The following is a 57671-nucleotide window of genomic DNA, read 5'->3' on the forward strand; positions in this document are numbered from 1 at the left end:
ATCGGCAGCAAAGGCGGCACCACTTTCCACCGCCAGTTCCGGCTCGATCTCCGGGTTCGGATTCGACAGCGCCAGAATCACCGAGCCCTTGCGCACCATCTCCGGCTTGATCAGTTGCGGGCAACCGGTGGTGGCGATAACGATATGGGAATCTCTCATCACATCGGTCAGCGAACAGGCTCGACCGCCGATCGACTCAAAACGTTTGCAGGCATCAGCATCCAGATCGGTGCCGATCAGGCCGCTGACACCGTAAGAGGTCAGCAGCTTGCTGATCCCCATACCGGCAGCGCCAAGACCGATAACACCGACCACTGATTTACGCAGCATCAGACCGGAGAAGCGGGTGGCGTTAAGCAGAGATGCGAGCACGACAACGGCGGTGCCATGCTGATCGTCGTGCAGAACCGGGATATCGAGTTCGCCATCGAGAGTATCTTCGATCTCGAAGCACTCCGGCGCTTTGATGTCTTCCAGCTTGATGGCGCCGAAAGTCGGAGCGATGTTGCGCACGGTGTCGATAATCACCTGCGGGTCGTGATTCTGAATCAGAATCGGCACACCGCTGACGCCAACCAGTCGGTCGAACAGCGCCGCTTTGCCTTCCATCACCGGCATCCCGGCAACAGCACCGATATCGCCAAGCCCGAGGATCGCCGTGCCGTTGGTGACAATCGCCACCTGGTTGGGGATCGCGGTGTACTGGTAAGCCAGCTCCGGACGTTGCTCTATGTCTTTACAGATTGCTGCGACGCCAGGCGTGTAGATTTTGCGCACATCGGAGATGGTGTTTATGTCGACGCGGCTTTTGGTAGCAATCTTGCCGCCCTTGTGGATAGCCTGCACCAGGTCAAAGACATCTTCGACGATCACACCCTCAAGCAGCGTCAGGGCGTCGATGACATCTTCGAGCTGATCTTCACAAGAGACGAAGATCACCAGCTCTCGGGTACTATGCGTGCGGCCGGAACGAATCAGCCGGATATCACCGATGCGCACGTTCTGGTTACCGATTTCAGTCGCAACCCTTGCCAGATGGCCCGGCTTGTCGTACAACATCAAACGCAGGCACTTGGCGATATCTCCGGTGCTATGCTCGCTTCTCATAAACACGGTCTCCCTGATGCATTACAAAGTAGAACTTGATAAAGGTGACTCAGCCGGTCCATTATAGTCACTCGACATTCTTGTGCAATCACTAAATACCCACAAAAAAGGATGCTTTGATGTCTGATCTTTCGACCCGCTACCTTGGCCTTGAGTTAAAAAACCCATTGGTGATCGCCAGCTGCGGCCTGACAAGCAGCCTGCAGGGCATACAGAACTGTGCCAATTCCGGCGCCGGGGCCATTGTCCTGAAGTCGCTCTTCGAAGAGCAGATCAACGCCGATATCGCCGCGTTGCGTGAAGCCGCCGGCGAATTCGCCCAGGCCCACACCGAGGCATTCGACTACCTGGAAGGCTATGCCCAGGCTTGCGGGCCGCAGGAGTACCTGCAGTTGATCCGCGAGGCGAAAAAATCGGTCGACATCCCGCTGATCGCCAGCATCAACTGCATCACTGCAGAGCGCTGGGCAGAGTACGCTGCGCAGCTGGAAGCTGCCGGTGCGGATGCGCTGGAAGTAAACGTCGGCTTCCTCGCCAACAGCATGGATCTGTCGAGTACAGAGGTGGAAGCGCGTTACCAGCAGATCCTGCGCGCGGTCAAAGAGCAAGTGAAGATTCCGGTGGCGCTGAAAATCGGGCCCTATTTTTCATCCTTCGGTCAACTTGCGCAAATGCTCAGCACCGGCGAGCAGGCGGCTGACGCGCTGGTGCTGTTTAACCGTTTTTACCGTCTCGACATCGATGTCGACAAATTGCAGGTGAACGCCGGAAATCCCTATAGCAGCGCTGATGAGCTGCATACATCGCTGCGCTGGATCATGCTGCTGGCAGGGAAGCTCGATTGCCAACTGGCCGCCACCACCGGCATCCACAGTGGCAAGGATGTCGCCAAGCAGTTGCTGGCCGGGGCCGATGTCACCCAGATCTGCTCGGTAATTTACGAACAGGGATTTGCCCAGGTACAGGCCATTCTCGATCAGCTGCAAAGCTGGATGCAGCAACAGGGATTCAACCGCATCGACGATTTCCGTGGCAAGCTGAGTCAGCAGCAAAGCAGCGACCCGGAAAGTTACGAGCGGCTGCAATACATCAAGGGTTTAACCGGGCTGGAATAAATCCCCCCTCTCCCTAAGGGAGAGGGTTGGGGTGAGGGGGAAGTAACGCGAGGAAATAATCCCCCTCATCCGGCCTTCGGCCACCTTCTCCCCAAGGAGAAGGAATCAAGTGAAAGCAAACGGCCCCACCAATTTGGCAGGGCCGTTCTTTTTTCGAATGTTCTTTTTCAGCTAGCCAAGCAACATCATGCCGAGGGCGTAACCGACCAGCGTGGCGCAGAGCACCCCGACCAGACCGGGCATCATGAAGCTGTGGTTGAAGTACCACTTACCGATCTTGGTGGTACCGGTGCTGTCGAAGTTGACGGTGGCGATATCTGACGGGTAGTTCGGAATGAAGAAGTAACCGTAGCAGGACGGCATGATCCCGATCAGCAGCGCCGGCGAAAGTCCCAGACCCAGGCCGACCGGCAGCATCATCCGGCAGGTCGCAGCCTGGCTGTTGATGACGATCGAGACCACGAACATCGCCAACGCGAAGGTCCAGGGGTACGCGGTGACCATCTCGGTGATGCCACCTTTGAACGCCGGCATGGCAAACTTGAAGTAGGTGTCACTCATCCAGGCGATACCGAAGATAGCGATAGCGGCAACCATACCCGATTTGAAGACGACGCCTTCCGGCACCTTGGAGGTCTTGGTCTTGGTGACCAGCAGGATAATGCCGCCGAAGGCGAGCATCATCATCTGGATGATAACCGACATCTTGATCGGCTTCTCACCGACTGCCAAAGTGCGAATTTCAGGCACCATGGCGATAATAACGATGACGACCAGGGCGAGGATGAACAGCAACACCGAGTTGCGTGCCGAAGTCGGCAGTTTTTCATCCAGAGTGGTGGCGGTCGTCTCTTCAATCCGCTCTTTCCAGACCGGGTCCTGCAGACGCTTCTGGTATTCCGGATCATCTTCCAGCTCGACACCACGCCGCAGACTGTAGAGCGACATGGCGACAACACCGATCAGGGTCGCCGGGATGGTCACCGAAAGGATCGAGACGAGAGTGATCTTGTCGGAAATGCCGGAGAGCTGGGACAGGTAATAGACAACCGCGGCAGAAATAGGGCTGGCGGTGATGCCCATCTGCGAAGCAACCGAAGAGGCAGCCATCGGCCGTTCCGGGCGGATGCCATTTTTTAGCGCGACGTCACCGATAATCGGCATGATCGAGTAAACGGCGTGGCCGGTCCCGAGCATGAAGGTCATGGTGTAAGTGACCAGCGGGCCGAGGATGGTGACCATTTTCGGCCGCGAGCGCAGCAGCCGTTCGGCTACCTGCAGCATGTATTTCAAACCACCAGCCGCTTCGAGGATCGAGGCACAGGTGACAACCGCCAGAATGATCAGCATAACGGTGATCGGCGGGCTGGTCGGCGGCATCTTGAAAATAAAGACTTCGATCGCCAGACCGATGCCGGAAACAACGCCCAGACCGATGCCACCATAACGGCTGCCAAGATAGAGCATCAACAACAGGAAGAGGAATTGGATATACAACATAACGAGACTCCTTTCGAAATGGCGGCACCGCCGCCCTGCTTTTAAGGAGACTCTAACCCTCTCGTAACTAGCTGTATATAAAACGGATTTAAAAAGGATTTATTCTTTTGTGGAGATTTTGGTGATTGTGCTCACGGCAAGAAATCAGTCATTCCGCAGATACCTGCGCTCCGGTCTGCCGACCACGCCATAAATCAGATCGGCTTTCAAAAAACCCTCGGTGGCGAGGAATTCCAGGTAGCGGCGGGCGGTCGAGCGACTGATGCCGACCGCCTTACCGACCTCTTCAGCGTTCAGGTCAGTCACGGACGGATCGTCGAAGACGTTGCGGACTTTGGTCAGGGTCAGCGAATCGATCCCTTTGGGGATAGCGCCGGTGTCGACTTCCGGCGCGCGATGGGCATGCAGCAGGCGATCGACATCCCTCTGATCCAAGGCCCCACCTTTCTGCAGTTGGCAGAAGTAGTCGTAATACTTCTGCAGCGCTTCCTGAAAGCGGGGGAAGAAAACCGGCTTGATGATGTAATCGAAAACACCGCGCCGCAACGCTTCCTGCAGCGAACTCATTTCACGGGCTGCGGTAATCAAAATGACATCACAGGGCTGCTCGCTGCTACGGATCCGTTTCAGCAGGTCCATACCGTTGCCTTCGGGGAAAAACAGGTCAAGCAGCACCAGGTCAGGCTGGAGAATTTCAACCATCTCGGCAGCATCGGCAATAGCGTTGGCGAGACCGACCACCTCGAACTGCGGGAGTTTCTCGACAAACCGCTGATGCAGCTCGGAGATGCGCATGTCGTCTTCGACCACCAGCACCCTGACTTTATTGTCCGCCATCGCTCGTCACCTTCACTTCGGAATAATCACGGTAAACAAAGCGCCGCCCAGTTCACCATCGCTGAAAGTAATTTCACCGCCAACGCTCTCGACCGCCCGCTTTACTAGCGCCAACCCGGTTCCGCGTGCGCCGCCCTCTTTCGTGGAAACACCACTATCGAACAAAGTCGCTGCAACCTCTTCCGCCACCCCCGGCCCGGAATCTTCAACTTCAATAATCAGGTCGGGTCCGAGGTCTGTCAAATAAAGCCTCACCAGTGGCTTGTCGTTCGATTCGCGCACGGCATCGAAAGCATTATCGATCAGGTTGCCGAGGATGGTCACCAGCGGTTCGCGCTCCAGTTCCGGCGGCAGGTCGGCAAAAGAATTCTGCGCATCGAATTCCAGGTCGATCTTCAGCTCGCAAGCGCGGTTGTATTTCCCCAGGATCACCCCGGCGATCACCGGATCGGGGACGGCCTCGGCCAGGTTGCGAATCAGCTGCTGATAACCGCTCGCTTCGTTGATCACCAGGTCGAGGGCTTCCTGCTGCGCGCCTAACTGCAGCAGACCGGCGATGGTGTGCATTTTGTTGGAATATTCATGGGTCTGGGCGCGCAACAGCTCCGAATATTCCTGCGCATGCGATAGCTCGCGCGCCAACCGGTCCAGCTCGTCCTTGGGGCGGAAACTGGCGACCAGTCCGCCCCGCTCCGCCGCCAGCGGGAGAATGCTGACGATCATTGGCCGGTCCTGCAACACCATCTCCTGGTCTAGAAGCTTTTCACCACGCTCCAGTGCCAGGGCCAGTTCAGGACAGGGGCAAACATCTTTCAGCGGAACCCCGCGTAGTTTAAGATCAAACTCTTCCCCAAGATATTGGCGCGCAGCAACGTTGACAAAAGAAAGCTTGCCATCGCCATCAACAGCAATAATCCCTTCGCGGATTGCACCGATAATGGCGTTACGCTCATGGAACAGGGCCGCAATCTCGTGAATCTCCAGCCCCATGATCGCCGATTTCAAGCCATGGGCGATGGCGGTTGCGCCGAACACGCCGAATAACAGGACGATCCCGACATAACCGAAAATTTCCATCCGCTTGTCCTGGATCATCGATTCAATATTGCTGATCAGGTAGCCAACAGCGACAAATCCGACCACGTCGCCATCATCACCGCGAATGGGCACAATTCCACGCAGCGAAGGACCGAGAGTTCCGACCGCCTCGGATGCATAGGACCGTCCCTCGCGCAACGCTGGACCGAGGTCTCCGCCGACAAAGCGTTTGCCGATATTCTCCGGATCGGGATGGGAGAAGCGAATCTCGTTATTGTCGCCGACCACCACGTACTCGGCCCCGGTCGCCTGCCGGATCGCTTCCGCAACAGGTTGCACCATGTCAGCATCCCGCGCCCGCAGGCCCTGGCGGATCTGCTGATTGATCGCGACTGATTGCGCTACTTCCAACGCTTTTTTCCCGATCTGTTCGCGTAACAGTTTTTCTGCTGAATCGGAAAAAAGCGCACCGATCAAGCTGACCAACAGGATCAGCAACGCGGTCACCAGCAGGCTCAGTTTGGCCTGCAGTCGTCGAGGCAGGAAACGATCGATCAGTTGATAAAAAGGCACGATACTCTCCGGGGGACAGAAACAAAGCTCTGCAGGTTAGAATAACACACCAATCACAACTGCGGGATATGGCCATTTTCAATACAAAGTGATGCTTTTCCGCCACACGAATTGTAAAATAAGTTGAAAGATAGCCATAAAATAGGTCTTACCAATTGGCACGAGCCTTGCCTGCAATATTATTTGCATTATTCGTAAAGCTCTACCCCAAGGAGATAGAAACAATGGGAAGAACCTGCATTGGCAGCCCAGCCAAACATATCGTGTCAACCCGCATTAACGAAGAAGAAATGCAACTGCTACAGCAACTGGCAGATCAACAGGACGTGAACATATCCACACTGCTGCGGCAGAGTCTCAACCTGATCGTTGAAGATGCACTGAGCAAATCTCAAGTCACGCTGGAGGATGCCCCGGAAGGGCGACTCTTCAGCTTGACACAGACTCGCCAGTAGCAAAATTGCCCAATTAAGCTATACTGCCTCTTTCATTGACACCAAGGAGGCATGTGATGAAAAACTACTCTCTGACTGTTCTGATTGCAGCCATTGTTCTGCTGACGTGCGGGGCATCGATGGCGAACGATACGTGCCTCGACTGCCACAGCGAAACCTCTCCCGGGCTGGTGCAAGACTGGCAGATCAGTAAGCACGCAGCCATGGGAATCGGCTGCACAAACTGCCACGGCGAAGCGCACAGCACAGCAGATGACTACAAAAAAGCCACGCTACCAGACGAAAAAGTCTGCGCCCAGTGCCACCAAGAGCAGTTTACTTCTTTTTCTCACGGCAAACACAATTACGGCTGGACCTCTCTTAACGCCATTCCTGCCACCCATTTCGCCCCGGATGAGTTGATCGAAGGTGGCCGCGGCTGCGGCGGCTGCCACAACATGGGGATCAAAACCGATGAGCAGAAAGCCGATCAACTGGCGAAAGGCTACCGCTACCAGAACAACTCCTGCGACGAGTGCCACACCCGTCATGCGTTTTCACTGAAAGAGGCGCAGAACCCGAAAGCCTGTCAGCAATGCCATATGGGCTACGATCACCCGCAGTGGGAAATGTGGTCCAGCTCGAAGCATGGCACCCGCTACTTCATTCAGAAGGAAGGCGGCCTCCCGGACGGCGCCGCCGCCCCGACCTGCCAGACCTGCCATCTGCCGGATGGCACTCACGAAAACCGTACGGCATGGGGATTTCTGGGCGTCCGTCTGCCTCTGCCCGAAGATCAGCAGCAAGCTGCCGACCGGGTCACCATCCTCAAAGCACTGGGTGTACTCGATCCGGAAACCGGCAAACCAACGGCCATCTTCGAGGCCGTTAAAGCGGTCGACATGGTTCGCCTCGATCAGGCTTCCTGGCAGAAGGAACGTGACAAAATTTTGAAAATCTGCAGTCAGTGCCATTCGACTGCGTATGCCAAGGAGCAGCTGGACATGGGCGACGCCATCCTCGGCAAAGCCGACCGACTGATGGCTGAAGCGATCAACACCGTCGCTGCACTGTACAGAGAAGGAATCATCAAGAAACCGGCAGGATATCCGTTCAACTACCCCTTCCTGCTCTCTTTCATGCACACTAACGGTGCGGCCTGGAATGAAAATCTGGACGAGCTATCCTACATTGATCAGGTCCTGGTGCGGATGTATATGAAGCATCGGATGCGTGCCTACCAGGCCTTCTTCCACGTCAACCCTGATTACGCCTACTGGTATGGCTGGAACATGATGACCGAGGATCTGGGCGAAATTAAAGCGTTGGCAAAAACACTACGCGCAGAGCAGCAGAAGTAAACAAACAAAGATACGGGCCGATCCCCAAAAGGAGAGGCCCGTTATTTGTATTCAACGAAATCCCCAAAAACGCTTGCAACTTGAACAGATTGGCAAACTGACCTATAAAAGCGACATGACCTAAATTCTTTTGATCACAGGACACGCCGGAGGTGCTGGTGGAGGATAGCAAAATATCTATTGCTCAAACTTTCAGCCCTAGAGCCTTGGCCCCAAGCAAGCTCTTTTCCCTCAATCAGCAACTGTCGGCAATCCTGCTGCCATCCACGCCTTTAACCCCCCTTTCAGCGGAAAGACATTAAAGAAACCGGCTTTTATCAGACTTCGCGCCAGACCGGCGCTTGCACTTTCATCCGGTCAAGTACAATAGACGACAATCGTTTTATCCTTCGGCAAGTCACGGCTGAGACGGTCGATCGTTTCTGTCGGGTGATAAAGCTCGGCGCCTGGGATCTTAACTTTGAGGGACGCCCCGGCCAAATTCGTTCGCGTGTCGAGGAAAAAAATGTCTTTACCGCCCTGCAAACTTTCCTGAACCTCTGAAACAAGGACCCTGGGAGGCTCGTTAAACCTGGACAGGCCGTAGCCGGCAACCAGCAGCAGTAAAAATGCGGACGATAAAATCAGGAAAAGCTTCATGCCTCCTCCTTTTAGCTGGAAATCATTACCGATCCAGTCATCTTATCAGCAACCTTGCGTCCTCGGCCAGTCCCGCGCACAAAAAAAGCCGCTCCAACGGGAGCAGCTCTTTGAGTTACGATGCAATGCATTCAGCGCAATCTAAGTCTGCCCAACAATTTACCCAGATTGCGATTGAGAAAATGATCACGCGACAAAGAGGAAAAAACCGGCGAACGGCGCAATTCAAAGCGTCGTAATTCCCGCATCAGCTGTGGATGAGGGCCCAATTTTATCCCTTTACGAAAAGCCTTTAACGCTGGCCCCCGCTTGCCGCCCAGCAGGTATATCCGCCCCAGATGTAAATAATGATCGGCCTGCGTCGGCTCAGCGTTAATAGATTCCATGCAAATGCGAACGGCGCCGGTAAACTGATTTCGAGCCTTGGCCCGGCAGTACGCAAGAGCCGATTGCAGCTTCGGTGTGCTGCTTATTTTCTCCGCCTCTTCTAAAAGATGGAGCGCTTCAAGCTCATTATTTGCATTCAGAGCAGTCATGGCGTCATCGAATAACTCATAATACCTGCCTGTGGAAATCCCTTTGTCTTCCTCAGTTTTCGGCTCTGGCTCCGGTTCCGCAGCGATCACCTCTTCCTGGACAGGAACCTCTGCGTCCGGCAGTGAACTATCAGCAGCTTCTTCTAGCGGCTGAATAGCGTCCTCTATAGCAAAGATTTTACGACAGCTGGGACACTTGCACTGGGTCGAATTTTCAGGAATATCACTGCGGGAAATTTCTTTGGAAAAAGCGCAGTCAGGGCAATAAAATTTAACCTGCGGCATAAAACCCCCAAGGGACAGGAGAACTGGAGTAAATGTTAAAAATAGCTCATACGAGCAAGCAAAGCAAGGGGCAAGACAACTCTTCGAAGGCCGCCCAAAAAAATACCCTGTTCCAGTAGGAGGTCCGGAACAGGGCAAAGCACGTGGGAGAGAGAAGATATCCACGTGTAAAGGATTTGTGTGTTTTACTTTTTCTGCCTCAGCGCTTCTGCGAGAAGCTCGATGGTATGCTGTGCGCGCACCTTCGAATCTTGTTTTTCCAGACCACCGCGAATCTGCATCATGCAGCCGGGGCAGTCCATGGCAACGCAGCTGGCGCCGCTTTCGGCGATATCTTGCAGTTTGTCACCAAGAATCCGCTTGGAGATCTCGGGGTGACTGGTCAGCGAGTAGGACCCGCCGAACCCGCAGCAGCGGTCCGCGTGATCCATCTCCACCAGATCATGTCCGGCCGTTTCGATCAACTGGCGCGGTTCTTTCCAAACTCCGGCGCCCCGCTTGAGGTGACATGAATCGTGATAGGTCACCTTCTCACTGGCCGCCAGTTGCTTGAACTGATCGGCAGCGCCGAGCTGGTTGACGACAAAACCAGCTGCATCGACAGTGATTTCTGCCAGCCTTTCCGCCTTCGCCGCCCAGGCCGGGTTGTCTTTCAGGTGCTCGACGAAATCACGTTGCAGCGCCATGGTACAGGTCGGACAGGTCGTGAGAACAAAATCGGGATTGCCTTCGAGCATGGCATCGATATTCTGTTTCGCCAGCTCGATAGCGGTCTCCTTGTCGCCGGAGTAGAGCGCCGGAACACCGCAGCAATTCTGCTCCTGTGGGTAGAACACTTCAACATCGAGCGCATTCATCACCGTCACCAGGTCAAGCCCCAGCTCCGGGTAGAGGAAGTCATTAGCGCAGCCGCCGAACAGGGCAACCCGGTAGCGCGGCTTTTTTACCTCCTGTTCCTGCTGCAGGATAACATCACGCAGCGGCTTCTCCGCCACCGCAGGCAGGGTGCGCCATTCAGTCAGCGAAGAGAAGAACAGCGGAAGATGACGGATCGAGCTTTCGCCGCGGGTCACTGGTTTCTGCATCACGCTGGCAGCGCGGATCAAACCGTGGAACAGCTTGCGGTTGCGCATCACCTTACGGAAAACGATATCCTTGCCAGCGCCAATCCCCTCCTCTTCACCGATGGTTTCGCGCAAGCTGAGAATAATTTCTTCCAAGTCGATCTTGCTCGGGCAGATCGCCACGCAGGAGCGGCAACCGATACAGGCCCGAACGATTTCCGCAGCGTTTTCCAGCCCGTGGAAAAAGGCCGTCAAAATAATACCGATAGCGCCGATATAAATATGACCGAAAACATGACCACCAACGGTTTGGTAAACCGGGCAGACGTTGGCGCAGGCGCCACAGCGGATACAGTTAAGCGCGTCCTGGCATTGCGGTGATTCGGCCAGCGTACTGCGGCCGTTATCGAGCAGTACGATGTGCAGATCTTTCTCCTCGCCGTCACAGGGCACCGCACCGCGAATCCAGGTCACGTAGGAAGTCAGCGGCTGACCGGTCGCATTTTTAGGCAGGACCCGGACGACCTTGGTCGCATCTTCCAACGTCGGTACAAGTTTCTCGATACCGACCAGCGCGACGTGGGTTTTCGGCAGCGTCGACGCAAGCCGGGCATTTCCTTCGTTGGTCACCAGTGCGATCCCGCCGGTTTCGGCAACCGCAATATTGGCGCCGGTGATACCGATTTCGGCATCGAGGTAGCCTTGCCTTAACTGGTTCCGCGCCACTTCAACCAGGTGGGCAATTTCAGCTTGTTCGGTTTTGCCGGTTTCCTTGCTGAACAGCTCGGCGACCTCTTCCTTGAACATGTGGATCGCCGGCATCACCATGTGGCTGGGGCGCTGCCCGGCCAGCTGGATAATCCATTCGCCAAGGTCGGTCTCCAGCGCCTTGGTGCCGGCCTTTTCCAACGCGATATTGAGATGGGTCTCTTCGCTGGCCATGCTCTTGCTCTTAACCGCCAGCTTGGCCCCCTTCTTTTTCGCCAGCTCGGCGATGTAGTTATTTGCATCCTCAGCCGTTTTGGCCAGATAGACGGTCGCTCCTGCTGCTTCAGCGTTCTGAGTGAACTGCTGCAGCAACTCGGCGTGATTTTCCCGGACAGAGGTTTTCATCTGCGAGATTTCATCCCGCATTGCCTCAAAGTCGTATTTTGCGAAAGCATTGCCGCGCGCAACCAGGAAGGCATCGCCAAACTTGTGCAGAGCGTCCTGCAGCTTGGGAGTGGCGAGGGCCTTATCGATCCGCTGGCGATAATCTTTGCTTCTCTGCTTGTTCATCATATCGCTCCTTACATTTCCAACGGATCGTTTGAAAGTTTCGGTACCAGCAGGATATGCAGCTCTTTCGGGCCATGCACGCCAATCGTCAGCACCCGCTCGATGTCTGCAGTGCGACTGGGCCCGGTAATGTAAGCGATATAGTTGCGCGGATCGCGCTGGTGTAGCTGCCGCAACGGCTCGACCGCCTCAAGGCTGTCGGCATAAATTTTCGCTGGATCAAGCAGGGCGAAGTGAACTTCCGGCAGCGTGGTCGCCAGGCGGATATCTTCCGCGGTGCTCTCCAGCGCCAGCGTGCCGGTGTCTGCCATCGCGAAGTTCACGCCAGTGATCCCGGCTTGAGCGCTGGCAGCCTGGTTGCGAAAATCTTCGGTCACAACCTTTAGCCCCGCTTTCTTCAATTTATCAGCCAATCCATTCTTTTCGCCGCTGACAAATGTCGGGCACAGTAGAGAACCATCAACTCTCTCTACTAAGTAATCGACGGCCTGTTTCAGGCCTTTACAATCGACCACCTGCGCGCCGACAACTTCTGCAGCAGCGACAAAACTCTTTTTCAATTCTGGTAAATTCTTCATGATAATCCCAAATTGGTCTGACCACTTCAAAAAGGTTAACTGCAATCAACAGAGCCTGTCAAGCAAAACAGCACCAATACTCAATAGCGACAGGTGGCAAAATTAATTTTCCCAAAAAAGTTTACCACAGCTGGACGATACTTCTAACACTCTGATTTAAAAATAGATTTTTTCTGCATCTAGCGTTCATTTCCAATTTCATCCGGGAGCTCGCAAATCACCGCTACCCCCTGTAAACCTGTATCACCACGTATACGCCCGGTGGCGCAAAAGCGCCTGACAGACCAATACAACATAAAACATCTTTTGATTTTTTCCTTGACTTATTAATTTAAACAACACTATTTTCAACTGGTCTTACCAGTATACAAATTTATACAGCATGCCATTTTGGCAATTTATCAAAGCGTGGATGTATAACAGCATCCGAAATCGACCACGGAACAGAGAGAGGAGCAAGAAACATGAGAGCAATGAAGCTGATCGTCAGCCTGCTGGTTATCGCCAGCCTCTGCATCGCCCCGAACGCGTTCGCTGCCAAACGCGAGAAATTCGGTACCGACAAACGTCACGAAGAAGTAAAGCGCGAGCTGCGTAAAATCAAAACTTCTGAGGACGAAATCAAGTGGAAGATGGTTATGCCCTGGAGCAAGGGCCTGCTCTTTTACGATATCGCTCAACACTTTGCCGACAGCGTAAAGCTGGCTTCCGGTGGCCGCCTCGACATCAAGCTGTTCTCCTCCGGTGAACTGGTCGGCGCCAACGAAGTGTTCGATGCTGTCTCCAAGGGTTCGGTTCAGATCGCCCACTCCTCTCCTCTGTACTGGAAAGGCCGTAACGAAGCTTTCGTCGCTTACGCCTCGGTTCCTTTCGGCCTCGACGCTGAAGGCTACAACATCTGGCTGTACGAGCGCGGCGGCCTGGAAATGTTGCAAGAGCTCTACAAGCCGTACGGCATCTACGCTCTTCCTGCTGGCCAAACCGGCCAGGAAATGGGCATGTTCTCCAACAAAAAAGCCACTAAGATGAGCGATTTCAAAGGCATGCGCGTCCGGACTCCGGGCTGGAACATGGATATCCTCAACGGCCTCGGCGCGTCCGTTTCCCCGCTGCCCGGTGGTGAAGTTTACCTCGCCCTTGAGCGTGGCGTTATCGATGCTGCCGAATACTCCACCCCGGCCATCAACTACCCGATGGGCTTTGACGACATCACCAAGTACGTCATCGAGCCTGGTGTTCACCAGCCTGGTTTCCAGTGCGACCTGATGATCAATCAAAAAGCCTGGGACAGCCTGCCGGCGGACCTGCAGTGGATCGTTAAAATTGCAGCCAAGGAAACCCAGCTCTGGTCGAACGCCTGGATCGAAAACCTGAACACCGAAGCGATCAACAAGTTTAAGGAAAAGATCGAGTTCGTCACCCTCGACAAAGACACCCGTATCGAATTCGCCAAGACTACCAAGGCTTACCTCGACCAGGTCAAAGCAAAGCACCCGGACGTGAAGGCTGCTCTCGATTCTCAGGAGCAGTTCAAGAAAGACTTCGCCGAGTGGCGTCGTCAGCGTAGCGGCGTGACCCCGTGGCCGATTGATGAGTACATCGCCGGCGAGCACATGCAGTAGGTCGCTGCGGCTTTGGTCCCAGTGCTGCGTTGTCGGCTCTCCGGAATGCTCGCTTATGCGCTGCATAAGCTGCGCTTCCAACTAGCCTGCCGCCTTGCTCTGGAACCAAATCCACACCGCTATCAGTAGCCGTTAAATAACAATGGCGGGAGTTAACACTCCCGCCAATCAAAAAAACAAAAGTTCGGGCAAAAGGTCTTTGTTCGCCCAAGTCAAGGGTGTTTGTCGCCAGGACGGCGACAACAAGTCCCAGGGAGGGATTAACACGTCCCTTGGATTGGGCGAGCAAAGACCGGCCCGAAAAGCAAAATCAAAGAGGTGCAAAATGCAACCTTTAGCAACTGGAATCAACCGCCTGAACAGCACCACCGGCCGCTTCATCTCCTACCTGACGGTGCCGCTGATTCTGGTGGTTGTTTACGAAGTTTTCATGCGTTACGCCTTCAACGCCCCGACCGTCTGGGCTTTTGAAGCAACTACCCTGATGTACGGCTGCCACTTTGTGCTCGGCTTCGCTTACACCCACCAGCATAACGGCCATGTCGCCATCGACGTTTTCGAATCGAAGCTGCCGCTGAAACCGCGCACCATCTTGCGCATCGTCGTCAACCTGCTGTTCTTCATTCCAACCATCGGCATGCTGTCCTATTACGCGATCCGTTACGCCATCACCTCCTGGCAGGTTCTGGAGCGCGCCTCCACCTCCTGGGCACCACCGCTGTACCCGTTCAAAAGCATTATGGCAATCGGCTTTACCCTGCTCTTTCTCCAGGGCGTCGCCAAGCTGATTGAAGATTTTAAAAGTCTCGGTAGCGCCGACGAGTAATCGTCCGCGTGGTTAATTTGCTAGTTCGTTTCCGGCAAGCCTGCCGGAACATGGAGAAATAGATGAGCGCTGAAATTCTCACAATCCTGATGTTCTGCACCCTGATGGCGTCGATCGCCCTGGGGCACCCGCTGGCCATCACCCTGGCTGCGGTCGCCACCCTGTTCGGCCTGATCGACAATGGCGGCAACATCGAAGGCCTGTTCGACCTGTTCGTCAACAACGCCTGGGGCCTGGAGCAGAACTACGTCCTGGTGGCCATTCCGCTGTTCATTTTCATGGCCCAGATTCTCGACCGGTCTAAGGTCTCCGAAGGCTTGTTCGACGCCCTCTACATTGTCCTCGGCGGACTGCGCGGTGGCCTGGGGATGGCGGTTATCGTCGTCTCGACGGTTTTCGCCGCGACCACCGGCATCATCGGTGCTTCGGTTGTTGCCATGGGCCTGATGGCCGGCCCAGCGCTGCTGCGTCGCGGTTACGATCGCGGTCTGGCGTCCGGCATTATCTGTTCTTCCGGCACCCTCGGCATCCTGATTCCGCCGTCGATCATGCTGGTCGTTTACGGTGGTCTGACCGGGATGAAGGAAACTTCGGTCGGCAACCTGTTTGCTGGCGCCATTCTGCCAGGACTTCTGCTCTCCGGTCTCTACCTTGGCTACGTGGCGATCCGCTGTGCCATCAATCCGAGTCTGGGCCCGCCGATCCCGGCCGAAGATCGCACGGCCACCGTCGCTGAAAAAGTGATGATGACTGCCAAGAGCTTCGTGCCTCCCTTCGGCCTGATCCTCACCGTTATGGGGACCATCCTCGCCGGTGTCGCCACCCCGACTGAAGCGGCAGCCCTCGGCTGTCTCGGCGCTATTGTGCTGGCAATTGCCAACAAAAAGTTTAATGTCGAGGTCCTGAAATCGTCCTGTGAAGCGACCCTTCGCACTACCGCGATGATCATGCTGCTGTTCGTTGGGGGCAAGCTGTTCTCGGTGGTCTTCCTGTCGATGGGTGGCGGCGACGTGGTTGCCGACCTGCTGCTCGGCATGGACGTTAACGACTACGTCATCCTCGCTATCATGATGGCAGTTGTTTTCATGATGGGTATGTTCATCGACTGGGCGGCAATCCTGCTGGTGGTTGTGCCAATCTTCACCCCGATTGCCAGCGACCTTGGTTTCGATCCCCTGTGGTTCGCAATGCTGGTCTGTGTAAATTTACAGACCTCCTTCCTTACCCCTCCCTTCGGTTATGCGCTATTCTATTTCAAAGGGGTGGCACCACCGGAATACACCATGGGTGATATCTATCGAGGGATTATCCCTTTCGTCATCATCCAGGTTGTCGGTCTAGCGTTGATGGTGACCTTCCCGGAAATCATCACTTACCTGCCGTCGGTCTTCTTCGGCGGAGGCTGATTCGAGGCGAAAGGAGAGAACTATGCTTCCAAAAATCAAAACCATTCTCTATGCAACTGGCATGGGAGCGGGAGCCCCGCACGTCTATCGCTATGCACTTGAAATGGCCAAACAGCATGACGCGAAAATCATCGCGGTTTCTGCACTGGAGAAACTCTCTCCTTTTGCCCAGAACCTGATTGCCGCCCACATTCCGGAAAGTACGCAGAATCAGATCCATGATGACGCCCACGAGTACGCCAAAGAGAAACTTCAGGAACGAATTTCTCTGCTCTGCAGCAAGGAATCTGGAGGCGACACACAGGCAGCGGAAAGATTGAGCGAAATACGAATCGAAGACGGTGCCCCGGCAACAGTCGTCCTCGAGGTTGCGAAAGAGATCGGGGCCGATCTGATCATCATGGGTTCACATCGGCACACCGTCATCGGCGATGCCATGCTCGGTACCACGACCCACAAAGTGCTGCACAGCACTGATATTCCGGTACTGGTCGTGCGCATCCCTGATGGCTTCCACGAAGAAGGATTTTGAGCACAACCCTAGCGAATTTTCAGGAAAACATTATGATTTCAGCAACAGTCGCGCAACAACTGATCGATAAACTCGGCAAAGAAAATGTCATCGCGGAAAAAGAGGACCTGCTGGTTCTCGGCTACGACTCCACCCCGGGGCTGCATGCCATGCCGGATGTGGTGGTCTATCCAACTGACAGCGAGCAGGTGCAGGCGGTGGTCGAAATCGCCCGCGACAACAAGATCCCCTTCACCCCGCGCGGCAGCGGTACCGGGCTGTCCGGCGGCAGCATCCCGGTCAACGGCGGCATCGTCATCTGCCTGAACAAATTGAACAAGATTCTCGAGATTGACGAGGAAAACCTGACCGCCACTTGCCAAGCGGGCGTCGTCACCCTCGATCTGTTCAACGCTGTTGCTGAAAAAGGCCTCTTCTACCCGCCCGACCCCGGCTCGCAGAAGATCTCGACACTCGGTGGCAACGTGATGGAAGACGCCGGCGGCCTGCGTGGCCTCAAATACGGCGTCACCCGTGATTACGTCATGGGCCTCAAGTGTGTCCTGCCGGACGGGACCCTGCTTGACACCGGTGGTAAGAGCGTTAAAGATGTTGCCGGTTATGCCTTTAAAGACCTGCTGATCGGTTCCGAAGGCACGCTTGCAATCATCACCGAGCTGACCGTCAAGCTGATTCCGCCGCCGCAGGACAAGCGTACTTTCCTCGCCTACTTCAAGAACATTCGTACTGCGGGTGAGGCGGTCTCGAAAATCATTGCTGCCAAGATTATTCCCTCGACCATGGAAATAATGGATAAAGCGACCATCAACTGCGTCGAGGACTATGTCAAAATCGGTCTGCCGCGCGAGATGGCTGCCCTACTGTTGATCGAAGTCGATGGCCACCCGGCGGTCGTTGCCGAAGAAGCAGCCGAGGTCGAAAAAGTGCTCAAGGCAGTCGGTGCCGACGACGTGCAGATGGCAAAAGACGCAGAGCACGCTGGCGAACTGGCTGCAGCTCGCCGCACCGCACTCTCTGCACTGGCGCGGGTCTCTCCAACCACCCTGCTGGAAGATGCCACCGTACCCCGTTCGATGTTGGCCAACACCTTTGACCTGATCGAAAAGCTGGCGGAAAAGTACAAGCTGACCGTCGGTACCTTCGGCCACGCCGGGGACGGCAATCTGCACCCGACCGTCCTTTGTGACGAGCGCAACGAAGACGAAATGAAGCGCGCCCACGCCTTTTACGACGAGCTTTACGAACAGGTCCTGGAATGGGGCGGCACTGTTTCCGGTGAGCACGGCATTGGCATTGCGAAAAAAGGCTACCTGGCCAAACAGATCGGCCCCGGAGGTGTTGCCGTAATGAAACGGATCAAGCGCTCCTTCGATCCGGATGGCTTGCTCAACCCGGGAAAAATCTTTGCCGACGATCAGGAGTAAGATGATGGCCGACAAAGAAAAACTTGGCAACTTTACCAAACAAGACGCACCAACCTACGAATCGGTTCTGCAGTGCATGCGTTGCGGTTTCTGCCTGCCAACCTGTCCGACCTTTGCCCTGACTGGCCGGGAACGTTCCAGCCCACGTGGCCGGGTCGCGCTGGCACGCGCTGTCGCAGAGGAAAAGCTCGATTTCAACAAAGCGATGAAAGAAGAGGCGTTCTTCTGCCTCGATTGTCGAGCCTGCACCACAGCCTGCCCGTCCGGCGTTAAAGCTGGCGAGGTCATGGAAGTGTGCCGCAGTCAGGTCCATCAGCAGATCGATCAGCCGAAGTGGCAGAAGCTGTTCCGCAGTTTCGTCCTTGAAAAGATGGTGCCGAATCCGGACCTGATGGAAACCTCGATGCTGCCAGCACGCCTCTACCAGAAGCTTGGAGTACAATGGCTGGTCCGCAACAGCCATATATTAAAGATGGCGCCAAAATGGATCGAAAAAGCGGAAGGGATGATGCCGGAGCTGCATCAGCCACTGCGCCAGAGAGTTCCGGAATTAACCCCGGCACGAGGAGAGAAACGTGGCAAGGTTGCTTTCTTCCTCGGCTGCGTCATGACCCTGATGTACGCTGAGGTCTCGCGTCAGACGGTGAGAGTTCTGAGCCATCAGGGGTTTGATGTCATCACGCCGAAGGATCAGAAGTGTTGCGGCGCACCACATTTGACTGAAGGCGATCGCGAAACCACCCGGCAGATGGCAACACACAACCTTGACCTGTTCCTCGATCTGGATGTTGATGCCATCGTTACCGATTGCGCCGGTTGCGGCAGCGCTTTGAAAGAGTATGAAGAGTTGCTCGCTGAGCGACAGGACCATGCCAAACTGGAGAAGTTCCACAGCCTGATCAAGGATGTCAGCGAGTTTCTGGTAGAACAGGGCATCCGCACCGACGAGTTGAAGACGATCAACAAATCGGTCACTTATCACGAGCCTTGCCACCTCTGCCATGCGCAGGGAATCAGCAAGCAACCGCGAGACTTGATCAAAGCGATCCCCGGCATCGACTTCCGCGAGATGAACGAAGCGAGCTGGTGTTGCGGCTCGGCGGCGACCTTCAGCCTCAAATTCACTGAGGAAAGCCAGAAGATCCTCGACCGCAAGCTTGACAACGTCAAAGACACCGAAGCCGACATTCTCGTCACCGCCAATCCCGGCTGTCACTTGCAGTTGGCCTGGGGCTTGCGGGAAGCGGGTATGCCGCAGCCGGTCATGCACCTGATTGAGTTACTCGGCGAAGCGACACCGGAATAAAACAGACAGGGGCGACCACAAAGGTCGCCCTGCTTTTTGCCAGCAGTCTGCCTCGGGCTACCCGAGACAGCTCGAGGCGCCCGGTTCTCCGTAGGGGAGCCGGGCTTTTATATTGCTAGCAAACCAACCGATTCCGTCCTGCCTTTTTCGCCCGGTAGAGCGCCTGGTCGGCGGCCTTGAGAACCTCTTCTGCGGTATCGAGCTTGCCGCCACGCTCGGCGGCACCGATACTCACCGTCACTCGCAGTGTGGAAGCCTGTACTTTTTTTCCCGCCGGCCTTTTCTTCGGTTTCTTTTTCGGCCGATCTTTGCCACGCGCAACAAAGCGTGCGTCTTCCACGGCGACCCGCAACACTTCGAGAAAAGGTGCGGCCTGCTTGACACTGCGCCGCGGAAACAGCACCGAAAACTCCTCGCCGCCGTAGCGGAACACTTTACCGCCACCACTGACCGTCGCCAATCGCGATGCGACCATCTTCAGCACTTGGTCACCAACATCATGGCCGTGGGTATCGTTGAACTTTTTAAAGTGATCTATATCGACCATCGCTAGAGTGTATCGGCTGCCGAGGCTATCCAAGGCTTCGTTGAGGGCCCTTCTACCCGGCAACCCGGTCAGTTCGTCACGGTAAGCCAGGGAATACGAGTTCTCCAGCACACCGAGCAACAAAATCAATCCGGCACCCGCCAACGACAATCTCAGCGACTGGCCACCCGGGTTGGCAAAAGTACACAGCAGTAACAGCTGGCTCCAGAAGAAGGCGACTTCAAAGGGCGCCGATCGCCGCAGCATACGCCAAAGAAAAACGACCAGAGCAAGCAAGTGAGCCAGCAATGCCGGCTGCTGTAAAGCAGACTTCTGAATCAAGGAAAAATCAGCAAAAGAATGATCAAGCAAAGATAGGTAGGGAAAGTTTTGTCCCTGCCGAAACCAGAGAACAGCTGCCACCTCCGTCCCCAGCAAAAGCCACCAGATCAGGGCGCGCAAGTTCAACAATCCCCGCTCGCGAAAGCAGGCTAAGATCAATAAATTAAACGGCAACAGAATGGCGATCAGCTGGAAGAGCTGGGTATCGTCGGGAAGGTATCTCAACCCGGCATCGACCAGCAAAAACAGAGCTACGGCATAAACCAAACGGCTGCGGTTAAAACGCCACCCCAGGAGAAGCGCAATGACCGTCACTGCGAGGGGAAAAACCTGTAGCAGCGCAGAAAGCTCAGCCGGGAGCAGCTCCCGGCCGAGACCGTAAATCAACACCCCGCAAAGCAGCCCGTTCGGCAAAAGAAAAGGGGTGATAATTTTTTTCAGTACGGGACTCAAATGTGCTCCAGTCAGAAGAAATGTTCGACTGGGGGATTATAGCCTATTAATCCGGCAGGATAAAGTGTGGGCCTTCGGCAGGTTGGTTACTGAGGATATCGAGAGTGGCCTGAGCTGGCATTGCTTTGCCGTAAAGGTACCCCTGCACTTCGCTACACCCAAGATTACGCAGGTATTCCAGCTGCAGCAGGTTCTCCACCCCCTCTGCCGCCATATGCAGGTTCAGCCCTTTGGCCATCATTGCAATGGCGTCAACGGCACAAACTTTCGGCAACTCATCTTCAATTTCACGAACAAATGAGCGATCGATTTTCAAAGTATTGACCGGGAAGTTCTGCAACGAACTGAGCGACGAGTAGCCGCGGCCAAAATCGTCCAGCGCTACGGAGATTCCATATTCACGCAGTTGGCGCAGGTTCCGCACAGCCATCCCCTGCCCCCGCAGCAGGCCCTGCTCGGTCACTTCAAGCTCAAACACAGATGCCGGCAGATTGTGCTTCTGCAGGGTCTCGATAAATTTCTGGACGTAGTTAGGCCGTTCCAGTTGAACCGGGGAAATGTTCAAGGAAATTTTCAGCTGCGGCAGTCTCTGCTTGCGCCAGCGCACCAGCTCCTCGCAAGTGCTTTCGAGTACCCAATCACCAATCGGAACAATCAGCTTTGACTCTTCGGCAATCCAGATAAAATCTCCGGGATAGATCAGGCCCTTTTCCGGATGATGCCATCGCAGCAGGGCTTCCATGCCAACAATGATGTGGCTAAAGGGATCAACCCGCGGCTGGAAAAAAACCTCGAACTGATTCTGCTCCAGCGCCAGGTAGAGATCACGCTCGACCGACAGGTAACTCGAGTCCGTGCCTTCCATGGCATCACTGTAGAAGCAGTAGCTGTCTTTGCCGTTCGCCTTGACATGGTACATGGCTATATCAGCGCTCTGTAGCAGGCTTTCTTTGCTCTGGCCGGCGTTGGGATAAAGAGCGATACCGATACTGACGCTGAGGAAAAGTTCGTGATCTTTGATGCAAAGAGGCTCCCGTACCGCGCGGCCGATCTTCTCCGCAACCGCGGCCACATTCTCCTTGCTCTCGACGTTCGGCAAAAGCAGGGCAAACTCGTCGCCACCGAAGCGGCAGAGAGTATCCTCAGCACGCAGACATTCAAGAATCCGCTGCGACACCTGTTGCAGGACCAAGTCACCCATGGAGTGGCCGAGAGTATCGTTAATCTGCTTGAAGCGATCGAGATCGAGAAAGAGCAGGGCAAACTTCTGCCGGTTGCGACGGGCGTGAGCGAACACCTGGCTGATGCGGTCGTCGAACAGCACCCGGTTCGGTAAACTGGTCAGCAAATCGTGATATGCCTGGTAGCTGATCTGGGCCTCACTGCGTTTACGCTCGGTAATGTCACGAGCGCAACCGAGAGTGCCGGCAAAAACTTTCGCCCCGGTTTCATCAATTTCATAAATACCGATGGCGTTCAACTCGACGATCAATTCGTAATTATCAAGACATTCAACCTGCTGACTCGACTGGTTGACCAGCAGACGGATTTCTGTATTGCTGGTCGCCCGCTCGCCGCTGCGCTGCTCACAAAAGAAATTGTAGCTGTCGTCAGCATTATGCGGGTGTATCAGTTTCGAGAAGTGACAACCGATCAGTTCGCTGCGCTTGTAGCCGAGCAGTTCTTCAACCTTGTCGTTAACGTAGGTAAAGACGCCTTGCGGGTTGAGCATGTAAATAAAATCGGGCGAGTTGTTGACGATGAAGCGATGGATCTTCTCCGAACGCTCCAGCGACTCTCCCGTGTGCTTCAACCGACGTGTCTGCCAATGATGTTCCAGTGCGTTATTGACCGTCGTCAGCAACTCTTCCGGATTGTACGGCTTGCGGATGAAATCATAGGCGCCGTTGCGCATGGCACTTTTGACAGCAAAAAAGGAAGACTCACCACTGACCACGACAACCTCGACCTCAATCCGCTGCTGCATGATCACACGCAGCACTTCCTGGCCATCAAGGCCAGGCATCTGCAGGTCGAGCAACACCAGGTCGTAACTTTCCTGGATGAGCAGATCGAGGGCGACGGCGCCACTACTGACCGTCGTCACAACATAGCCGTTAATCCGCAGCAGGGCCTGCAGACTTTCCAAGACAGCTGGCTGATCATCGACAATCAGTATTTTCGAGCGCTTTATCCGCTCCGGCGTCAACCCGGAGTCAGCTCTTTTCACCTGCATAGTCCCCCCCTATATCAGGCTCGCAGCGGAAAAATCATCATCTCCACAAGGTATCTGCAGATGAAATCCTGTTCCCGCTGCAGGTGAGCTATGATAGCTGATCCGTCCTCCCAGATCATCGACCATTCCCTTGACGATACTTAAACCGACACCGGCATGCCCCGGCCCTTTCGTGCTGACCACCGGGCGAAACAGCTGGTCCTTGACCTGCGAATCGATTCCGCCGCCATTGTCCTGCACCACCACCTCGACAAAACGACCACCATCGGAGCAGTAGCTGTCACGGGTCGCCAGCTGAATTTCACCGCCTTCGGTAACAGCTTCGGCTGCATTTTTGAGCAGGTTGACAAGAATTTGTTTCACCAGCACACCGTTGGTTGACACCTTGGCCAGATCGTTTTTCAGGTTGAAGCGAACATCGATCCGGCGCGGCTGCAACTCCCCTTCCTGCAGTGCATCGACCGCCTCGTAAACCAGCTGGTTGAGGCTGATATCTCGATCCGGGAAGGGCGGTAGCTCCTGCTGGTTGAGATAGTAATTGAGCACATCATCAACCCGGCGCACTTCCCGTTTGATCGCATCGGTAAACTCGCGGTGCTCATCATCCGGCAGCAAGTGACCGATCACTTCGGCATAATTACCGATGATCGTCAGCGGATTGCTCAACTCGTGGCTGACCCGCCGTAACTGGGCGCTGCCTTCAAAGAAATTATCGGGCACATCGTTCGACAACTGCGCAATCGACTCACTGACGACTTGACCGAACATACGCAAGCGCAGCAGGTGCAGCGTACTCATCTCTTCTTCACGATCGACACTTAGCACCACGGCGCCGAGCAAGCGGCCATCGAGCAGAAACGGTTGACAGAAAAAACCACGTTTTCCGCCGATGCGCAGCAGCAACTGGTCGGTCACCGACAACGGCTGTTTGGCACTGAAACTATTGTTGGTTTCACCGCTGACCAGCGCCTGCACCACCAAGCTGAGCGAAGCATCGAGCGGGACCTTCAACTCGCTGATCAGGCGTGCCTGGCCTTCAGCGACAATGCCGGCGAGCTGATTATTTTTATGATCGACCAGCATGAAAATCGCTTCCCCTGCCGGGCTGTTTTCCAGATAAAGATGGCGCGCTTCAGTGGCCAGCAACTCTGGTCGATTGTTGCCAAGCAAACGCGCCCGCGCGCCCTCCTGGTCTGCCAGCGCGAAGATCAGATCGATTAAACGGCCGCGCGCCTCTTTCAACTGCTCGCGCAGTTTTTCCGGATCCTCAAGTGCTGGAATGGCGCCCTTATACAGCCCTTTAGCCCAGGAGAACAGGTAATCGATCTCACTCCGGCTGAACTGAAATAATCGTTCCGCCAGTTGTCGCACGTCATCCGTCAGTTCAAGTGGATGCTGACAGATCTGATGTGACAACCGGGCAATTTTTAATAACTGGCTACTGTTTTCAATCTGCACGACATCCTGATGTAAAAAACGGACGGCATCGATCAGAAAGGAATCCAGTTTCCAGGGCTCGATCACGTCTTCTGCGACATGCAGGTGATCCTGCTGATAGCTTTGCAGTTCGCGCTGACTCAACGCAGGTGAGCTTTTGCTTTCCGCTGCCAATTCAGCGTAGTCGTCACCATGCTTGGAGAACAAGGTATATAAGCCAAGGTTAAGCAGCAGGCCACTGAGTTGAGCTTCCTCAACATGAAGATAACTGACAGTCGGCGACAGGCAGCGCGCAAATTGACCGGCGACACGCGAGGAGAACCAGAGACTATTGAGAAAATGTAACGAGGTATCAGTAAAATCGTGAGCGACAACCTGCTTGGCGGCCTGCAGTGCAATACCGGTAACGACTGGCAAACCGAGCTGCTGGATGGCTGAAGTAACCGGTTCAGCGGCATCGATGCGCGTGCTTCCTGCCTTGCTGGCAGCATTGATCACACGCGCAGAGAGAGCCGCATCCTGAAGGACGATTTCAGCCAACTCCGGGACACCTGCTCCCGAAAGGCAAGACTCGATCAGCGTCACCAGTGTCTGTGGCATGCAGAACAGGTTGGCAATATCCTGTTCGCCGTATTTAATCGCAGCAACACCCATAACAACCTAAATAAAAGAAGAACGAGACTAGGGCATTTCACCCATAAAAACCGGACTTAACACCCTCTTTGTCACTATCGATTATCAACCAAAAAGCTCAAAACAGCAACTGAATAATCGATAAATTCTCTTAATATCCAAGCACTTAGCAGATCAGCAAAGTGCCAGCCGAAACCTCATTAGAAAAACAGAAGGGCAAGATTAGCAAAATAGGTGAATTTAACTAGCAGGACTTTTTAACCGACTGAAAAAAGGGGGCTATTGAAAAGGAAAAATCCCAGTCTTCTCATTTTGGATGACAAATCAAATGGCAGAAAGCCGATTTAACAGCAAGAGATTTGAAAACAATCATGAATAAAAGCGCCAATCATGGAGTCCGAAAACTATCTAAAAGGGAAAAAATCGCCCTTATTTCCCCTCAAAGCTCAATATTACGGTATTCATTGCTGATCGCAGCGAAGCGTTCTTCGCTGGACAGAAAGGCTCGAACAATCTCCGGGTCGAAAAGCTCACCACTCTTGCTCAGGATATATTCCCGTGCCTGCAAATGGGTCATCGCTTCTTTATAGCTGCGCTCGCTGACCAGCGCATCATAGACATCAGCCAGCGCCATCAAGCGGCCCGCAAGCGGTATCTCCTCCCCTTTGAGCCCCTTCGGATAACCGGAACCATCCCAACGCTCATGATGCGTCTCCGCCATCTGTCGTGCGTAATGCAAATAAGCCGAATCCTCCGGTAACTCCAACGCATCAGCCGTGCACCCCAACGCCATGGCACCAAGCTGCGGATGCTCCCGCATCACAACGATCTCTTCGTCGGTCAAGGTGCCGCTTTTCAACAAAATCCGGTCAGGAATACCGACCTTACCAATATCGTGCAACGGTGCCGACTGAAACATCATTTCGGCATCTTCCTCACTGATCTCTGACGCATAACTGGAGTCTGTACGCAACTGCTCTGCCAGCTCGCGGACAAAACGTTGAGTCCGCAGGATGTGGGCACCGGTATCGCTGTCCCGGGTCTCTGCCAGCGTGATCAGGCTGACGATAGTTGCATCCTGCGCTTTCAGTAACGACCTGCTGCGTTTCCGCAGGTTTTTTGCAGCAATGCCATAGCGCACCAATCCGAGCAGACCAGCGTTAAGCAAAAGTACTAAAACAGGCATCGTCGGCGAAACAAAATAATGACCGGAGCGAAACAGCATCATCGAGCCCCAGAAAAACAGGCCCGCAACGACGGCCGACAGAACAAGTGGCACAGTCAAACGGAAACGGCTGAGCAACCAGGCTGAGCAGAAACCAAACAACAGCACTGTCCAGAATTCGGCCCCACGTGCCCAGACCGGGTGCGAATACCAACTTGAATTAAGCAGGTTTGATGCAATCACAGCATGAATCTCAACTCCGGGAAAGTTGCGCTGGAGCGGAGTAACGTGGCGATCCCCCAATCCTTCAGCAACGGCACCAACAAAGACCACTGCCCCCTGCAGCTCACCATCAGGCAACGTACCTTCAAGCAATTCGGCAGCAGAAACATAGCGGTAACCACCGGCCCCCGAGTACCCAAGCAACATATTACCGCCCTGATCAAGAGGGACTGTGCGCCCGGCAAATTCCAGAGCGGCCTCCTGCTGCCAGACATCGAAATGCAGCTGCCCGCCGCCAACGGCCTGAAGCACAGTCGCCAAGGCCAGGCTCGGATAATAGCGCCCGGCAAAGCCCTGCAACAGGGGCATCCGCCGCACGACCCCATCGCGATCGGAGGCAGCATTAACAAAACCTGACGCCGCTGCAGCCGACTGCAACACCTCAAGGCTGCCCAGAACCCCTTGTGGCTCGCGCCAGGGCATTTCCCCTCTTTCATTGCGAATGACAACACCGGGCAAAGCAGGTGGCAATACGTCGACAGGCTCCGCGTCAGCATGGGAAAGAAACTTGAAACCGAGAACGGAAGACGTCGCAGCCAAGACCCTGGCCAGCAAGAGATCGTTACTCTCCCTTTCCTGCAGAGCAGGGAGCAGACCGCAATCTTCCCCTAAATCACGCCTGCGCTCGCGCAGAATCAAATCGAGAGAGGTGCGGTCTTCTTCCGGCATCAGAAGGTCGACCCCGACCGCAGCCACTCCATGCTGCTGCAATTCATCCAGAAGCTTTGCCAATCGGTAACGCGGCCACGGCCACTGGCCATAACGCGCCAAACTCTGTTCATCAATCCCAACGACGACCGGTTGCTGTGACAACGACTGTTCCGGTTGGCCGGAAAGCATAAGATCGTAGATGCGGAAATCGAAGAAACGAAGAAGTTGCGGGGGATAAAAAAGGAGAACAACAGCTGCCAGGGTGATCAACAGACCACACGCCAACACGCCGGAGCGTGCCTCCGCTAAAGGACTGAGGCGGAAAGCGGCTTTTTTCTGTCGACGCAGGCTCATACGAACAGGCTCATACTAGCGAACGATCACCTCGACCCGGCGATTACGCGGCTCGGCAACACCATCAGCAGTTGGTATCAACGGGTTGCCTTCACCATGAGAATCGAGATCGATCGCCTTCACGTCGACCCCGCGCTCCTGCAACAGGTCACGAACGGCCTCCGCCCGCTGCAACGACAAGCGCAGATTGTACTCATCAGAACCGGTGCGGTCACTATGACCATAAATACCGAGAGAGTTCGCGTTTCGCTCGGCGACTTCATTTACAATCTGCGTTAAAAGCCCCTCGGAAGCTGATGTCAAATTGGTTGAGCCCTGTTCAAAGTAAAGTAAAAAGCGGGCGGGTGCTTCCGGCTCGACAGCCAGAACCTGTGCATATTTCTGCTCAATGTCTTCGCGACTGACAATAACGGGTGCCGAGGGTGCCGAGGCACCGCTGACGACAGTCATTTGTCCTGCCTCCTCAAGCAGTGCCACTCCTTTTTCCGTCACCACCTCCACTTTACCAACCGAGCCATCAGCATCAGGCAAAAGCACAACTTCGCTCTGCTGACCGGAATCGAGCAGAATTCCGGCAACAAACACAGCAAACAAAACCAACGGGGCAGCCCCCATAACTCACCTCCAGCAGCAGTAAGAATATTTGAGAATCAGTTGCTCACCTTGATGAGAACCCGGGTACCACGTACAGCAATAGTCGAGTCTGGCGTCTCCAGTTCGATCGAATCGGGCGCCAATTTGCCGATAACCCCGGAAACATAAAGGAACGTCCCTTTCAGCATTTTCAGGATCATGGAAAAACGATTCTGCTTCGGCTCAAAAACAAAGGCCCGCAAAAGCAGTTCACTGTCCGGCCCGAGCGAGACAGTCGTATCGTCCTGCAGAATCAGCCCGAGGCTGCCATCGGCACGTGTCACCACCCTGTCAGCGACCTGAAGCGGGGCGCCGACTTCCAGCTCAACCACCTCCCCCTGACGTTCAACAAAAGCCGAACCTGTCAGTGTCTTCACCGTTCCGATAGACTGTGCCGCCGATAGCGTTGCAGCAAAAAACAAAACCAGCAAAAGCCCAAACACGTAACGCATCAGAAACCTCCGAGCAAAACTAACAGACAGGCTTAAATGTTAACAAATTTCAAATATTTGTCAGCCCAAAAGGCAATGTTTCTCAAAGATTGACAGCAACAAAACACGCAGATAAACTCAGCCGAGTAAAAAAACTACTTACTCTCAATGGGGCAAAGTATGCTAAACGATACCTCGTCGCAGGTTGAACAGCTCATCAGCCAGATCGACCGTTTCGGCAAAGAAAATCTTGAGGAAATTCTGCACAAGCTGATCGAAGTGGTGCAGCTGCTGACCGAGGGCCGATACCGCATCTATCTTGAAGACCTGACGCACGGCGCCCTGAGCTGCGTCGCTGCTGCCGGTGGCGAAGTGGGACGGGTACGGGAAAAATCCTTTCCAATCAACGACAGCAACTACCTCGTTGTCCAGGCATACCAGAGCAAGGAAGATTTAGCGGTCGATGATCTGAGCCTGCACCCAGACGACCTGCCGATCACAAGCGGCCGCCGTGCCGGAGCAAGCTACCTGATGCCGCTGATCCACCGCAACCGTGCCATCGGCGTGCTCTGTCTTGACCGCAGTCGGCCAATGCACTTTCCCAGCGAAAGCAGCCTACAGCAGATCAGGCAACTGCTCACCATTGCCACCCCCACCCTCGACCGGGCGCGGAAGTATCACCAGCAGCTGCAGCTGGCACGCCGGGTCGATGAAGCGAAAAAACGAGAAGCTGCACTCTTCATGGTCAAATCAGCGGCCCAACTGGTCGAACAGGTGGCGCTGGCCTCTGTGCTGATTCCGACGACCGCAGGGGAAGACGGCGAACGCACATTGCAGATCCTCGCCGCATACTCAAAAGAAACTGAAGCTGGCAAGCTTTACAAACAGGATCGCCAGATAAATTTAAGCCCCGGCCAATCGTTAATCTCACGCTTTATCGACCGGGCGGGAGTGATTGTCGATGACAATCTGCTCTCCCCTCTCTACATCGCGGACCTGGAAACGGAAACCCTGCAGAAGCAATTCCTGACTGAAGAGCTGGGGCTGAAATCGATTTACATGGTGCCACGTTTCGACCAACGCAGCCGCCGCCTGATCTGCCTGGTCAACTACTACACCAAAGAGACCTATCAGTTTACCCCCTTCGAGAAAGCATTGCTCGAATCTCACGCCGAGATGGCACAGCGCGTTGTCCAGGAGATCGGCGACGAACACCTCGAGGTGCAGATTCTTTCCGAGATCGGCGACCTGCTGCAGCAATCGAGCGACGGGCTACAGCCATTTCTGCGCCGGGTGCTATCAAAAGCGACCCAGTTGATCGGTGCCGACACCGGCAGCATTGCCCTGGTGCGTAAGAAACAGGGCGAACGCTGGCTGCTGGTCGATGACGAACAGGGCAACCTAATCGGCGCGAAAAACAAGGACTGGTTAAAAAAATACATTCCGCCAATCCGCGTGGGTGGGGAAGAACTTCCGGAAGGTCAGCGCAGCCTGACCGGCTCGGTGGCCGCGTCCGGAAAGCCGGCCATCATTTCCGACACACACGAACTGAACGCGAACAACGGCTATTACCTGCAGGTCACAGAGGCAATCCGCAGCGAAATTGCCGTTCCGGTGATTTACGATGAAGAGGTGCTGGCTGTTATCTGCCTCGACAGCCTGCGGCCCTACTACTTTACCGGTGAGCACCGACGGATCCTGCTGATCATCGAGCGAATGATCGGCCACCACCTGGCGATTCTGCAAAAAGTCGAGCAGCTGACCGGGGAAATCGACCGCCTGCGGCAGGATGTCGATTACAAAGACCCGAGCATCTCCTCCTACCGCCTCGGCAACATTATCGGCAACTCGGCGAAAGCCCAGTCAATCATTGAAACCATCCAGCGCATCACCCCGCCCCTTTGTCAGCGGCTGGCCATGTGGAAGCAGTCTGACATCCACGAAAAAGGGGAGTCGCTCGGCCTGCCCTCGATCCTGCTGACCGGCGAAACCGGCGCTGGCAAGGAGTTCCTGTTCAACAACCTTTTCACCCAGCTCAACCGCATCTATCGGGAGCTGCTGCCGGGCCAGGGCTCGTTGCCGCTGAAAAAAACCAACATCGCTGCCTATAGCGGTGAGCTGACCTACTCCGAGCTGTTCGGCCACAAAAGAGGTGCCTTTACCGGGGCATCAGCAGACCGTCGCGGCATTCTGGAAGAAGCGAATGGCGGCGTGGTCTTCCTCGACGAGATCGGTGACGCCGATCCAAAGACCCAGGTCCAGTTGCTTCGCTTCCTCGACAGCGGCGAATTCGTCCGTCTCGGCGAAAACATCACTCGCCACTCACAGGCGCTGCTGGTCGCCGGAACCAATCGCGACCTGCGTCAACTGATCGCCGCAGGCAAATTCCGCGAAGACCTTTACCATCGCCTGTCGGAATTGATCATCGAAGTACCATCGCTCAACCAGCGGCGCGAAGACATCCCCGACCTTGCGGTCCACTTTTTGGGCCGGTTGTTTCAGGTCTACCGGCAACCGGAGCAAACCAGCGAAGACGCCCCGATCCTCACCCCCGACGCCAAGCAGTGCCTGTCACAGCACCACTACACCGGGAACATGCGCGAATTGCGCAGCATCCTGCTGCGAGCAATGCTTTTCCGTGGCGGCCGTTTTATCCAACTGGAAGACATCGAGCAAGCTCTGCAGCCACACAGCAGCCAGCCACAAGGCAGCAAGCAGGCACTGGAAAAACAGCTTGGTGATGAAATCGTCGAGAAAATAGAGCGCGAAAAGCAGGATTTCTGGCAGGCGATCTACCAGCCCTATACAAACAAAGAGATCACCCGGGAAGTGGTGTTGAAAATCATCGAGGACGCCCGAAGCAAAGGGGCGAGCAGCATGCCAAAACTGGCCCGGCAGTTGCGCGCCTGCGACCCAGCCGACACCTCAGCCGAAGGGCGCAAGCTGTTTTTCCGCTTCAAAAACTTCCTTTACAAGACGATCAGGATCAGCTAGTTCCCATTCTGTCTCTGGCAGCAGCAACAAAGGTTTCGAACAAGCGAACGTAGTGCGGGAAACGCTTGGTCAAGGCTTCCGGGTGGGCTTGGATACCGATAATAAAGGGAGCAGTTTCCGACTCAATCGCCTCGATGACACCATCGTCCGAGTAGGCCGAGGCACGGAAACCGGGAGCCACCCTTCTGACCGCCTGGTTGTGGAAAGAATTGATCTCCAGTTTTTCCAGCTGGAAAATCTCGAACAGCTTGCTCTCCGGCGCGATATTGATGAGGTGATGCAATTCGCACATCAACGTGGTTGCTGTATAGTGATTACAGCAGCCCTCAATCTGGTCGCACACGCTTTGGTAAAGACTCCCCCCTTCCGCCACGTTGATCACCTGGCAACCGCGGCAGATACCGAGAATCGGTTTGCCTGCTGCCTTGAAGTGCCGGTATAGAGAAAACTCCCACTCATCCCGCTCGGGATTAATCTGACAGAGCGCTTTACAGATCGACTCACCATAGTTCGCCGGATCGATATCATCATCGCCACCGGAAATAATGATGCCATCAAGCCGGGCAACCAAATCTTTAGCTAAACTCTGGTTATCGAATATCGGCAGCAGAATGGGCAAAGCTCCTGCCAACTCAAGTGAGTTCCCGTAATAGTTGGTCGCTTTATTATAGGTGCGCGTTTTAATTTTTGCGGCACCGGTGGTAATCCCGATCAATGGTCGCATAAATCCCCCACTACTCCTGAATATCCCGCCAGTAATGGCAGGCAACCTGATGCTCTTCCCCTGCGCACTCGAGTTTTGGGGCCTCGCTGCGGCAACGATCTGTTGCATGCGGGCAGCGGGTTTGAAACTTACAGCCGGGCGGCGCGTTGAGCGGAGACGGTATTTCCCCCTGCAACGGTACCTTCTCCGAGCGTTTGCGCGGATCGGGGATCGGCACACTGGCGAACAGAGCTTTAGTATAAGGGTGCAGCGGCTTGCGGTACAACTCTCCCGTCTCGCAAACCTCCACCAAACTGCCGAGATACATGACGCCGACACGGTCAGAGATATGTTTGACAACCGACAGATCGTGGGCGATGAACAGGTAGGACAGTCCGAGTTCGCGCTGCAGAGTTTTCATCAGGTTGATGATCTGCGACTGGATGGAAACATCGAGGGCGGAAACCGGCTCGTCAGCGATAATGATTTGCGGCTTACAGGCGAGTGCGCGGGCGATGCCGATACGTTGGCGCTGACCTCCGGAGAACTCGTGCGGGTAACGCAGCAGGTACTCTTTGCGCAGCCCGGCCATCTCCATGTATTCGACAACTTCCGCGCTGACATCTGCCTCCGGCCGATGAAAACGGATCGGCTCGGCAATGATATCGGCGATGGTCATTCGCGGGTTGAGCGAGGAATAAGGGTCCTGAAAAATCATCTGCATGCATGAGCGCAGCGGCAGCATCTCGAGTGGGCTCAGGTGGGTGATCTCCCGCCCCTGGCAGAAGATTTTGCCACCGAAACTTGGCTCCAGCCGGACTATCGCTTTACCGGTGGTGGTTTTGCCACAACCCGATTCGCCGACCAGGCCGAAGGTTTCTCCTCGGCGCAGCTCGAAACTGACGCCATCGACCGCTTTAACATGGCCGACGGTGCGCTTAAGCACCCCCTTCTTTACCGGAAAGTAGACCTGCAGATCCTCGACTTTCAGCACGCAGCTCTCAGGCATCGGTGCCTCCCTCGGCGTAAAGCCAGCAGCGTGCGTAGTGAGTTTCAGAGAATGAGATCGCAGGCGGTTCTTCGCAGCAACGATCCATCACCTGCGGACAGCGTGGGCGGAAGGGGCATCCGGACGGCAGCTTGAGCGGGTTCGGCACCATGCCTTCGATAGTGTACAGCTCTTCCTCTTCAACATCGAGGCGCGGCATCGATCTCTTCAAACCCTCCAAGTAGGGATGCTTGGCCTGATGGAAGATTTCATCGACGCTGCCGTACTCGACAATCCGGCCACCGTACATTACCGCCACCGAATCCGCGGTTTCCGCCACGACCGCCAGGTCGTGAGTGATCATGATGACCGACATGCCAAGCTGCTGCTGCAATTTGCGGATCAGATTCAGAATCTGCGCCTGGATGGTGACATCGAGGGCGCTGGTCGGCTCGTCGGCAATCAAAACACGCGGATTGCAGGCGAGCGCCATGGCGATCATCACCCGCTGCTTCATGCCACCACTGAGCTGATGGGGGAACTCGTTGATCCGCTGTTCGGCCGAAGGGATACCGACCAACTCCAGCAGCTCGATGACCCGCGCCCGGGTCGCCGCTTTGCCAAGTTCTGGCTGATGCAGTTGCAGCGACTCGCCGATCTGCCGACCGACAGTCAGCACCGGGTTAAGAGATGTCATCGGTTCCTGAAAAATCATCGCGATCTGGTTGCCGCGAATCTTACGCATCTGCTTTTCCGTCGCCTGCACCAGATCGATCCCGTCGAACAGAATCTGTCCGCCGACAATCTTTCCCGGCGGCTCGGGGATCAGCCGCAGAATCGACATCGCCGTCACCGACTTGCCGGAACCGGATTCGCCGACCACCGCGAGTGTCTCACCTTTTTTCAGGCTGTAACTGACGCCGTTGCAGCCTTTCACCACCCCCTCCTCGGTGATGAAAACCGTCTGCAGATCTTTGACTTCGAGTATCAGGTCGCTGCTCAAAATCTTCCCTTTACTGGGTAATGCGCGAGTCGAGCGCATCGCGCAGACCATCGCCGAACAGGTTAAAAGCGAGCACGATCAGCAGGATGACACTGCCAGGCACGATCGACATGTAGATATTTTCGTACAAAAACTGCTGGCCGTTGGCAAGCATGCTGCCGAGACTCGGCATCGGCGGCTGAACGCCCAACCCGAGGAACGACAATCCGGCAATGGTCAGAATGGTTTCACCGATGCGCAGGGTCGCCATGACGATGATCGGCGCCAGGCAATTCGGCAGAATGTGACGGCGCAGAATCTGCCGGTTGGGAATCCCCATCACCCGCGCGGCATTAACATAATCGGCTTTTTTCAGCAGCTGTGAATCGCCGCGAATGATGCGGGCGAATTCGAGAATACCAGTCAGGCTGACCACCAGTACAAGATTAAACAGACCGCTGCCGAGCGCCGCCATCAGTGCGATTGCCAGCAGGATAAAAGGAATCGAATTCCAGAATTCGAGCAGACGCATGATGATATTGTCGGTCTTGCCGCCGTAATAACCGGCCAGCAAGCCGAGGCTGGTGCCGAGCAACGAGTTGAGCACCACCGCCAGCAGGCCGATACCCATAGCAACGCGCGTGGCGTAAATGGTGCGCGCCAGCGTATCGCGGCCCATCTCGTCGGTGCCGAGCCAATGGCCTGCAGTCGGGCCTAAAGACATCGCCCCCCAATCCATATTGTAGGGATCGACCGGCACCAGGAAAGGAGCCAGGATCGCCACGTAGCAGAGCGCCGTGACCACCCACATGCCGGCCATCGCCGATTTGTTACGCCTGAGCTTGCGCCACATCAGATCCCAGGCAGTGCGGATATCGTCCTCACGCTGCTTTCTGCGCCGTGACATTACCAACTGCATCACTCCGAGCAGAACCGTCAGCAGCAGAAAGATGCCATAGGAGACGATGGTATCGGTGTTGGTTTTCGCTTCGCCCACGAACCAGAGCAGCAGGACGACATTGAAGATCAGTACAAATCGCAGCATCTCGTCCTCACTAGTCGTAACTGATTTGCGGGTTGAGGAAACCATAGAGCAGATCGACCAGCAGGTTGATCACCACGTAAACCACCGCCATCAACAGCACGCAGCCGAACACCAGCGGCTCGTCACGGCGGAAGATAGCGTTTACCGCCAAACGGCCCACACCGGGCCAGGCAAAAACGGTTTCGGTCAAAACGGCCCCGGCGAACATCCGTGCGACCTGGTTGCCGATGTTGGTGGCAATAGGAATCAGCGCATTCTTGAAGGCGTGGAACATCACCACCATGAAGCGGCTCACCCCCTTGGCGCGCGCGGTACGGATGTAATCCTGATGGATCACTTCGAGCATCGCCGAACGGGTCAAGCGGGTGGTGGACGCCATCAGCACGAAGGAGAGCGACAAGGCCGGCAGGATCATGTGGCGCAAACCTTCAATTGTCCAGAAGTGGCCACCGTAGCCGGACGCGGGCAACCATTTGAGGATGACGGCGAACAGGTAAATGAGCAGAATCCCGGTGAAAAAAACCGGGATGGAAACGCCGAACATCGCCATCGACATGGAGGCGTAATCGAAAAAAGAGTTGCGCTTGACCGCTGAAATGATACCGACCGGGATCGAGACGATCACCGCGATCAGCAGCGACAGCAGACCCAGCTCCAGCGTTGCCGGCAAGCGATGCAGCACCACCGAAAGCACGTTGTCTTTGTGGAAAATCGATTGCAGGTCGCCGTTGAAAAAGTTGGCCATCATATGGACGTACTGCACCGGCAGCGGCTCGTCCAGCGCGTACTTGGCGCGCGCCAACGCGATCGCTTCTTCGGTTGCCTGATCGCCGAGCAACGCCGTTGCCGGGTCGCCCGGCGTCAGTTTGAGAATGGCAAAAACGAACAGCGATACGAATATCAACAGGGGGATCAGCAGCAGCAGTCTTCGGATCGCGTAATTGAGCAAAGGAAAGCCTCGTACAAGAAAATCCGGCGCAGGCAGGCCACGCCGGATCGATTTAGTACAGATTGAAACTTATTTCAGGTCGACGTTCCGCTTCGCTGTCACCAGGTGAACGTACTTCTCCGGAGAGGGTTCAAAACCAACCACTTTTTTGCTCATAACATTGGTGGTGTTGAGGAAAGCAACCGGGATGTGAATGAAATCCTCAACCAGAGCTTTGCGCATGGCGGTCTTATAGTACTCGGACCGTTTTACCGGGTCGCTGGCGGAGCGGCCCTGTTTCAGCGCCTCGGTAACGATCGGCTCGTCATACTGGGAGAAGTTCATGTTGGAATCGGGGATGAAAATCTTGTAGGTCCAGCGGTCCGGGTCAGGTACCGAACCCCAGCCCATGGCGTACATGTCGCACTGGCCCTGCTTCAGCATCGGGAACAGGGTGGCCCACTCCGGAGTCTCCACCTTGACGGTAATGCCGAACTGACGCAACTGGGTGCTGACCACGGTGGCAATCTTCTTGCGCTGCGGATCCTGTGGGCTGTAAATGGTGAACTCGAACTTCTCCGGCATCACGCCATCTTTTTTCAGCTCATCGAACAGCGCCTTCGCCTTGGCCATGTCGAACGGCAGGGTGCGGCTCTTCATGTAATCGACATCGTCACCGAGGACACCGACCGGAATCCAGGAGTAAGCACGGTCGCCCGCTTCACGGAAGATACCGGGGATCGCCTGATCGAAAGGCACGGCGTGGTAGACCGCTTTACGGAAACGCAGGTCGGAGAACGGCTTACGTTTGGCGTTGAAACCGAGGTAACGGGAGGTTAAACCGGGAACCGACTTCACAACCAGCCCCTCCTTCTTCATCCGATCGATATCCTGCGGCAACAGTTCGCCACCAAGGTCGAGGCCACCGGAAAGCAGCTCGGCTGCCATGGTTTCCGGCTTGGGGATGGGCCGGAAAACAACTTTATCCAGCTTCGGCTCAGCAATGAAGTAATCCTTGTTTTTCTCCAGCACGATCTTGTCATCAGGTGCCCACTCGACAAACTTGAACGGGCCAGTCCCGATCGGTGACCGGCTGAACTTTTCCATACCGACCGCTGCCGCAGCCCTGGACGGCAGGATGCCGCAGGTCTGGCTGCCAAGAGCAAGCAGGAAAGGCGCGTAAGGCGCATCCAGGGTAATGACGATGGTCTGTGCATCAGGCGTTTCGATCTTTTGAATCGGCTTGAAGAACTGTGCGCTCGGCGAGGCGTTTTTCTCGTTCATAATCTCGTCGAGAGTGTATTTGACATCAGCGGAAGTGAAAGCATCGCCATTATGAAACTTCACATCGTTACGCAGTTTGAAAGTATAAACTTTGCCGTCGGCGGAAATAGTCCAGCTTTTCGCCAGCAAAGGAGCCGCTTCCTTTGCACTTTCTTTGAAAGAGACCAGCGTATCGAAGATATTGCCGGCAATCGATTCACCGTAGACACCATGAATCAGCACCGGATTCAGGTTGGCCGGTTCCTTGGAAATACCAACCTTCAGCACTTTTTCAGCCGCAGCGTTGCCGACAAACAGACTGGTTACCAGCAGCATAGTTGCCAAAACGGCAAAAATCTTTTTCATTCGCCATCTCCTTTACCAATAAACAGGAATAAATACGGGGAAAAGCCGCAGAGAGTAACTCCGCGGCTTAAAGAAAAAGCTTAGCTAAGGGAGGCTGCTAATGCAAACAGGTAAACAGAAAAACAGCTGTAAAATCTTATTTGTTTGCAGAGAATTCGTTCAGCATTTTTTCAACGACAGGCTTGTCCGCCGGATTCCATGGTCCGGTCACCACCAGCTTGAGACCTTCTCCATGAAACACGTCTTTGGCAACTTGTTGCAAACGTTCCGCTGTCAACTGCTGCAGTTCATGGCAATCGACATCCAGCGGCCGTAAATAGTCGGCCTGCAGACCCCAGCCATAACGGATCGCCATCGCTTCGGTCTGATCTCGAGAGAAATCCAGATCAAACTTATAGCTGCGGAGAACGGCTGCCAGCTCCTCCTGCGGCACTGGCAGTTCACATAACTCGTCCAGCACGTTCAGCAGTTCGGCCATGGCCCTTTGCAGGTTTTCCGAGGCCACTGCCAGATCGATAGCGAGGTAACCGGTATCGTCCAGCATCGAGCAATTTGCCTCGACCGCGTAGGTCAGGCCCAGTTGTTCCCGTAAGCGAAGCGGCAGGCGCGCCCCACCTCCCCAGGAAAGCACCCTGCGCAGCACCCGCAACGGCAAGGTCCGTTCATCCTTGCGGCCGTGCAGAGGGAAAGCCAGCTGAACACTCACCTGCGAATCAGAGTCGGCAACCCAGCAACACTCAGGCGCACCGCTGGCAATCTCCGGTGCCGGCAGGGGCTTCGCTTGCTCTCGCACCGGCCAGTCGCCAAACTCAGCTTCGGCCATTTGCCGAAACTGTTCCCGGTCCACACGGCCACAGGCACAGATCACCAGGTTCTGCGGCAGATACCACTGCTGGTAATAGTTTTCCAGCGCTTTTCGGTCGATGCGGGCCAAGGTTTCCGGGGTACCGATCAAGGAGTCACCGAGGGGGTGATCAGGCCAGAGCATGCTGACCATCAGGTTGTCGAGATTGATCTGCACGCCCTTCTCGTTGTAATCCTCGCGCGCTTCTTCAAGGATGATACGCCGCTCGACATCGATATCCTGAAACAGCGGCCGCCTTAGCATCGAGGCAAACAGGGCAACCCCTTCGCCCAGATAATCAGGATGCAGACGGGAGTGAAAGCAGGTGGTTTCAGCGTCGGTCGAAGCATTCACAGCACCACCGATGGCCTCGAAAGCACGCTCAAGCTCTGTACTCGTCGCGTATTCAGCAGTGCCGCGGAAAATCATATGCTCAAGGAAATGGGAGATGCCGGAAAGCTCCTGCGGTTCGTTACGACCGCCGACAGCCATATAACAAACCAGTTCAGCAGCGTGCAGCTGCGGCATCGGCACCGTCACTAGGCGGATTCCGTTTTCAAGGGTATCAATGAAATAATCGGGCATAAATTCCAACAGTTGAAAAGGTTACCGGCGAAAAGTAAAACAGCCCGGCAAAAAAAGCCAGCAAAACAGAAAAAGGCCCCTCAACCGAGGAGCCCTTTTCCGCAGATGTTTTACCAGATAGGTTTAGCCGTTCAGCAGCTTTGCCGCCTCTTTGGCGTGATAGGTGATAATCAGATCGGCGCCGGCACGCTTCATCCCGAGCAGAGTCTCCATCATCACCCGGTCACCGTCAATCCAGTCCTTTTCAGCGGCGGCTTTGACCATCGAGTACTCGCCGGAAACATTGTAGGCAACCAGCGGCAGGTCGAAGTTATCTTTCAGCTCGCGCAGCACATCGAGATACGCCAATGCTGGCTTGACCATCAGAAAGTCGGCCGCTTCGGCGACATCCTGATTCGCTTCACGCAGCGCTTCCATGCGGTTGGCCGGGTCCATTTGGTAGGTACGGCGATCACCGAAAGCCGGGGTACTCTCGGCGGCGTCACGGAAGGGGCCGTAGTAGGCGCTGGCGTACTTGACGGCGTAACTCATCACCGGGATGTGCTCAAAGCCGTTCTCGTCGAGGATGTCGCGCAGGGCGGCAATGCGGCCATCCATCATGTCGGAGGGAGCAACGATATCAGCCCCGGCCTGAGCGTGGGAGAGAGCCTCTTTTGCCAGCAATTCAAGGGTCGAGTCGTTGTCGACATCGTTATCCTTGATGATGCCGCAATGGCCATGGTCGGTGTACTCACACATGCAGACGTCGGTGATCACCGTCAGCTTCGGCACCTCTTTTTTAATCGCCCGGATAGTGTTCTGGATGATGCCATTTGCGCAATAAGCATCAGAACCGACAGCATCTTTCTCTTCCGGGATACCGAACAGGATCACCGCCGGAATACCGAGCTCGTAAACCTCTTTTGCCTCGGCGACAATATGCTCGATCGACTGCTGATAAATACCGGGCATGGAAACGATCTCTTTTTTGATGTTTTCGCCGAAAGCGGAAAACATCGGGTAGATCAGGTCATCGACACGCAGGTGAGTTTCACGCACCATACGGCGGATATTTTCGTTACGACGCAGACGACGAGGACGGTAACTGGGAAAATACATAAATTGTCTCCTATCTAATTTCTTCCCCTCCCCTGGAGGGAGAGGAAACAAGATCATTTTTGATAATATTCGACCATCGCCGCAACCAAATCGTCAATGGTAAATTTCTCCGGCTGCAACGCTACTTCGAAACCATTTTTGCGGATGGTCTCCGTGGTGATCGACCCGATGGAGAAAAACTCCGCCCGCCCCTTCAGCTCTTTCAATTCATCACCGAACATCTTGAGCAGGTTCTCGAAAGTAGACGATGAGGTAAAACAGACTGCATCCAGTTCACTTTCGCTGAGCAGATGCCGAATCATCTCTTCCTTGCCAGTCGGCCGCACATTCTGGTAGGCAACCGGCGCCACCACCTCGGCCCCTGCACTTTTCAACCCTTCGCTCAGCACCGGTCGCACAACTTTTGCCCGCGGATAAAGGAAACGTTTCCCCTCAACACCTTCGGCCAGCAGTTCTTCCACCAGGCCTTCGGCCTGATAGCGTTCCGGAACCAGGTCGGGACGCAGCCCGTGCTTTTCAATCGTCTCTGCGGTTTTCGGACCGACCGCTATCAGCTGGATTCCGGCCAGACAGCGTACATCTTTTTTATTCTCCGCCAGGCGTGCGAAGAAAGCCTCAACACCGTTGGCCGAAGTCAAAATCAGGCTGTCAAAATCAGAAATGTTGCTGATCGCGTCATCAAGCGGCTGCAAATCGTCCGGCGGGGCAATTTCGATGGTCGGAATGCAGATTGTCTCCGCCCCCTGCTGCTGCAGCTTGTAGATAAATTCTGTCGCCTGCGCGCGTGGACGAGTGATCAGAAAACGTTTACCAAATAGCGGCAGGTTGTCGTACCAACGCAGGTTTTCACGGTAGCCGACCACTTCACCAACAATGATCACTGCCGGCGGCTCGATGCCCTCGCGGACAACGTCATCAGCAATAGTTTCCAACGTCCCGACCAGCGTCCGCTGGCGTGGCAGGGTCGCCCACTGCACCACCGCCACAGGTGTCTTGGGTGAGCGGCCGTGCTCGATCAACTGCTCGCTGATCATGCGCAGATTGGTCATGCCCATGTAAAAAATCAGCGTGCCGAGACCGGTCGCAAGTTTTTCCCAATCGAGGCTGGAGAGTTTGCGTTCGGGACGCTCATGGCCTGTCATCAACGCCAGGCTAGTGGTGATATCACGATGCGTCAGGGGAATACCGGCATAGGCAGCGGCGGCAAAACCAGCGGTGACACCGGGCACCACCTCGAATGGAATGTTTCGCTCTTTCAGGTAGGCCGCTTCTTCGCCACCGCGACCAAAGATGTAGGGGTCTCCCCCTTTCAGCCGCACCACCTGCTTACCTTCGGCAGCTTTCTCCGCCAGCAGGGCATTGGTCTGTTCCTGCGGCAGATGATGATTGCCACGCACCTTGCCAACATAAATCTTCTCGGCATGCTCCGGGGCATAACCAAGCAGCAGCGGATTGGCCAGATAATCGTAGATAACGACATCGGCCTGAGTCAGGCAGAGCTGGCCCTTGATGGTCAACAGGCCGGGATCACCCGGCCCGGCCCCGACCAGATAGACTTTTCCATTTGCCAAGGAAATTATTCCTTCTCTTCGAATGTCTGGCAGCCGTAGACCTCGTTGAGAATCGGACCGGCACCCTCTTCCAGCAGTTGCTTGGCCAACGCGACGCCAGTCTCATAGGACTGGTCGACATGGCAGGTGACAGTCTTCTTGATCATCTGTTTGCCTTCAACATCTGAAACTAGAGCAGTCAATTCCAGCTGATCACCCTCGACGGTACCGAACGCGGCGATCGGCACCTGGCAACCGCCTTCGAGGGTTGAGAGCACGGCACGCTCGGCGGTCACAGCATAAGCTGTCGGCGGGTGGTTGAAGAAATCGATCAGCTCGTTGGTGACATCATCATCGATCCGGCTTTCCAGCCCGAGTGCGCCCTGGCCGATCGCCGGCAGACAGGTTTTGGCTTCGAAATACTCGCCGATCTGATCGCCGAAGCCGAGGCGGTGCATCCCGGCAGCTGCCAGAATAACAGCGTCGAGGTTATCGCTTTCCAGCTTGCTGATGCGGGTCTGCACGTTGCCGCGGATGTCGACCATCTCCAGGTCGGGGCGCATGTTCAGCAGCTGGGCCTTGCGGCGCAACGAGCTGGTGCCGATGCGACCGTTCTGGCGGATTTCGCTGAAGCTTGTGACGCCTTCTTTCAGTACGGCGATATCGCGCGGATCTTCCCGTTCTGTGATGCAACGCAGCCCGGTTCCTTCCGGGAAGAAGGTCGGCACGTCTTTCATCGAGTGCACGGCGATGTCAATCTCGTTGCGCAGCATCGCCTCCTGAATCTCTTTGACGAACAGCCCTTTGCCACCGACCATCGCCAATGGCACGTCGAGGATCTTGTCGCCCTGGGTTTTGATTTTCGTCAAGGTGACGGTCAGGTCAGGATATTTCTTTTCCAGCTCCTGCTTGACCCAGTTGGCCTGCCAGAGTGCGAGGGCGCTTGCGCGGGTACCGATACGAAGGGTACGGGACATAAAAAGCTCCTTATTATTTGTCGTCCAACTCTTCAGCGACGTCCTGCTGATCGTTGGTATTTTCCGGCAGATCGAACAGAGTCCGCACAGCATCGATATAGATATCGCCGCCGCTGCCTTCTTGTGATTGTTTCAGGATATTTGTCGGGTGGTGCAGGATCTTGTTGACGATCGCGTTGGCCATAGCCTCGATCGCTTTCTGCTCTTTCTTGCCCAGCCCGTTCAGGTTGGACAAGGTCTTCTCAACTTCAGCCTTGCGCACTTCATCCAGCTTGCGCCGCAGGCCGACGATAGTCGGTTTGACTTCGAGGCTCGACATCCACTTCTGGAACTGGACGATCTCACCGTCGATTATCTTCTCCGCCTTGGCCGCTTCTTTTTCCCGCTCTTTCAGATTGGCCTGGACAACGCCCTGCAGATCGTCGACATCATACAGGTAGATGCCATCCAGCTTGTTGGCCAGAGGGTCGATGTCGCGCGGTACGGCGATGTCGATCAGAAACATCGGCTTATAACGACGCGCCTTGATAATCTCTTTGACCTTCTTCGACTCCAGCACGTAATCGGGTGCGCCAGTCGAGGAAAGGACGATATCGACCCGGTGCAACTGCTCGCGGAAGTTCTCGAAAGAGACCGGGATACCGCCGTCAAACTCGGCCGCCAGCTTTTCGGCACGGGCGAAAGTCCGGTTGGTGACCATCACCTTTTTAACGCCGTTGTTGACAAAATGCTTGGCCGCCAGTTCACACATCTCACCGGCGCCGATCAGCATGACGGTTTTATCATCGAGGGTATCGAAGATTTTCCGCGCCAGTTCGACTGCGGCAAAGGAGACCGAGACGGCACTGCTGGCGATGGCGGTTTCCGTACGCACCCGTTTGGCAACAGAGAAGGCCTTGTGCAGGAAACGGTTGAGGATCACACCCGCAGTTTTGAACTCGGTGGCGTAACCGTAAGCGGTTTTGATCTGGCCGAGAATCTGTGGCTCGCCAATCACCATCGAATCAAGGCTGGCAGCAACCCGTAGCACGTGGCGGATGGCGTCCTCACCTTCATAATCATACAGATGCGGTGTCAACTGTTCCGCAAGCAGCCGATGCTGCTCGGCCAGAAATTTTTTCAACTCGATGATCGCCGACTCCGGCGTACGGCTGGCAGCATACAGTTCAACCCTGTTACAGGTGGAAACAATGACTGCTTCGGAAATCGCCGGCAGGGCCAGCATCCTCCGCAAAGGTGCTTCCATTTCGGTGGGGGCAAAGGCGACTTTTTCTCGAATTTCGACTGGAGCCGTTTTGTGACTCAGTCCCACTACAACAATATTCATGGTCTGTCAGTCAGCTCCGTTTAGAGTTTAGTAAAAGCGTCAAAGGTGTGCTGCCCCCCAAGCAGCAGGTTGACACCAAGATAAGTGAACAGCAGGAACATAAAACCGATAATGGCATAAATTGCAGCCCTGCGACCACGCCAGCCGACAGTCAAGCGACCGTGCAAAAGTCCGGCGTAGAGGAACCAGGTGATCAGCGCCCAGGTTTCTTTCGGATCCCAACTCCAGTAAGTCCCCCAGACGGTATTGGCCCAGACTGCGCCACTAATAATGCCGAGCGTCATCAACGGAAAACCGACGCTCAGGCAGGTGTAGTTAACCTTGTCCAGAGTATCGAGAGAGGGCAGCAACTGGTAAATCCCGTTAAAACGTTTACTTTTCAGCATCCGGTCCTGAATCAGGTACATTACCCCGGCACCGAAGGAGAGGGCGAAGGCGGCATTGCCTAAAAAAGCGAAAGCGATGTGGACCGGAAAAAGCCAGCTGCGCAGCATCGGGTTGAGCTGCACCACCATGTCGGGGCTGAACGCACTGCCGACCATCAGCAAAAAAGCCACGGGCGCAGCAAAAGCCCCCATTACCGAGAGGCGGAAACGCAAATCGAGCAGCAGGTAAAGCAGCACCAAACACCAGGCAAAGAATGATAATGATTCATGCAAGGTGGTCACCGGCGTTCCACCAGCGGTCGAATGGCGCACACCAAAACTGGCAGCGTGTAGCACGACACCGGCAACCAGAACCCAGCGCCCGGCTTTTCCGGCCTGCGTCTGCTTGCCGATCATGGCGACCAGGTAAAGGACACTAGCAACCAGGTAGATCAGAAGGGTTGCATTAAACAATAACGGAAGAATACTCATGACATCCCTTCCGGCAGCTGCACCTGCAACTGCTCAAGAGAAAATTCCTTCCCAAAGGTTTCAATTAACAACTGATTAATTTTATTTCTGTTTTTCTGTTCCAGCTGCGGCAGCAACTGCTCCGCCCAGAAACGACGTAAAACCTGTTGATTATATTGAGCCCCGTTCGGAAGCGTCAACCACTTTCGCCGCACCGCTGCCATCAGATCTAATGAAACGCCCCAGCAGTCTGGAACATGACGCTGCAGCCGATCACGCATCTCTGCAGCCAGGGTCGGGCTGCCGCCCCCCGTGGAAACAGCAACGGTCAGTGCTCCTTGACGAAACAAAGCCGGTAAAGCAAAATCTCCATCCTCCGGCAGATCCGCACGGCAACAAAACACTGACTGTCTCCTGGCTGCGTCCGCAACCTGTGCATTGATATTTTTCTTGTCGGTGCAGGCGAAAACCAGCGTTGCCCCTTGCAGATCGGATTCTTCGAATTCACGTGCCAGAAACTCCAGGTTATCCATGCAGCTTACAGGCTCCTGCGGATCGATCAGCCGCACCTGTGCTCCCGCCTGCAACAGACCATCGACTTTTCTGAGCCCGACTGGTCCGGCGCCAACGACAACAGCTAATCTCCCCTGCAGGTCGAGAAAAATCGGATAACCGAACGACGCCCTGGCTTCAGACATTCAAACCCCGAACAATTCCGACTCGACCAGCTCACAAAGCAACTGACCGGCAAACAGTGCCAATTCAAGCTGTCGCGGACGAGATCCCGTTGGCAGGGCCAGGCAAGTTTCAATACCGTCACGGCAGAGAGCATCCGCAGCGCCCGTGGCGGACACCAGTGCGACCAACTGCTCATTCTCCAGCACCTCGTCCCGTAAAATCTGCAGCGCGGGAGAGTTTCCTCCATCGCTGAACAATAACAGCAGCTGCTTGCCGCCAGTCAGCGAGCGATAGTGACGCACCAGGTGCTGATCGGCCTCTCCGCTGCTGACCATTAACGCAGCCAAAACCGGATCACTACCGATAGCAATTGCCGGCAACGCAGGGCGGTCAAAACCGAGGCGATAGGTGAAATGGCCAGCCAGCAACTGAACCACCGGTTGAAAGGCCGCATTTCCCGCCAACAACAATTGCCCGCCGCCGGCAAATAAAGAGGCCACTTGCTGTGCTAATCGCGTCAGCATATCTCCCTGCTGATTGCAGAATTCATCCAGCAAACCCTGTAATTGACTGCGGGAGGCAGATATTTTTTGATTCATGATTGTCCTCTAAAGCTGACTGTTTCACCATGCAGCCCGAATAAAGAATGTCGCATGATATGAAGCAGCCTGCAGACTGTCAAGCAACAGGCTTGCCAAACCAGATTGCTTCTTGATATTTTCAGAAAGCTCTATATATTTATTTGAATATCGATTCTGTTCCCTCCAAGACCGAAAAAGGAGAACCTAATGGCTGGAGATAAAGTCGTAGAATTCACTGATGACAACTTCGATGCTGAAGTCCTGAAGTCTTCCGTTCCTGTTCTGGTTGATTTCTGGGCCACCTGGTGCGCGCCCTGTAAAGCGATTGCCCCGGTCATCGACCAACTGGCCGAAGAATTTGACGGTAAAGTCAAGATCGGCAAGGTCAATGTTGACGAAAATCCGGCGACCCCGGGCCAGTACGGTGTCCGTGGCATCCCGACCATGATCCTGTTCAAGGATGGTCAGATTGTCGATCAACTGGTTGGCGCTGTGCCGAAGAACCAGCTTGAAGGGCTGCTGCAAAAAGCTCTGTAAAAAATGAGGGGCTCCGACCGGAGCCCCTTTTTCATTTATTTTTTATGTCCTGCAAAATCGCTTCTATTTCTTGGCGATCCTGACTTGCGAGGTTCTGCTCTTCTATTTCCAGCAGAAGCTCCTCTTTCTCTCCCACCAAATCAGCCAGATCAATTTTCAGCTGCTTCAGTTTCTGCCGCGAACGATTATCCCAGATGCGCCGTGCCCGACTCATCTCATCTTTTATTTGCAGATAATTCCGATGTAACTCTTCCGCCTCTTGCTTAAACCGTGCTGCCGTTTCAGATTTCAGACGCTCTTCACGCTCGACCCGGCGAACCGCACGCTGGAAGTCTCGATCGGCTTGTGCTGGCAACTTTGTTGCGGGAACATATTGCAGGTTATCGATCGGACCCGGTTTAACTACCTGCTCTTTACCGAGACATTCCTCGGGCAGCCCCTGCAGATTGTCGGAAAAGTGGATCTGCCCGGCACTGTCACGGCATGAGTAAGTTTTCGCCGCCACAGGCAGCGACAAACAGAGAAAAATGGAAAGCAGCAACAAAATACGCATAGCGACCTCCCCCTAAAACAACCGATGACTGTCAAGCATAATAGTGACCGGCCCGTCATTAACCAGATCGACCGCCATTTCAGCGCGGAAGCGGCCAGTTTGCGCCGGCAGGCCCTGCTTGCGCAAACGCTCGACAAAATAATCGCAAAGCGGCTCGGCCATTTCCGGCAACGCTGCTTGACTGAAGCCGGGGCGTCGCCCCTTGCGGCAATCCGCCAGCAGGGTAAATTGTGACACAACCAGGAGCTCTCCACCGATGTCACTGACCGACAGGTTCATTTTACCAGCCTCGTCCTCGAAAATCCTTAAATTCGCAACTTTATCAGCGATATAATCGGCTGCCTTTTCATCATCCCCCTGTTCGACTCCGAGCAGAACCAGCAGGCCTTGACCGATAGCAGAAATTTTTTCACCATCAACGGTCACTCCGGCCCGGGTCACCCGCTGCACGACAGCACGCATTTCACACCTCCTCGCCATTTGCCAAACGGCGCAGAAACGCCAAATTGGCAAAATCATCACAATGATCCTCACCCGGCGGTGTCTCGATAATCTTTGCCACGGCTGTAAAACGCCAGTCCTGCATCAAGGCGGCGAAGCCATCTGGGCCAATCAACCCGCGCCCGACATGATCGTGCCGATCGACCCGCGAACCGAGTGGCTTTTTGCTGTCATTGGCGTGAAACAGGGCAATCTTATCGCAACCGATCAGGCGGTCGAACCGGTCCATGGTTTCTGCGTAGACCTCGGCGGAGGTCAAATCGTAACCGGCGGTGAAGGCATGACAGGTATCGAAGCAAATAGCAAGCTTGTGACTCGGCAAACGATCAAGAATTTCAGCTAGTTCTTCAAAGCGGGCGCCCAAACAGGTTCCCTGTCCGGCGGTGTTTTCCACCAGCACACGGACATCATCAGGAGCCTGAGAAAAAATTCTGTGGAAACTTTCGATCAGCGTGTTCATACCCGATTCCGGGCCGGCACCGACATGGGCACCTGGGTGCATCACCAAATCCTCGATACCAAGCTGCGAGCAACGCTCCATCTCATCGATAAATGCAGCGATCGATTTATTGCGCAGCTCGGGGTCGGGGCTGGCGAGATTGATCAGGTAGCTGTCGTGGGCAGCAACGTACCCGATATTGCTTTCTTGACGGGCATCATGAAAAGCGACAATCGATTTTTCCGTCAGTGGTTTCGCCTGCCAGCGGCTGGCATTGCGGGTAAACACCTGGATTGCGGTGCAGCCGACGGCTTCACCGCGCGCGAACGCTTTTTCGATGCCACCGGCGATAGAAACGTGGGCACCGATCAGCAAAGGGGGGGCGCCCATCAACGACTCCAGCTGTTGAGCAGAGCCCCGAGTTGCGCCGGTCGGGCCAGTTTGGCATCGACGTAAGAATAATCGTTTTTGCAGTATTCGCCGACCAGTACCGTCTTCATTCCCAACTCTTTGGCTGTTTGCAGGTTCTGCGGCTGGTCTTCAACCATCACGCACTCCGCACCCGACAGGCCGATTTTCCCGAGCACCTGCAGGTAGGGGTCGGGGTTCGGTTTCGGCTGGTAGTTGGCGATACGGATATCGAAAATATCGGCAAACACCCCATCCAGTCCAAGAGCAGCCACCACCCGATCGACATGGCAGCGAGAGCCGTTAGTGAACACGTAACTCGGCACAGGCAAGGCTTCAATACTACAACGCAGTTCATCATCAGCCGACAAACGGCTGCCGACATCGACCTCATGGACATAACTCAGGTAGTCCTCGGGATCGACTTCATGGTGGCGGATCAAACCCTGCAAGGTCGTACCATAATCTTTCCAATACTTCCGCCGCAGGCCATCAACATCCTGCAGCTTGATACCGACCTGCGTCTGCATGTAATGATTAATGCGCACGTCGATCAGCGAGAAGAGATCCTTCTCTGCCGGGTAGAGCGTATTATCCAGATCGAAAAGTACCGCTTTCATATTGCTATCCTAACGCGGATTGAAGTCGCCGGAAAAAACCTCGACCGCCGGGCCGGTCATCATCACCGGGCCCTCTTCCAACCATTCCATCTGCAGGTCCCCCCCACGCAGATGATTGATGATTTTTCTTTCCGTGCGCCCGGTCAGCACCCCGGCCACCGTCACCGCCGAGGCTCCGGTGCCGCAAGCCAGGGTTTCTCCGGCACCCCGTTCCCAAGTCCGCTGGATCACTTCCGTGCGATTGACCACCTGGACGAACTCGACATTGATACGGTTCGGAAAATACTCATGATTTTCCAGCAAAGGGCCGATGGTTTCCAGCGCGCAATTTTCGACATCATCAACAAAAACCACGCAGTGCGGGTTACCCATTGAGAGGCAGGTCGCTTCGACCTCGCCCTGCGCCAAGGGAAGGGTGACGGCGATCGCCTGCTCATTGGCAGGACCAGTCATCGGCAGCTCGCTCCGCATCAGTTTTGGCGGCCCCATGTTGACACTGACCCGCTCAACCAAGCCGGAGCCCCCTGTGAACAGATCGAGTGCCAACACACCGTTGCCGGTTTCAACATCAATGTTCAGTTTCTTGACCAGGCCGTGATCATACACATATTTGGCAACACAGCGAATGCCGTTGCCACACATCTCACCCTCACTGCCATCCGGGTTGAACATGCGCATGCGCACATCGGCTTTGTCGGACGGCATGATCAGAATCAGCCCGTCTGAACCGATACCGAAGTTGCGGTTGCTGACCCGTTGGGAAAGAATCACCGGGTCATCGACCTTCTCTTCGAAACAATTAATATAAACATAATCGTTGCCGGCGCCGTGCATTTTGGTGAATTTCATTTATTTCCTCCGGTTGTTGTTGACCTGAAGTCTCTGATACTATAAACACCCACAGACAGGCTCACAACTGAATTTACGGAGATGATATGGCTTTTAACCTGATTACCAAAGTCTGGCAAACCGGTGCCCTCGATTGGTGGGGAATGATCGATGGTGAAGATGTTTACCTCGGCAACCGCGAATTCCCCCTGCCACCGGAAAACGGTGATGAATGGCTGGTGCGTGCTACCGGCGACCGCTTCAAAGTCATTGAAGGCGAGATCAAACTGATCGCCAAAGAGGAGCCTCCTGAGCCGTGGAAGAGTTATTGATCGTCCAGCTGGATGCCAGTGAGATGGATAATTTTTCCTACTTGGTCTACTGCCCCAAAACCATGCAGGGTGCAGCGGTCGATCCTTCGATGCGTCCAGAAGTCCTGCTGGCGGAGGCCGAACGTTTGGGCGTCCATTTGAACCTGCTGCTGAACACTCACGGTCACCAGGATCATGTCGCCGGAAACCCAAAAATTTTGGCGCAGGGCAATATTAAACTGGCTGCCAGCCCAATTGATGTCGAAAATCCCGACATTCCCCTAGCGGAGGGAGCCAAAATTCCTCTCGGCGCGGGCGAGATTGACGTGCTGCATACCCCTGGCCACACACCCGGCTCAGTGGTGTTTAAAATCGGTCGCAACATTATCACCGGCGACACTCTCTTCGTCAGTCGCTGCGGCCGCGCAGACCTTCCGGGCAGCAAAGTAGACGATTTGTACACCAGCCTGCTGCGTTTGAAAAAACTCCCCCCGGAGACGAAAGTTTATCCCGGTCACGACTACGGCCCGACACCGACCTCGACGATCGGTTGGGAGCTACAAAACAACGATTTCCTCAAATGTCCCGATCTCGACAGTTTCATCAAACTTCGTCTCGGGTAAACGAAAAACGGCTCTGCAATAAATCTGCAGAGCCGTTATCTTTTCAAACGTTTAAATTCCCGTCACCGTCACCCGTCTTCTGCAATCGCTTTGAGTGAAATCAAACGGGTCCCCGCCAGTCGATCGTTCCAGCCACGCCTTTCTGCGCTCGTGAGAATCGCTAGATAACCGAGCCCAAAGGGTAACAGCTGCAGCAAGCCACCGACACTGCGAAGGAAGGCCTGCGAAAACAATAATGATTCGCCATTGGCCGATTCAACCCGCAAACCTGCCAGCATCTTCCCTGGAGTTTGTCCGGCGAGAAAATGAAACAGCGTAAAATAGCCAAATGCGAGAGAGAACAGCACAAGAAAATAAGGGATGGACAGGGCGAGCAAACTCTCGAATGTCGGCAACAGGCCACCAGCCGGGGAGATTGCCGCCTCGGCTGCAATCAGGAAGCTGATGGCAACAAAGAGCAATAAAGTTAAATCACAAGCAAAAGCAACGACCCGCGTACCGGTTGCTGGCAACAGGGGATCAACGTCCTCCTCTGCATTTTCAACGATCGACTCAGGCTCTTCGCTCTCCCCCGCCACAGCACCGATGGCAGCAACAGACACTGCAGTCGCAGCGGCAACTGCCCCAGGCTCACCCATCTCTGTCTGGGGTGTGGATAGAGCAACAGTTCCATTCCCCTCCAGCAATTCGTCTTCACCTGCAGGAGTGACGGCTGCATCCTCAACCGGCTGCGGAGGTGGGAAAAAATCACCCTGGAGGGAATCTTCGTCATCCTGAAGGTATTCGTCCAAAGAAAGTGATGACGCTTCAGAACGCACCTCAGCCGACAGAAAATCGTCCTCTTCTATGTCAGCGACTTCTGTTTCGGTATCGAGAGAATGGGGCGTTGTAATGGAATCCGATTCCGGAGCCTCCTCATCCTGAGAAGACTCCGGTAATTCAAAAGGGTCTTTAGGGTCCTCCTTGGCCCCTGCGCCCTCTTCTTCATCATCAAAATTAACGGTGTCAGGCTCAAACGAGAGATCGTCCTCGATAGGCTCCTCAATTTCTCCACCGGGATCAAAACCGAAATCATCTTCCAGTTCATCACCTCCACCGGCGACTTCGCTATCACTATCCACATCGAAGCTGAAATCATCGCCGCTCGCGGCCCCTCCCTCCTGTTCGGGAGAAGGTAGAGTCTCTTCGACATCTTCATCGGCAGAAGCCTCTTCAAACAGTTCGTCGAAAGAGAGATCTTCCTCTTCTTCGCTATCGCCCATAAAGTCAAAGCCGAAATCATCGCCTTCGTTACTGTCTTCAGCACTATCGGCCGCCTCGTTGACGGCCTGTTCTTCAGCGACAGCTTCCGGTGCAGCTGTGGCCGCAGCAGCGACCACTTCTTCAGCAATGCTGTCGTCTGCTTCAGACGGAAGTGCTCCTGGCGAAGCCATCTGCCCTGGAAAAAGGACACTTACTATCCCGAAACGTTGCTTGTGCTCAGCCAGATCCTTACCGCACTTTTTGCAACTGTCGAGATAGTCAAAACTGTTGTAGCCGCATTTAGGGCATCTCATGACTCATCCTTTCCTTGGTCCGCAGCTCCTTCGCTGCCCCAGCCTTTCGCTAAATCACCATAAAGATATTGTAAAATTGTCATAATCGCAAGTCCAGCGGTCTCGGTACGCAAGATTCTCGGCCCCAGACTGACGGCCTGATAGCCCGCAGAGCGAGCCTGCTCAGCCTCCTGCTTACTGATTCCACCTTCAGGTCCAACAAGAACGGCAACGCTTTTCGGCAAGCCTTTTGTCAACAGCTGGCCGAGCGGTTGCTGGCTTTCTTCCCACAACATTAATTTGAGATCGGCATCAACCGCATGAAGAGCCGACAACAGGTTCTGTTCGAGCTGCAGCTGTGGCAAATGTGGCTGTCCCGACTGTCGAGCTGCCTCCTGAACAATTTTCCGCCAGCGGGTCAGCCGTTTTTGTTCGCGTTCACCTTTCAGCTTACCGACACTGCGCTCCATCTGTGTTGGCAAAAAATGATTGACGCCCAGCTCGGTTCCTTTTTGCAGCACCAGTTCCAGCTTCTCCCCCTTCGGCAGCCCCTGGATCAATTTCAGCCGGCATTCAGGTTCCGGACACTGGTGACGTGAAATGATCTCGGCACTGAAATCCTCCCGGATCACCACCCGCGCAACCTGGCCACGGCCGTCAAAAAGATCAACTTCAGTACCGGGCGAGATCCGCAGTACGGTGCGCAGATGCCTGAGAACATCCTCCGGAAGCTCAACCCGTGACTGCACTGTGCCGGGCAAATCTTCGACAAAAAATCGCTGCATCTATTTCCGCCGGTAGAGCAAACAAATCCACTCGTCCTGAAACTCTGTCGGGTACGACTCTAGCGGCAGATCAGCAAAGCCCTGTCGCACCAGGCTTTCTTTCTCTCGCAGAATCCCGGACAACACCAGCCAACCGCCTGGCCGCAGATGCTCGAGAAAATCATTTTTCAAACGGATATTCTCTTCAGCCAGGATATTAGCGACCAGCAGATCATATTCACCCGGCAGTTCTTCCAGTGGCTGAGAGCTGATTTCGATGCAATCCTGATAGCCGTTTTTGACCACATTTTCCGTCGCCACCCGGCAGGCCAACGGATCGATATCATTCGCCAAGATTTTAGGGCAACCTAAAGCCGCAGCCCCTAAAGCGAGGATCCCGGAGCCGGTGCCAACATCAAGCATATCGCTTGGAGGGTTGTCAGCAGCGAGCAGATCAGCAATCGTCTTCAGACAGAGCATGGTGGTTCCATGCGTACCGGTGCCGAAAGCCATACCGGGGTCGATCTCGATGGCTACTTCTCCGTTCTCAGTCTGGTAATCCTCCCAGCTAGGGTGAATCACCAGGCGCGATCCGATTCGCATGGTAGAGAAATTCTGCTTCCAGTTCTCTGCCCAATCTTCCATGTGAACCTGCTTCGGCTCACTCACATTAAACTGTTCGGCCAGCAATGCCGGCAGCTCTGCCAACTCCTGTTCAATCGTTTCCTTAAGCGAAGAAATATTAGCAATCTCTTCAAAGTAAACTTTCAGGCAGTAACTTTTTTCCGGGTCGAGATCTTCATCCGGGACAACAAAAGTGTCCAGCTGCCGCTCTTCAACAACAGTCCCTCCGGCACCCAATTCCGCGACGACCGCGCCTGCAAGCTCGACCCAGCGACCCGGCATATCAATTTCTATAACAACCCACTCGTTATCCATAACGACCTAATGAATAGTGCAAACAAGATTGATAACGGAGCAAACCAAGAAAAAAGTTGACACAATCGGCAAACTCCGGCTATTCCTAAATTTAGCCCAATGAGACGGCTACTCCTTTTTGAAATCAGGAGTTTATCACATTTTTCTAGCAAAAAAAGCAGATAATTAAAAAAATTTATCATCTTGCTTGCACTTATTAATCCTCTCTGTTAAAGTTAGGGCTGATTTTCATGAGCAGACCCTATAAAAAATCAGAGCCATCGACGCAAAGTCGATGCAACACCTTGAAATATTAAGAAAATAGTAGCTGTTTCAGGCAGCGATCAGAATCTGATAAAAATTGAGACGCGAGGCGCTGCATGACCTCGACATCTTGCACTGAAGGAGAATTCAATGCGCATCCTGGTAGTTGAAGACGAAAAGAAGGTTGCCAGCTTTATCAAGCGGGGTCTGGAAGAAGAAGAATTTGCCGTCGACGTTGCCTACGATGGCGAAGAAGGCGTCTACATGGCGGAAAACAACACCTATGATCTGATCCTGATGGACGTCATGCTGCCGAAAAAAGACGGTTTGAGCGCTATCAGGGAGATCCGGGAAAAGAATATCCCGGTACCGATCCTCTGCCTCACGGCAAAAGATACGGTCGATGACATCGTTTCTGGCCTCGATATCGGCAGCGACGACTACCTGACCAAGCCGTTCGCCTTTGCCGAACTGGTCGCTCGCGTGCGCGCCCTGATCCGCCGTGGTTCGCAGGACCGTGGTGCTGAGCTCTATTTTGCAGACCTGCGGCTCGACCCGGTTGGGCACAAAGTCTGGCGCAGCAGCAAGGAGATCGATCTCACTGCTAAAGAGTACGCCCTGCTCGAATACTTCATGCGCAACCCGAACCAGGTCCTCACCCGGACCATGATTGCCGAGCACGTCTGGGACTACACCTTCGATTCCTTCACCAACATTATCGATGTGTACGTCAACTACCTGCGTAAGAAGATCGACCGGGACTTCGACAAAAAGCTGATCCACACCGTACGTGGCGTCGGTTACGTGCTCAAGGAGTCAGATTAATTGCCGACCGGCACTAAGCTGAGAAACCGCCTCACCCTCTGGAGCTTTGTTCTGCTTTCCATGCTCCTGGGTGTGGGCGGTTTTTTTTGTTATAACGCTCATCAGCAGGAGCAGCTCCGTAATCTGGACAGGCAACTGCTGTTTATCGCCCGAAATTTTGCCTGCAGTTACCGCGAAGTTGCACCGCTGGAATCTGTTCAGAGCGAGTTCTGCAGCGACTTCAATCGGCTGGCGATCCACCAGGCAGGTGCGCAGGCAATAGCCCTTTACTCGGCCGAGGGGAAAATCCTCTGCAGCAATCGGCATCCCGTATCCCACCTGCTACAGCTGGACGAAAATGCACAGAAGAACTCATCGACAGGCAAGGCCTACTTTGAAACTCTGAACGATATCGACGAGCAAAAAATCCGCCGGCTGACCTTTCCAGTCATCCAGCAGGACCAGGCCTTTTATCACCTGCAGCTTGGCCATCCCCTTGATCAGCTCGAAGCGGAATTAGCCGGATACGGATTAATCCTGACGGCCATCGGCCTTTCTTTCGCCTGTTTGCTGACGCTGGCCCAATGGCTTTTCCTTGGCAGCCTTTTTTCACCGATCCAGCGCTTGTCAATACAGATGGATGAAACATCCGAAGAGAACCTGAGACAAAGGTTCAGACCGCCTTTTTTAGCAGGGGCCGAAATACAACAATTGGCCGCCAGCTATAACGGCTTTACCGAACGGATAACCAGCATCCTGAAGCGTTCTCGCCAATTTGCCACTGATGTCACTCACGAACTACGCACCCCCTTGACCATCATGCGCGGAGAAACGGAACTTGCTCTGCGCGGTGACAAAACGGCCGAAGAGTTGAAGCAAGTCCTCAACTCCAACCTGGAAGAACTCAGTCGCATGGGGCACCTGGTCGATGACCTTCTGCTGTTATCGAAAAGTGAGCTTGGCGAAATACCGTTGAAAATGGAAGCCCTCAATTTGAACGGACTGCTCGAAGAGCTGCATTTTCACGGCACCATTATCGCCGAGCCGAAACAGATTACCGTCAACTTAAAGGGGCCGGAAAAGCAGGTCAGCCTTTTCGCCGATGCCAACCGCATCCGCCAAGTCTTCCTCAACCTGCTGACAAATGGTATCAAATATACCCCTGAAGGCGGCAGCGTCACCATCGACTGGACAGTCCAGGAAGAAACCGCACGGATTATTTTCCAGGATACTGGCATCGGCATCGACAGTGAACATCAGCAACATATTTTCGACAGATTCTACCGCATCAACAAAACTGGCAACCGCAACGATGGCGGCTCGGGATTGGGATTGGCCATCGCCAAGTGGCTGGTCGAGGCCCACGGCGGCTCAATCATGGTCTGTTCAGTTCCGGGCGAAGGCAGTAGCTTCGCCATAACGCTGCCGCTGACTCACAAGCCGGACAAATGAAAATAGGCGAGTAATCTCAGAATATTGCAAAGCGAGAATTAAATAATCATTTTTCAGTTCACTTTTACCCGCAGGTATTATATATCTCTGCAGATGAAACCTCTTACGAGGTTTCGCGCCCCGAAGACCTCCCCCCCCTCCAGGTCTTTGGGGCGTTTTTATTTGTCCTTCGTTAAATCGTCTTCCTTATCTTTACCGCAACGAGCCTCCACCGCTATGATGCAGAGAACCTTTGCCTTTGGGAGGAAAGATGAAACGCACATTCCAGCCTCGCCCGGTTTTTCTGGCCGACTCCTTCATGCTGCCGGTCGGCAAGTATAACGGCAAGCACCGCGAAAAACTCAGTTTTCTGGAATTAGTAGACGCCCTCACCCCACTGATCGACAACGCCCCTGTTGAAAAGGAAAAAATCAGCTGCGTAGTGGTCGGAAGCCAAAATCCCTTTGCATTTTCAGGTATCGACAACGTCGCAGCGAAGGTATGTGGCCGTCTCGGCATCAGCGGAGCGAAATCGTTGCTGGTTGACACCGCCTCATCGTCTGGTGCCAGCGCTTTCGAAGCGGCCTATCTGGAGGTTGCATCCGGCCAGCATGAACACGTCCTGGCTATCGGTGTACAAAAAATGAGCGACGTCAGCACGCTCGATGCGACAAAAATCGTTGCCGGAGTGATCGATCGCGATGAAGCGGAATACGGCCTGACCATGCCAGCCTGTGGTGCACTGGTCGCCCAATCGCTGATGACTGAATTTGGTCTCAATGAAAA

52 protein-coding genes (2 of these 52 cut by a window edge) are annotated in these 57671 nt (G+C 54.7%); 16 read left to right on the forward strand and 36 right to left on the reverse strand.

Features of this window, described 5'->3' with window-relative positions; translation table 11 throughout:
* Positions 1-1059, reverse strand: the 5' portion of a protein-coding gene (locus tag BUB13_RS06130) for an NAD-dependent malic enzyme (RefSeq protein ID WP_425269179.1). 231 nt of this gene lie to the left of the window's left edge; only the first 1059 of its 1290 coding nucleotides appear in the window; it begins with the start codon at positions 1057-1059; its stop codon lies off the left edge, out of view.
* Between the two features lie 167 nt (positions 1060-1226).
* On the opposite strand from BUB13_RS06130, the gene BUB13_RS06135 reads away from it, so the two are divergent.
* Positions 1227-2222: a dihydroorotate dehydrogenase-like protein gene (locus BUB13_RS06135; protein WP_072906834.1), complete on the forward strand. Its 996-nt coding sequence runs from the start codon at positions 1227-1229 to the stop codon at positions 2220-2222.
* A gap of 171 nt (positions 2223-2393) precedes the next feature.
* On the opposite strand, the gene BUB13_RS06140 is transcribed toward BUB13_RS06135, so the two are convergent.
* The 3 genes from BUB13_RS06140 to BUB13_RS06150 form a co-directional block, all read right to left on the reverse strand.
* Entirely contained in the window at positions 2394-3722 is a 1329-nt protein-coding gene (locus BUB13_RS06140) for an anaerobic C4-dicarboxylate transporter (protein ID WP_072906835.1), read from the reverse strand.
* A gap of 144 nt (positions 3723-3866) precedes the next feature.
* Positions 3867-4559: a response regulator gene (locus tag BUB13_RS06145; RefSeq protein WP_072906837.1), complete on the reverse strand. Its 693-nt coding sequence runs from the start codon at positions 4557-4559 to the stop codon at positions 3867-3869.
* 12 nt (positions 4560-4571) lie between these two features.
* Complete coding sequence (locus BUB13_RS06150) at positions 4572-6170, reverse strand: ATP-binding protein (RefSeq protein ID WP_208610131.1); 1599 nt, start codon at positions 6168-6170, stop codon at positions 4572-4574.
* Between the two features lie 224 nt (positions 6171-6394).
* Between BUB13_RS06150 and BUB13_RS06155 the strand changes: the two genes are divergently transcribed.
* Together BUB13_RS06155 and BUB13_RS06160 are read left to right on the forward strand one after the other, a co-directional pair.
* Entirely contained in the window at positions 6395-6625 is a 231-nt protein-coding gene (locus tag BUB13_RS06155) for a hypothetical protein (RefSeq protein ID WP_072906839.1), read from the forward strand.
* 56 nt (positions 6626-6681) lie between these two features.
* Positions 6682-7965, forward strand: a complete 1284-nt coding sequence (locus BUB13_RS06160) for a multiheme c-type cytochrome (protein WP_072906841.1) — start codon at positions 6682-6684, stop codon at positions 7963-7965.
* Between the two features lie 357 nt (positions 7966-8322).
* On the opposite strand, the gene BUB13_RS06165 is transcribed toward BUB13_RS06160, so the two are convergent.
* The 4 genes from BUB13_RS06165 to BUB13_RS06180 all read right to left on the reverse strand — a co-directional run bounded on the left by BUB13_RS06165 (position 8323) and on the right by BUB13_RS06180 (position 12345).
* Positions 8323-8604: a rhodanese-like domain-containing protein gene (locus BUB13_RS06165; RefSeq protein ID WP_072906843.1), complete on the reverse strand. Its 282-nt coding sequence runs from the start codon at positions 8602-8604 to the stop codon at positions 8323-8325.
* A 131-nt stretch (positions 8605-8735) separates the two neighbouring features.
* Complete coding sequence (locus tag BUB13_RS18510) at positions 8736-9425, reverse strand: Rcat domain-containing protein (RefSeq protein WP_084091795.1); 690 nt, start codon at positions 9423-9425, stop codon at positions 8736-8738.
* Between the two features lie 185 nt (positions 9426-9610).
* Positions 9611-11767, reverse strand: coding sequence for an L-lactate dehydrogenase (quinone) large subunit LdhH (ldhH, locus tag BUB13_RS06175; RefSeq protein WP_208610132.1), 2157 nt, complete (start codon positions 11765-11767; stop codon positions 9611-9613).
* 11 nt (positions 11768-11778) lie between these two features.
* Entirely contained in the window at positions 11779-12345 is a 567-nt protein-coding gene (locus BUB13_RS06180; RefSeq protein ID WP_072906847.1) for a LutC/YkgG family protein, read from the reverse strand.
* Between the two features lie 464 nt (positions 12346-12809).
* Here BUB13_RS06180 and BUB13_RS06185 point away from each other — a divergent pair, with 464 nt between their 5' ends.
* The 6 genes from BUB13_RS06185 (at position 12810) to BUB13_RS06210 (ending at position 19461) form a co-directional block, all read left to right on the forward strand.
* A complete protein-coding gene (locus tag BUB13_RS06185; RefSeq protein WP_072906849.1) occupies positions 12810-13967 on the forward strand; it encodes a TRAP transporter substrate-binding protein in 1158 nt (385 codons plus the stop codon).
* A 325-nt stretch (positions 13968-14292) separates the two neighbouring features.
* A complete protein-coding gene (locus BUB13_RS06190; protein WP_072906851.1) occupies positions 14293-14793 on the forward strand; it encodes a TRAP transporter small permease subunit in 501 nt (166 codons plus the stop codon).
* Positions 14794-14855: 62 nt separating this feature from the next.
* Positions 14856-16199 (forward strand): TRAP transporter large permease, encoded by a 1344-nt coding sequence (locus BUB13_RS06195; RefSeq protein WP_072906853.1) that lies wholly within the window; start codon positions 14856-14858, stop codon positions 16197-16199.
* A gap of 22 nt (positions 16200-16221) precedes the next feature.
* Complete coding sequence (locus tag BUB13_RS06200) at positions 16222-16731, forward strand: universal stress protein (protein WP_072906855.1); 510 nt, start codon at positions 16222-16224, stop codon at positions 16729-16731.
* A 32-nt stretch (positions 16732-16763) separates the two neighbouring features.
* The gene (locus tag BUB13_RS06205) at positions 16764-18155 is read left to right on the forward strand and encodes an FAD-binding oxidoreductase (RefSeq protein ID WP_072906857.1); all 1392 of its coding nucleotides are present in this window, start codon (positions 16764-16766) and stop codon (positions 18153-18155) included.
* Positions 18156-18159: 4 nt separating this feature from the next.
* Positions 18160-19461, forward strand: coding sequence for a (Fe-S)-binding protein (locus tag BUB13_RS06210; RefSeq protein WP_072907098.1), 1302 nt, complete (start codon positions 18160-18162; stop codon positions 19459-19461).
* 115 nt (positions 19462-19576) lie between these two features.
* Here BUB13_RS06210 and BUB13_RS06215 read toward each other — a convergent pair whose 3' ends face one another.
* The 6 genes from BUB13_RS06215 to BUB13_RS06240 all read right to left on the reverse strand — a co-directional run bounded on the left by BUB13_RS06215 (position 19577) and on the right by BUB13_RS06240 (position 28625).
* Complete coding sequence (locus BUB13_RS06215; RefSeq protein ID WP_084091801.1) at positions 19577-20782, reverse strand: GGDEF domain-containing protein; 1206 nt, start codon at positions 20780-20782, stop codon at positions 19577-19579.
* Positions 20783-20828: 46 nt separating this feature from the next.
* Positions 20829-23018, reverse strand: a complete 2190-nt coding sequence (locus BUB13_RS06220; protein ID WP_072906859.1) for a putative bifunctional diguanylate cyclase/phosphodiesterase — start codon at positions 23016-23018, stop codon at positions 20829-20831.
* 9 nt (positions 23019-23027) lie between these two features.
* Positions 23028-25109 (reverse strand): HDOD domain-containing protein, encoded by a 2082-nt coding sequence (locus BUB13_RS06225; protein ID WP_072906861.1) that lies wholly within the window; start codon positions 25107-25109, stop codon positions 23028-23030.
* A gap of 418 nt (positions 25110-25527) precedes the next feature.
* Positions 25528-27540 carry a CHASE2 domain-containing protein gene (locus BUB13_RS06230; protein WP_072906863.1) on the reverse strand — a complete coding sequence of 671 codons (2013 nt, stop codon included), beginning with the start codon at positions 27538-27540 and terminating at the stop codon, positions 25528-25530.
* Positions 27541-27555: 15 nt separating this feature from the next.
* Positions 27556-28155 (reverse strand): OmpA family protein, encoded by a 600-nt coding sequence (locus BUB13_RS06235; protein WP_072906865.1) that lies wholly within the window; start codon positions 28153-28155, stop codon positions 27556-27558.
* 35 nt (positions 28156-28190) lie between these two features.
* Positions 28191-28625: a FecR family protein gene (locus BUB13_RS06240; protein ID WP_072906867.1), complete on the reverse strand. Its 435-nt coding sequence runs from the start codon at positions 28623-28625 to the stop codon at positions 28191-28193.
* A gap of 159 nt (positions 28626-28784) precedes the next feature.
* Here BUB13_RS06240 and BUB13_RS06245 point away from each other — a divergent pair, with 159 nt between their 5' ends.
* Complete coding sequence (locus BUB13_RS06245; protein ID WP_072906869.1) at positions 28785-31598, forward strand: GPMC system transcriptional regulator; 2814 nt, start codon at positions 28785-28787, stop codon at positions 31596-31598.
* On the opposite strand, the gene BUB13_RS06250 is transcribed toward BUB13_RS06245, so the two are convergent.
* From BUB13_RS06250 to BUB13_RS06315, 14 genes are all read right to left on the reverse strand, one after another.
* Positions 31591-32322: a gamma-glutamyl-gamma-aminobutyrate hydrolase family protein gene (locus BUB13_RS06250; RefSeq protein WP_072906871.1), complete on the reverse strand. Its 732-nt coding sequence runs from the start codon at positions 32320-32322 to the stop codon at positions 31591-31593. The genes BUB13_RS06245 and BUB13_RS06250 overlap by 8 nt on opposite strands.
* Before the next feature lie 10 nt (positions 32323-32332).
* Positions 32333-33310: an ABC transporter ATP-binding protein gene (locus BUB13_RS06255; RefSeq protein ID WP_072906873.1), complete on the reverse strand. Its 978-nt coding sequence runs from the start codon at positions 33308-33310 to the stop codon at positions 32333-32335.
* Positions 33303-34331 carry an ABC transporter ATP-binding protein gene (locus BUB13_RS06260; protein ID WP_072906875.1) on the reverse strand — a complete coding sequence of 343 codons (1029 nt, stop codon included), beginning with the start codon at positions 34329-34331 and terminating at the stop codon, positions 33303-33305. Before BUB13_RS06260 ends, BUB13_RS06255 begins: the two co-directional genes overlap by 8 nt.
* Positions 34303-35316 carry an ABC transporter permease gene (locus tag BUB13_RS06265; protein ID WP_139249319.1) on the reverse strand — a complete coding sequence of 338 codons (1014 nt, stop codon included), beginning with the start codon at positions 35314-35316 and terminating at the stop codon, positions 34303-34305. Before BUB13_RS06265 ends, BUB13_RS06260 begins: the two co-directional genes overlap by 29 nt.
* 10 nt (positions 35317-35326) lie before the next feature.
* Positions 35327-36265, reverse strand: a complete 939-nt coding sequence (locus tag BUB13_RS06270; RefSeq protein ID WP_072906878.1) for an ABC transporter permease — start codon at positions 36263-36265, stop codon at positions 35327-35329.
* A 69-nt stretch (positions 36266-36334) separates the two neighbouring features.
* Positions 36335-37873 carry an ABC transporter substrate-binding protein gene (locus BUB13_RS06275; RefSeq protein ID WP_072906880.1) on the reverse strand — a complete coding sequence of 513 codons (1539 nt, stop codon included), beginning with the start codon at positions 37871-37873 and terminating at the stop codon, positions 36335-36337.
* 136 nt (positions 37874-38009) lie between these two features.
* A complete protein-coding gene (locus tag BUB13_RS06280) occupies positions 38010-39302 on the reverse strand; it encodes a M16 family metallopeptidase (protein ID WP_072906882.1) in 1293 nt (430 codons plus the stop codon).
* A 123-nt stretch (positions 39303-39425) separates the two neighbouring features.
* Entirely contained in the window at positions 39426-40400 is a 975-nt protein-coding gene (gene hemB, locus BUB13_RS06285) for a porphobilinogen synthase (protein ID WP_072906884.1), read from the reverse strand.
* A gap of 53 nt (positions 40401-40453) precedes the next feature.
* Positions 40454-41971: a uroporphyrinogen-III C-methyltransferase gene (gene cobA / locus BUB13_RS06290; protein ID WP_072906886.1), complete on the reverse strand. Its 1518-nt coding sequence runs from the start codon at positions 41969-41971 to the stop codon at positions 40454-40456.
* A gap of 5 nt (positions 41972-41976) precedes the next feature.
* Positions 41977-42927, reverse strand: coding sequence for a hydroxymethylbilane synthase (hemC, locus tag BUB13_RS06295; RefSeq protein WP_072906888.1), 951 nt, complete (start codon positions 42925-42927; stop codon positions 41977-41979).
* Positions 42928-42940: 13 nt separating this feature from the next.
* A complete protein-coding gene (gene hemA, locus BUB13_RS06300) occupies positions 42941-44254 on the reverse strand; it encodes a glutamyl-tRNA reductase (RefSeq protein ID WP_072906890.1) in 1314 nt (437 codons plus the stop codon).
* A 20-nt stretch (positions 44255-44274) separates the two neighbouring features.
* Entirely contained in the window at positions 44275-45111 is an 837-nt protein-coding gene (gene ccsB / locus BUB13_RS06305) for a c-type cytochrome biogenesis protein CcsB (protein ID WP_072906892.1), read from the reverse strand.
* Positions 45108-45788, reverse strand: coding sequence for a precorrin-2 dehydrogenase/sirohydrochlorin ferrochelatase family protein (locus tag BUB13_RS06310; RefSeq protein ID WP_072906894.1), 681 nt, complete (start codon positions 45786-45788; stop codon positions 45108-45110). The genes ccsB and BUB13_RS06310 overlap by 4 nt, the downstream gene beginning before the upstream one ends.
* Positions 45789-46367: a phosphoheptose isomerase family protein gene (locus BUB13_RS06315; RefSeq protein ID WP_072906897.1), complete on the reverse strand. Its 579-nt coding sequence runs from the start codon at positions 46365-46367 to the stop codon at positions 45789-45791. It lies immediately after the preceding gene.
* A 189-nt stretch (positions 46368-46556) separates the two neighbouring features.
* On the opposite strand from BUB13_RS06315, the gene trxA reads away from it, so the two are divergent.
* Positions 46557-46886 carry a thioredoxin gene (gene trxA, locus BUB13_RS06320; RefSeq protein WP_072906899.1) on the forward strand — a complete coding sequence of 110 codons (330 nt, stop codon included), beginning with the start codon at positions 46557-46559 and terminating at the stop codon, positions 46884-46886.
* Between the two features lie 31 nt (positions 46887-46917).
* Here the strand turns inward: trxA and BUB13_RS06325 are convergent, their stop codons facing one another.
* Genes BUB13_RS06325 through dapF form a run of 5 tightly spaced genes read right to left on the reverse strand, consistent with a single transcriptional unit; the run spans position 46918 to position 50256 of the window.
* The gene (locus BUB13_RS06325; RefSeq protein ID WP_072906901.1) at positions 46918-47439 is read right to left on the reverse strand and encodes a DUF4124 domain-containing protein; all 522 of its coding nucleotides are present in this window, start codon (positions 47437-47439) and stop codon (positions 46918-46920) included.
* 12 nt (positions 47440-47451) lie between these two features.
* Entirely contained in the window at positions 47452-47901 is a 450-nt protein-coding gene (dtd, locus tag BUB13_RS06330; RefSeq protein WP_072906903.1) for a D-aminoacyl-tRNA deacylase, read from the reverse strand.
* Between the two features lies 1 nt (position 47902).
* Positions 47903-48769, reverse strand: a complete 867-nt coding sequence (locus BUB13_RS06335) for a deoxyribonuclease IV (RefSeq protein WP_072906905.1) — start codon at positions 48767-48769, stop codon at positions 47903-47905.
* On the reverse strand, positions 48769-49407 hold the full coding sequence (locus BUB13_RS06340) for a pyrimidine 5'-nucleotidase (RefSeq protein ID WP_072906907.1): 639 nt from the start codon (positions 49405-49407) through the stop codon (positions 48769-48771). Before BUB13_RS06340 ends, BUB13_RS06335 begins: the two co-directional genes overlap by 1 nt.
* A 9-nt stretch (positions 49408-49416) precedes the next feature.
* On the reverse strand, positions 49417-50256 hold the full coding sequence (gene dapF, locus BUB13_RS06345; protein ID WP_072906909.1) for a diaminopimelate epimerase: 840 nt from the start codon (positions 50254-50256) through the stop codon (positions 49417-49419).
* A gap of 86 nt (positions 50257-50342) precedes the next feature.
* Between dapF and BUB13_RS06350 the strand changes: the two genes are divergently transcribed.
* Entirely contained in the window at positions 50343-50567 is a 225-nt protein-coding gene (locus tag BUB13_RS06350) for a hypothetical protein (RefSeq protein WP_072906911.1), read from the forward strand.
* Positions 50552-51169 (forward strand): hydroxyacylglutathione hydrolase family protein, encoded by a 618-nt coding sequence (locus BUB13_RS06355; protein WP_072906913.1) that lies wholly within the window; start codon positions 50552-50554, stop codon positions 51167-51169. Before BUB13_RS06350 ends, BUB13_RS06355 begins: the two co-directional genes overlap by 16 nt.
* 68 nt (positions 51170-51237) lie before the next feature.
* Here the strand turns inward: BUB13_RS06355 and BUB13_RS06360 are convergent, their stop codons facing one another.
* From BUB13_RS06360 to prmA, 3 genes are read right to left on the reverse strand one after another with little or no spacing between them, the layout of a single operon-like run.
* Positions 51238-52725 (reverse strand): RDD family protein, encoded by a 1488-nt coding sequence (locus BUB13_RS06360; protein WP_072906915.1) that lies wholly within the window; start codon positions 52723-52725, stop codon positions 51238-51240.
* On the reverse strand, positions 52722-53489 hold the full coding sequence (locus tag BUB13_RS06365) for a 16S rRNA (uracil(1498)-N(3))-methyltransferase (protein WP_072906917.1): 768 nt from the start codon (positions 53487-53489) through the stop codon (positions 52722-52724). Before BUB13_RS06365 ends, BUB13_RS06360 begins: the two co-directional genes overlap by 4 nt.
* Complete coding sequence (gene prmA / locus BUB13_RS06370) at positions 53490-54407, reverse strand: 50S ribosomal protein L11 methyltransferase (RefSeq protein WP_072906919.1); 918 nt, start codon at positions 54405-54407, stop codon at positions 53490-53492.
* A 393-nt stretch (positions 54408-54800) separates the two neighbouring features.
* Here prmA and BUB13_RS06375 point away from each other — a divergent pair, with 393 nt between their 5' ends.
* From BUB13_RS06375 to BUB13_RS06385, 3 genes are all read left to right on the forward strand, one after another.
* On the forward strand, positions 54801-55475 hold the full coding sequence (locus BUB13_RS06375) for a response regulator (protein ID WP_072906921.1): 675 nt from the start codon (positions 54801-54803) through the stop codon (positions 55473-55475).
* Positions 55476-56906 carry a sensor histidine kinase gene (locus BUB13_RS06380; protein WP_072906923.1) on the forward strand — a complete coding sequence of 477 codons (1431 nt, stop codon included), beginning with the start codon at positions 55476-55478 and terminating at the stop codon, positions 56904-56906.
* Between the two features lie 250 nt (positions 56907-57156).
* Positions 57157-57671 carry the 5' end (the start) of a thiolase family protein gene (locus tag BUB13_RS06385; RefSeq protein WP_072906935.1) on the forward strand. The gene runs 1093 nt beyond the window's last position, so only the first 515 of its 1608 coding nucleotides appear in the window; its start codon is at positions 57157-57159; the stop codon falls past the right edge of the window.

Origin of the sequence: Malonomonas rubra DSM 5091 (assembly GCF_900142125.1) — a bacterium.
Classification (GTDB): Bacteria; Desulfobacterota; Desulfuromonadia; order Desulfuromonadales; family Geopsychrobacteraceae; genus Malonomonas; species Malonomonas rubra.

Coding starts and splice junctions, on each gene's coding strand:
- BUB13_RS06135 (WP_072906834.1), top strand. CDS start 1,227: ATGTCTGATCTTTCGACCCGCTACCTTGGCCTTGAGTTAAAAAACCCA.
- BUB13_RS06140 (WP_072906835.1), bottom strand. CDS start 3,722: ATGTTGTATATCCAATTCCTCTTCCTGTTGTTGATGCTCTATCTTGGC.
- BUB13_RS06145 (WP_072906837.1), bottom strand. CDS start 4,559: ATGGCGGACAATAAAGTCAGGGTGCTGGTGGTCGAAGACGACATGCGC.
- BUB13_RS06155 (WP_072906839.1), top strand. CDS start 6,395: ATGGGAAGAACCTGCATTGGCAGCCCAGCCAAACATATCGTGTCAACC.
- BUB13_RS06160 (WP_072906841.1), top strand. CDS start 6,682: ATGAAAAACTACTCTCTGACTGTTCTGATTGCAGCCATTGTTCTGCTG.
- BUB13_RS06165 (WP_072906843.1), bottom strand. CDS start 8,604: ATGAAGCTTTTCCTGATTTTATCGTCCGCATTTTTACTGCTGCTGGTT.
- BUB13_RS18510 (WP_084091795.1), bottom strand. CDS start 9,425: ATGCCGCAGGTTAAATTTTATTGCCCTGACTGCGCTTTTTCCAAAGAA.
- ldhH (WP_208610132.1), bottom strand. CDS start 11,767: ATGAACAAGCAGAGAAGCAAAGATTATCGCCAGCGGATCGATAAGGCC.
- BUB13_RS06180 (WP_072906847.1), bottom strand. CDS start 12,345: ATGAAGAATTTACCAGAATTGAAAAAGAGTTTTGTCGCTGCTGCAGAA.
- BUB13_RS06185 (WP_072906849.1), top strand. CDS start 12,810: ATGAGAGCAATGAAGCTGATCGTCAGCCTGCTGGTTATCGCCAGCCTC.
- BUB13_RS06190 (WP_072906851.1), top strand. CDS start 14,293: ATGCAACCTTTAGCAACTGGAATCAACCGCCTGAACAGCACCACCGGC.
- BUB13_RS06195 (WP_072906853.1), top strand. CDS start 14,856: ATGAGCGCTGAAATTCTCACAATCCTGATGTTCTGCACCCTGATGGCG.
- BUB13_RS06200 (WP_072906855.1), top strand. CDS start 16,222: ATGCTTCCAAAAATCAAAACCATTCTCTATGCAACTGGCATGGGAGCG.
- BUB13_RS06205 (WP_072906857.1), top strand. CDS start 16,764: ATGATTTCAGCAACAGTCGCGCAACAACTGATCGATAAACTCGGCAAA.
- BUB13_RS06210 (WP_072907098.1), top strand. CDS start 18,160: ATGGCCGACAAAGAAAAACTTGGCAACTTTACCAAACAAGACGCACCA.
- BUB13_RS06220 (WP_072906859.1), bottom strand. CDS start 23,018: ATGCAGGTGAAAAGAGCTGACTCCGGGTTGACGCCGGAGCGGATAAAG.
- BUB13_RS06225 (WP_072906861.1), bottom strand. CDS start 25,109: ATGGGTGTTGCTGCGATTAAATACGGCGAACAGGATATTGCCAACCTG.
- BUB13_RS06230 (WP_072906863.1), bottom strand. CDS start 27,540: ATGAGCCTGCGTCGACAGAAAAAAGCCGCTTTCCGCCTCAGTCCTTTA.
- BUB13_RS06235 (WP_072906865.1), bottom strand. CDS start 28,155: ATGGGGGCTGCCCCGTTGGTTTTGTTTGCTGTGTTTGTTGCCGGAATT.
- BUB13_RS06240 (WP_072906867.1), bottom strand. CDS start 28,625: ATGCGTTACGTGTTTGGGCTTTTGCTGGTTTTGTTTTTTGCTGCAACG.
- BUB13_RS06245 (WP_072906869.1), top strand. CDS start 28,785: ATGCTAAACGATACCTCGTCGCAGGTTGAACAGCTCATCAGCCAGATC.
- BUB13_RS06250 (WP_072906871.1), bottom strand. CDS start 32,322: ATGCGACCATTGATCGGGATTACCACCGGTGCCGCAAAAATTAAAACG.
- BUB13_RS06255 (WP_072906873.1), bottom strand. CDS start 33,310: ATGCCTGAGAGCTGCGTGCTGAAAGTCGAGGATCTGCAGGTCTACTTT.
- BUB13_RS06260 (WP_072906875.1), bottom strand. CDS start 34,331: ATGCGCTCGACTCGCGCATTACCCAGTAAAGGGAAGATTTTGAGCAGC.
- BUB13_RS06265 (WP_139249319.1), bottom strand. CDS start 35,316: ATGCTGCGATTTGTACTGATCTTCAATGTCGTCCTGCTGCTCTGGTTC.
- BUB13_RS06275 (WP_072906880.1), bottom strand. CDS start 37,873: ATGAAAAAGATTTTTGCCGTTTTGGCAACTATGCTGCTGGTAACCAGT.
- BUB13_RS06280 (WP_072906882.1), bottom strand. CDS start 39,302: ATGCCCGATTATTTCATTGATACCCTTGAAAACGGAATCCGCCTAGTG.
- hemB (WP_072906884.1), bottom strand. CDS start 40,400: ATGTATTTTCCCAGTTACCGTCCTCGTCGTCTGCGTCGTAACGAAAAT.
- hemC (WP_072906888.1), bottom strand. CDS start 42,927: ATGTCCCGTACCCTTCGTATCGGTACCCGCGCAAGCGCCCTCGCACTC.
- hemA (WP_072906890.1), bottom strand. CDS start 44,254: ATGAATATTGTTGTAGTGGGACTGAGTCACAAAACGGCTCCAGTCGAA.
- ccsB (WP_072906892.1), bottom strand. CDS start 45,111: ATGAGTATTCTTCCGTTATTGTTTAATGCAACCCTTCTGATCTACCTG.
- BUB13_RS06310 (WP_072906894.1), bottom strand. CDS start 45,788: ATGTCTGAAGCCAGGGCGTCGTTCGGTTATCCGATTTTTCTCGACCTG.
- BUB13_RS06315 (WP_072906897.1), bottom strand. CDS start 46,367: ATGAATCAAAAAATATCTGCCTCCCGCAGTCAATTACAGGGTTTGCTG.
- trxA (WP_072906899.1), top strand. CDS start 46,557: ATGGCTGGAGATAAAGTCGTAGAATTCACTGATGACAACTTCGATGCT.
- BUB13_RS06325 (WP_072906901.1), bottom strand. CDS start 47,439: ATGCGTATTTTGTTGCTGCTTTCCATTTTTCTCTGTTTGTCGCTGCCT.
- dtd (WP_072906903.1), bottom strand. CDS start 47,901: ATGCGTGCTGTCGTGCAGCGGGTGACCCGGGCCGGAGTGACCGTTGAT.
- BUB13_RS06335 (WP_072906905.1), bottom strand. CDS start 48,769: ATGGGCGCCCCCCCTTTGCTGATCGGTGCCCACGTTTCTATCGCCGGT.
- BUB13_RS06340 (WP_072906907.1), bottom strand. CDS start 49,407: ATGAAAGCGGTACTTTTCGATCTGGATAATACGCTCTACCCGGCAGAG.
- dapF (WP_072906909.1), bottom strand. CDS start 50,256: ATGAAATTCACCAAAATGCACGGCGCCGGCAACGATTATGTTTATATT.
- BUB13_RS06350 (WP_072906911.1), top strand. CDS start 50,343: ATGGCTTTTAACCTGATTACCAAAGTCTGGCAAACCGGTGCCCTCGAT.
- BUB13_RS06360 (WP_072906915.1), bottom strand. CDS start 52,725: ATGAGATGCCCTAAATGCGGCTACAACAGTTTTGACTATCTCGACAGT.
- BUB13_RS06365 (WP_072906917.1), bottom strand. CDS start 53,489: ATGCAGCGATTTTTTGTCGAAGATTTGCCCGGCACAGTGCAGTCACGG.
- prmA (WP_072906919.1), bottom strand. CDS start 54,407: ATGGATAACGAGTGGGTTGTTATAGAAATTGATATGCCGGGTCGCTGG.
- BUB13_RS06375 (WP_072906921.1), top strand. CDS start 54,801: ATGCGCATCCTGGTAGTTGAAGACGAAAAGAAGGTTGCCAGCTTTATC.